Annotated in this window: 59 protein-coding genes and 3 tRNA genes (2 of these 62 running past the window's edge); 23 read left to right on the top strand and 39 right to left on the bottom strand. The window is 71.5% G+C overall.

The window, feature by feature from the left end:
* From ftsY to IEZ27_RS08630, 5 genes are all read right to left on the bottom strand, one after another.
* A protein-coding gene (gene ftsY / locus IEZ27_RS08645; RefSeq protein ID WP_189646724.1) for a signal recognition particle-docking protein FtsY crosses the window boundary here: on the bottom strand, positions 1–814 show its 5' portion. It extends 362 nt beyond the left edge of the window; the window shows 814 of its 1176 coding nt (coding positions 1–814); it begins with the start codon at positions 812–814; the stop codon falls past the left edge of the window.
* 67 nt (positions 815–881) lie between these two features.
* Positions 882–4595 carry an AAA family ATPase gene (locus tag IEZ27_RS08640; RefSeq protein ID WP_189646723.1) on the bottom strand — a complete coding sequence of 1238 codons (3714 nt, stop codon included), beginning with the start codon at positions 4593–4595 and terminating at the stop codon, positions 882–884.
* A 182-nt stretch (positions 4596–4777) separates the two neighbouring features.
* Positions 4778–4972, bottom strand: a complete 195-nt coding sequence (locus IEZ27_RS53725; RefSeq protein ID WP_026214481.1) for a hypothetical protein — start codon at positions 4970–4972, stop codon at positions 4778–4780.
* Between the two features lie 190 nt (positions 4973–5162).
* Positions 5163–5471: an acylphosphatase gene (locus tag IEZ27_RS08635; protein ID WP_189646722.1), complete on the bottom strand. Its 309-nt coding sequence runs from the start codon at positions 5469–5471 to the stop codon at positions 5163–5165.
* Positions 5468–6370, bottom strand: a complete 903-nt coding sequence (locus tag IEZ27_RS08630; protein ID WP_189646721.1) for a LysR family transcriptional regulator — start codon at positions 6368–6370, stop codon at positions 5468–5470. The genes IEZ27_RS08635 and IEZ27_RS08630 overlap by 4 nt, the downstream gene beginning before the upstream one ends.
* 94 nt (positions 6371–6464) lie before the next feature.
* Here IEZ27_RS08630 and IEZ27_RS08625 point away from each other — a divergent pair, with 94 nt between their 5' ends.
* Positions 6465–7619 (top strand): MFS transporter, encoded by a 1155-nt coding sequence (locus IEZ27_RS08625; protein ID WP_229823668.1) that lies wholly within the window; start codon positions 6465–6467, stop codon positions 7617–7619.
* Here IEZ27_RS08625 and mutM read toward each other — a convergent pair.
* From mutM to IEZ27_RS08585, 8 genes are all read right to left on the bottom strand, one after another.
* Positions 7567–8412 (bottom strand): bifunctional DNA-formamidopyrimidine glycosylase/DNA-(apurinic or apyrimidinic site) lyase, encoded by an 846-nt coding sequence (gene mutM / locus IEZ27_RS08620; RefSeq protein ID WP_189646719.1) that lies wholly within the window; start codon positions 8410–8412, stop codon positions 7567–7569. The genes IEZ27_RS08625 and mutM overlap by 53 nt on opposite strands.
* Positions 8413–8535: 123 nt before the next feature.
* A complete protein-coding gene (rnc, locus tag IEZ27_RS08615) occupies positions 8536–9255 on the bottom strand; it encodes a ribonuclease III (RefSeq protein WP_189646955.1) in 720 nt (239 codons plus the stop codon).
* A gap of 254 nt (positions 9256–9509) precedes the next feature.
* Positions 9510–9689 carry a 50S ribosomal protein L32 gene (gene rpmF / locus IEZ27_RS08610; protein ID WP_033409409.1) on the bottom strand — a complete coding sequence of 60 codons (180 nt, stop codon included), beginning with the start codon at positions 9687–9689 and terminating at the stop codon, positions 9510–9512.
* A 1-nt stretch (position 9690) separates the two neighbouring features.
* A complete protein-coding gene (locus IEZ27_RS08605) occupies positions 9691–10260 on the bottom strand; it encodes a YceD family protein (protein ID WP_125637138.1) in 570 nt (189 codons plus the stop codon).
* 53 nt (positions 10261–10313) lie between these two features.
* Entirely contained in the window at positions 10314–10790 is a 477-nt protein-coding gene (coaD, locus tag IEZ27_RS08600) for a pantetheine-phosphate adenylyltransferase (RefSeq protein ID WP_125637139.1), read from the bottom strand.
* Between the two features lie 14 nt (positions 10791–10804).
* The gene (rsmD, locus tag IEZ27_RS08595; RefSeq protein WP_189646718.1) at positions 10805–11371 is read right to left on the bottom strand and encodes a 16S rRNA (guanine(966)-N(2))-methyltransferase RsmD; all 567 of its coding nucleotides are present in this window, start codon (positions 11369–11371) and stop codon (positions 10805–10807) included.
* Between the two features lie 275 nt (positions 11372–11646).
* Positions 11647–13824: an ATP-dependent DNA helicase RecG gene (recG, locus tag IEZ27_RS08590; protein ID WP_189646717.1), complete on the bottom strand. Its 2178-nt coding sequence runs from the start codon at positions 13822–13824 to the stop codon at positions 11647–11649.
* A gap of 80 nt (positions 13825–13904) precedes the next feature.
* Positions 13905–15449: a DAK2 domain-containing protein gene (locus IEZ27_RS08585; RefSeq protein WP_189646716.1), complete on the bottom strand. Its 1545-nt coding sequence runs from the start codon at positions 15447–15449 to the stop codon at positions 13905–13907.
* A 199-nt stretch (positions 15450–15648) separates the two neighbouring features.
* Between IEZ27_RS08585 and rpmB the strand changes: the two genes are divergently transcribed.
* Positions 15649–15834, top strand: coding sequence for a 50S ribosomal protein L28 (gene rpmB, locus IEZ27_RS08580; RefSeq protein ID WP_049556934.1), 186 nt, complete (start codon positions 15649–15651; stop codon positions 15832–15834).
* Positions 15835–15946: 112 nt separating this feature from the next.
* Here the strand turns inward: rpmB and thiD are convergent, their stop codons facing one another.
* The 3 genes from thiD to IEZ27_RS08565 all read right to left on the bottom strand — a co-directional run bounded on the left by thiD (position 15947) and on the right by IEZ27_RS08565 (position 19633).
* Positions 15947–16735, bottom strand: a complete 789-nt coding sequence (gene thiD / locus IEZ27_RS08575; RefSeq protein WP_189646715.1) for a bifunctional hydroxymethylpyrimidine kinase/phosphomethylpyrimidine kinase — start codon at positions 16733–16735, stop codon at positions 15947–15949.
* A 16-nt stretch (positions 16736–16751) separates the two neighbouring features.
* Positions 16752–18560, bottom strand: coding sequence for a chromosomal replication initiator protein DnaA (locus IEZ27_RS08570; protein ID WP_189646714.1), 1809 nt, complete (start codon positions 18558–18560; stop codon positions 16752–16754).
* A gap of 125 nt (positions 18561–18685) precedes the next feature.
* Positions 18686–19633, bottom strand: coding sequence for a thiamine-phosphate kinase (locus IEZ27_RS08565; RefSeq protein ID WP_379478563.1), 948 nt, complete (start codon positions 19631–19633; stop codon positions 18686–18688).
* 68 nt (positions 19634–19701) lie between these two features.
* On the opposite strand from IEZ27_RS08565, the gene IEZ27_RS08560 reads away from it, so the two are divergent.
* Both IEZ27_RS08560 and IEZ27_RS08555 read left to right on the top strand, forming a co-directional pair.
* Complete coding sequence (locus IEZ27_RS08560) at positions 19702–19935, top strand: Lrp/AsnC family transcriptional regulator (RefSeq protein WP_125637145.1); 234 nt, start codon at positions 19702–19704, stop codon at positions 19933–19935.
* 21 nt (positions 19936–19956) lie between these two features.
* Positions 19957–20391: a DUF3515 domain-containing protein gene (locus IEZ27_RS08555; RefSeq protein ID WP_189646712.1), complete on the top strand. Its 435-nt coding sequence runs from the start codon at positions 19957–19959 to the stop codon at positions 20389–20391.
* On the opposite strand, the gene IEZ27_RS08550 is transcribed toward IEZ27_RS08555, so the two are convergent.
* The 3 genes from IEZ27_RS08550 to IEZ27_RS08540 all read right to left on the bottom strand — a co-directional run bounded on the left by IEZ27_RS08550 (position 20374) and on the right by IEZ27_RS08540 (position 23257).
* Positions 20374–21468, bottom strand: coding sequence for a D-alanine--D-alanine ligase family protein (locus IEZ27_RS08550; protein WP_189646711.1), 1095 nt, complete (start codon positions 21466–21468; stop codon positions 20374–20376). The genes IEZ27_RS08555 and IEZ27_RS08550 overlap by 18 nt on opposite strands.
* A gap of 63 nt (positions 21469–21531) precedes the next feature.
* A complete protein-coding gene (locus IEZ27_RS08545) occupies positions 21532–22542 on the bottom strand; it encodes an NAD(P)H-dependent glycerol-3-phosphate dehydrogenase (protein WP_125637148.1) in 1011 nt (336 codons plus the stop codon).
* Between the two features lie 4 nt (positions 22543–22546).
* A complete protein-coding gene (locus IEZ27_RS08540; RefSeq protein WP_189646710.1) occupies positions 22547–23257 on the bottom strand; it encodes a lysophospholipid acyltransferase family protein in 711 nt (236 codons plus the stop codon).
* Positions 23258–23337: 80 nt separating this feature from the next.
* Here IEZ27_RS08540 and cofC point away from each other — a divergent pair, with 80 nt between their 5' ends.
* Entirely contained in the window at positions 23338–23976 is a 639-nt protein-coding gene (gene cofC, locus IEZ27_RS08535; RefSeq protein WP_229823664.1) for a 2-phospho-L-lactate guanylyltransferase, read from the top strand.
* A gap of 45 nt (positions 23977–24021) precedes the next feature.
* Positions 24022–24228: a hypothetical protein gene (locus tag IEZ27_RS08530; RefSeq protein WP_125637151.1), complete on the top strand. Its 207-nt coding sequence runs from the start codon at positions 24022–24024 to the stop codon at positions 24226–24228.
* 74 nt (positions 24229–24302) lie between these two features.
* Here IEZ27_RS08530 and IEZ27_RS08525 read toward each other — a convergent pair whose 3' ends face one another.
* The 4 genes from IEZ27_RS08525 to leuC form a co-directional block, all read right to left on the bottom strand.
* Positions 24303–24602: an HU family DNA-binding protein gene (locus IEZ27_RS08525; protein WP_125637152.1), complete on the bottom strand. Its 300-nt coding sequence runs from the start codon at positions 24600–24602 to the stop codon at positions 24303–24305.
* A 99-nt stretch (positions 24603–24701) separates the two neighbouring features.
* Positions 24702–24929, bottom strand: coding sequence for an SCO5555 family protein (locus tag IEZ27_RS08520; protein WP_125637153.1), 228 nt, complete (start codon positions 24927–24929; stop codon positions 24702–24704).
* Positions 24908–25495 (bottom strand): 3-isopropylmalate dehydratase small subunit, encoded by a 588-nt coding sequence (gene leuD, locus IEZ27_RS08515; protein WP_189646708.1) that lies wholly within the window; start codon positions 25493–25495, stop codon positions 24908–24910. Before leuD ends, IEZ27_RS08520 begins: the two co-directional genes overlap by 22 nt.
* Positions 25496–25504: 9 nt before the next feature.
* Positions 25505–26890, bottom strand: a complete 1386-nt coding sequence (leuC, locus tag IEZ27_RS08510; RefSeq protein ID WP_189646707.1) for a 3-isopropylmalate dehydratase large subunit — start codon at positions 26888–26890, stop codon at positions 25505–25507.
* A 63-nt stretch (positions 26891–26953) separates the two neighbouring features.
* Here leuC and IEZ27_RS08505 point away from each other — a divergent pair, with 63 nt between their 5' ends.
* Positions 26954–27670 carry an IclR family transcriptional regulator gene (locus IEZ27_RS08505; RefSeq protein ID WP_125637156.1) on the top strand — a complete coding sequence of 239 codons (717 nt, stop codon included), beginning with the start codon at positions 26954–26956 and terminating at the stop codon, positions 27668–27670.
* A 58-nt stretch (positions 27671–27728) separates the two neighbouring features.
* Positions 27729–29441: a hypothetical protein gene (locus tag IEZ27_RS08500; RefSeq protein ID WP_189646706.1), complete on the top strand. Its 1713-nt coding sequence runs from the start codon at positions 27729–27731 to the stop codon at positions 29439–29441.
* A gap of 116 nt (positions 29442–29557) precedes the next feature.
* Here IEZ27_RS08500 and IEZ27_RS08495 read toward each other — a convergent pair.
* From IEZ27_RS08495 to IEZ27_RS08475, 5 genes are all read right to left on the bottom strand, one after another.
* A tRNA-Glu gene (locus IEZ27_RS08495) sits at positions 29558–29630 on the bottom strand.
* Positions 29631–29649: 19 nt separating this feature from the next.
* Positions 29650–29725 (bottom strand) — tRNA-Glu (locus IEZ27_RS08490).
* 80 nt (positions 29726–29805) lie between these two features.
* Positions 29806–30384 carry a hypothetical protein gene (locus IEZ27_RS08485; RefSeq protein WP_189646705.1) on the bottom strand — a complete coding sequence of 193 codons (579 nt, stop codon included), beginning with the start codon at positions 30382–30384 and terminating at the stop codon, positions 29806–29808.
* 13 nt (positions 30385–30397) lie between these two features.
* Positions 30398–31006: a response regulator gene (locus tag IEZ27_RS08480; RefSeq protein ID WP_189646704.1), complete on the bottom strand. Its 609-nt coding sequence runs from the start codon at positions 31004–31006 to the stop codon at positions 30398–30400.
* Positions 31003–32214: a sensor histidine kinase gene (locus tag IEZ27_RS08475; RefSeq protein WP_189646703.1), complete on the bottom strand. Its 1212-nt coding sequence runs from the start codon at positions 32212–32214 to the stop codon at positions 31003–31005. Before IEZ27_RS08475 ends, IEZ27_RS08480 begins: the two co-directional genes overlap by 4 nt.
* A gap of 117 nt (positions 32215–32331) precedes the next feature.
* On the opposite strand from IEZ27_RS08475, the gene IEZ27_RS08470 reads away from it, so the two are divergent.
* A complete protein-coding gene (locus IEZ27_RS08470; protein ID WP_229823661.1) occupies positions 32332–33258 on the top strand; it encodes an alpha/beta fold hydrolase in 927 nt (308 codons plus the stop codon).
* 42 nt (positions 33259–33300) lie between these two features.
* On the opposite strand, the gene IEZ27_RS08465 is transcribed toward IEZ27_RS08470, so the two are convergent.
* Positions 33301–33372: transfer RNA gene (locus tag IEZ27_RS08465), tRNA-Gln, on the bottom strand.
* 166 nt (positions 33373–33538) lie between these two features.
* On the opposite strand from IEZ27_RS08465, the gene IEZ27_RS08460 reads away from it, so the two are divergent.
* The gene (locus IEZ27_RS08460) at positions 33539–35509 is read left to right on the top strand and encodes a M3 family metallopeptidase (RefSeq protein ID WP_189646702.1); all 1971 of its coding nucleotides are present in this window, start codon (positions 33539–33541) and stop codon (positions 35507–35509) included.
* Between the two features lie 88 nt (positions 35510–35597).
* Here IEZ27_RS08460 and IEZ27_RS08455 read toward each other — a convergent pair whose 3' ends face one another.
* Positions 35598–36140: a PadR family transcriptional regulator gene (locus IEZ27_RS08455; protein ID WP_189646701.1), complete on the bottom strand. Its 543-nt coding sequence runs from the start codon at positions 36138–36140 to the stop codon at positions 35598–35600.
* Between the two features lie 57 nt (positions 36141–36197).
* On the opposite strand from IEZ27_RS08455, the gene IEZ27_RS08450 reads away from it, so the two are divergent.
* Positions 36198–37448 (top strand): MATE family efflux transporter, encoded by a 1251-nt coding sequence (locus IEZ27_RS08450; RefSeq protein WP_189646700.1) that lies wholly within the window; start codon positions 36198–36200, stop codon positions 37446–37448.
* Here IEZ27_RS08450 and gltX read toward each other — a convergent pair.
* Complete coding sequence (gene gltX / locus IEZ27_RS08445; protein ID WP_268246048.1) at positions 37342–38715, bottom strand: glutamate--tRNA ligase; 1374 nt, start codon at positions 38713–38715, stop codon at positions 37342–37344. The two genes, IEZ27_RS08450 and gltX, sit on opposite strands and share 107 nt — an antisense overlap.
* Entirely contained in the window at positions 38708–39484 is a 777-nt protein-coding gene (locus tag IEZ27_RS08440) for a fumarylacetoacetate hydrolase family protein (protein WP_125637164.1), read from the bottom strand. Before IEZ27_RS08440 ends, gltX begins: the two co-directional genes overlap by 8 nt.
* Positions 39485–39649: 165 nt before the next feature.
* On the opposite strand from IEZ27_RS08440, the gene IEZ27_RS08435 reads away from it, so the two are divergent.
* The 7 genes from IEZ27_RS08435 to IEZ27_RS08405 are packed head-to-tail and all read left to right on the top strand — an operon-like array spanning position 39650 to position 42595.
* Positions 39650–40162 carry an Asp23/Gls24 family envelope stress response protein gene (locus IEZ27_RS08435; RefSeq protein WP_189646952.1) on the top strand — a complete coding sequence of 171 codons (513 nt, stop codon included), beginning with the start codon at positions 39650–39652 and terminating at the stop codon, positions 40160–40162.
* Positions 40159–40479 (top strand): Asp23/Gls24 family envelope stress response protein, encoded by a 321-nt coding sequence (locus IEZ27_RS08430; RefSeq protein ID WP_229823657.1) that lies wholly within the window; start codon positions 40159–40161, stop codon positions 40477–40479. The genes IEZ27_RS08435 and IEZ27_RS08430 overlap by 4 nt, the downstream gene beginning before the upstream one ends.
* 2 nt (positions 40480–40481) lie before the next feature.
* Entirely contained in the window at positions 40482–40670 is a 189-nt protein-coding gene (locus IEZ27_RS08425) for a hypothetical protein (protein ID WP_125637165.1), read from the top strand.
* Positions 40667–41035 carry an Asp23/Gls24 family envelope stress response protein gene (locus IEZ27_RS08420; protein ID WP_189646699.1) on the top strand — a complete coding sequence of 123 codons (369 nt, stop codon included), beginning with the start codon at positions 40667–40669 and terminating at the stop codon, positions 41033–41035. Before IEZ27_RS08425 ends, IEZ27_RS08420 begins: the two co-directional genes overlap by 4 nt.
* On the top strand, positions 41032–41667 hold the full coding sequence (locus tag IEZ27_RS08415) for a DUF6286 domain-containing protein (protein ID WP_189646698.1): 636 nt from the start codon (positions 41032–41034) through the stop codon (positions 41665–41667). The genes IEZ27_RS08420 and IEZ27_RS08415 overlap by 4 nt, the downstream gene beginning before the upstream one ends.
* Complete coding sequence (locus tag IEZ27_RS08410) at positions 41664–42230, top strand: Asp23/Gls24 family envelope stress response protein (protein WP_189646697.1); 567 nt, start codon at positions 41664–41666, stop codon at positions 42228–42230. Before IEZ27_RS08415 ends, IEZ27_RS08410 begins: the two co-directional genes overlap by 4 nt.
* A gap of 23 nt (positions 42231–42253) precedes the next feature.
* Complete coding sequence (locus tag IEZ27_RS08405) at positions 42254–42595, top strand: antibiotic biosynthesis monooxygenase family protein (RefSeq protein ID WP_189646696.1); 342 nt, start codon at positions 42254–42256, stop codon at positions 42593–42595.
* Here IEZ27_RS08405 and IEZ27_RS08400 read toward each other — a convergent pair.
* Complete coding sequence (locus IEZ27_RS08400) at positions 42592–43188, bottom strand: HD domain-containing protein (protein ID WP_189646695.1); 597 nt, start codon at positions 43186–43188, stop codon at positions 42592–42594. The genes IEZ27_RS08405 and IEZ27_RS08400 overlap by 4 nt on opposite strands.
* Positions 43189–43327: 139 nt before the next feature.
* Here IEZ27_RS08400 and IEZ27_RS08395 point away from each other — a divergent pair, with 139 nt between their 5' ends.
* Positions 43328–44959 carry a heparinase II/III family protein gene (locus tag IEZ27_RS08395; RefSeq protein ID WP_229823655.1) on the top strand — a complete coding sequence of 544 codons (1632 nt, stop codon included), beginning with the start codon at positions 43328–43330 and terminating at the stop codon, positions 44957–44959.
* Here IEZ27_RS08395 and IEZ27_RS08390 read toward each other — a convergent pair.
* A complete protein-coding gene (locus IEZ27_RS08390; protein ID WP_125637171.1) occupies positions 44956–45687 on the bottom strand; it encodes a PIG-L family deacetylase in 732 nt (243 codons plus the stop codon). The two genes, IEZ27_RS08395 and IEZ27_RS08390, sit on opposite strands and share 4 nt — an antisense overlap.
* Positions 45688–45772: 85 nt before the next feature.
* Here IEZ27_RS08390 and IEZ27_RS08385 point away from each other — a divergent pair, with 85 nt between their 5' ends.
* The gene (locus IEZ27_RS08385) at positions 45773–46630 is read left to right on the top strand and encodes an aminoglycoside phosphotransferase family protein (RefSeq protein WP_189646694.1); all 858 of its coding nucleotides are present in this window, start codon (positions 45773–45775) and stop codon (positions 46628–46630) included.
* Here IEZ27_RS08385 and IEZ27_RS08380 read toward each other — a convergent pair.
* Positions 46627–47277, bottom strand: coding sequence for a hypothetical protein (locus IEZ27_RS08380; protein ID WP_189646693.1), 651 nt, complete (start codon positions 47275–47277; stop codon positions 46627–46629). The two genes, IEZ27_RS08385 and IEZ27_RS08380, sit on opposite strands and share 4 nt — an antisense overlap.
* A gap of 179 nt (positions 47278–47456) precedes the next feature.
* Here IEZ27_RS08380 and IEZ27_RS08375 point away from each other — a divergent pair, with 179 nt between their 5' ends.
* Both IEZ27_RS08375 and IEZ27_RS08370 read left to right on the top strand, forming a co-directional pair.
* Positions 47457–48587: a sensor histidine kinase gene (locus IEZ27_RS08375; protein ID WP_189646692.1), complete on the top strand. Its 1131-nt coding sequence runs from the start codon at positions 47457–47459 to the stop codon at positions 48585–48587.
* Positions 48584–49252: a response regulator gene (locus tag IEZ27_RS08370; RefSeq protein ID WP_229823653.1), complete on the top strand. Its 669-nt coding sequence runs from the start codon at positions 48584–48586 to the stop codon at positions 49250–49252. The genes IEZ27_RS08375 and IEZ27_RS08370 overlap by 4 nt, the downstream gene beginning before the upstream one ends.
* A gap of 12 nt (positions 49253–49264) precedes the next feature.
* Here the strand turns inward: IEZ27_RS08370 and cimA are convergent, their stop codons facing one another.
* Positions 49265–50842 carry a citramalate synthase gene (gene cimA / locus IEZ27_RS08365; protein ID WP_189646691.1) on the bottom strand — a complete coding sequence of 526 codons (1578 nt, stop codon included), beginning with the start codon at positions 50840–50842 and terminating at the stop codon, positions 49265–49267.
* Between the two features lie 197 nt (positions 50843–51039).
* Complete coding sequence (locus IEZ27_RS08360) at positions 51040–51684, bottom strand: DsbA family protein (RefSeq protein WP_189646690.1); 645 nt, start codon at positions 51682–51684, stop codon at positions 51040–51042.
* A gap of 159 nt (positions 51685–51843) precedes the next feature.
* Between IEZ27_RS08360 and IEZ27_RS08355 the strand changes: the two genes are divergently transcribed.
* Positions 51844–52491, top strand: a complete 648-nt coding sequence (locus tag IEZ27_RS08355) for an O-methyltransferase (protein ID WP_189646689.1) — start codon at positions 51844–51846, stop codon at positions 52489–52491.
* A gap of 62 nt (positions 52492–52553) precedes the next feature.
* Here IEZ27_RS08355 and IEZ27_RS08350 read toward each other — a convergent pair whose 3' ends face one another.
* Together IEZ27_RS08350 and IEZ27_RS08345 are read right to left on the bottom strand one after the other, a co-directional pair.
* Positions 52554–53651 carry a branched-chain amino acid aminotransferase gene (locus IEZ27_RS08350; RefSeq protein WP_189646688.1) on the bottom strand — a complete coding sequence of 366 codons (1098 nt, stop codon included), beginning with the start codon at positions 53649–53651 and terminating at the stop codon, positions 52554–52556.
* Between the two features lie 188 nt (positions 53652–53839).
* Positions 53840–54301: the final stretch of a 3-isopropylmalate dehydrogenase gene (locus tag IEZ27_RS08345; protein ID WP_189646687.1), read on the bottom strand. Its footprint extends 585 nt past the window's final position; the window shows 462 of its 1047 coding nt (coding positions 586–1047); its start codon lies beyond the right edge, outside the window; the stop codon is at positions 53840–53842.

Genomic DNA, 54301 nt, shown 5'->3' with positions numbered 1-54301 from the left:
CCTCGATGCCCTTGGCCGTGGCGTCGAAGGCCACCGAGGCCGGGTCGCCGCCCTCGGGCCCGCGTACGGTCTCGGCGCCGACCCGCTCGCCCCAGGTCTGGAGCTGGTCGGCCGCCGCCGCGCGGAACGTGTCGGCCGCGCCCAGCACGACCTTCTTGCCGTCGCCGATGAGCGAACGGGCGAGCTTGCCCGTGGTGGTGGTCTTGCCCGTGCCGTTGACGCCCACGACGAGCACCACGGCCGGCCGCTCGCCGTGCTTCTGAACGTGGAGGCTGCGGTCGAGGTCGGGGTTGATCTGCGCGAGAAGCTGCTCGCGCAGCAGGCCCCGGACCTCCGCCGGGGTACGGCTGCCCAGCACCTTGACCTTGGTGCGCAGCTCCTCGACCATCGCGCGGGTCGGGGCGACGCCCACGTCGGCGGTGATCAGGCTCTCCTCGATCTCGTCCCAGACGTCGTCGTCGAGCCGGTCGCGGGACAGCAGCTCCAGCAGGCCGCGGCCGAGCGAGCTCTGCGAACGCGCCAGACGCGAACGCAGCCGCACCATCCGGCCCGCGGACGGCGGCGGCACCTCGACCTCGGGCGCGATGACCATCGGCTCGGCCGGCTTGATCGGCGGCGGGACCGTGGTGACCGCCCCGCCGGCCTCCTCGACCGGTCCGGCGGGCCGCTTCTCCTCCTCGGGAAGCGGCGGCGCCTGCGGCGGCGGCACGGGCGGCGCCGCCTTGCGACCCGGCCTGAACAGCAGGAAGAGGCCGCCGACCGCCAGCAGGGCGACGACGACCACGATCACTATGACGCCGAGGTAACCATCCACAAGATGTCAGTTTTCCAGATCGACCGGCATGGTCATGCCCAAGGCACACGGATGATGACAGGCCGGATCAGGCGGATTCGCGCTCCCGCAGCCGCTGGCTGATCACCTGCGTCACGCCGTCACCGCGCATCGACACGCCATAAAGGGCGTCGGCGATCTCCATCGTGCGCTTGTTGTGGGTGATGACGATGAGCTGGGAACTCTGCCGCAACTCCTCGAACAGGGTCAGCAGACGCTGGGTGTTGGTGTCGTCGAGCGCGGCCTCGACCTCGTCCATCACGTAGAACGGCGAGGGCCGCGCCTTGAAGATGGACACCAGGAACGCCACCGCCGTCAGCGAACGCTCGCCGCCCGACAACAGGGACAGCCGCTTGACCTTCTTGCCCGGCGGCCTGGCCTCGACCTCGATGCCCGTCGTCAGCATGTCGGCCGGGTCGGTGAGCACGAGCCGCCCGTCACCGCCGGGGAAGACCCGGCCGAAGATCTGCTCGAACTCGCGCGCGACGTCCTCGTACGCCGAGGCGAACATCTGCTCGACCCGGTCGTCGACCTCCTTGACCACGGTGAGCAGGTCGCGACGGGTCTTCTTGAGGTCTTCGAGCTGCGAGGTCAGGAAGGCGTGGCGCTCCTCCAGCGCGGCGAACTCCTCCAGCGCCAGCGGGTTGACCTTGCCGAGCTGGGTCATCTGCCGCTCGGCGGCCCTGGCCCGCTTCTCCTGCTCCTCGCGGACATAGGGGACGGGCGGGTCGCCGGGGACGGGGGCGTCGGGGCCGTACTCGGAGATCAGCGCCTCGACCTCGACGCCGAACTCCTCCATCGCCCGCTCCTGGAGCTGTTCCAGCCGCAGGCGCTGCTCGGTGCGGGCCACCTCGCTCCCGTGGACACGGTTGACCAGCTTGTCGAGCTCCTGGCCCAGCTCGCGTACGCGCAGGCGGACCTGCTTGAGCTCGGCGTCGACGGCGACGCGGGCGAGGTCGGCGTCGTCGCGCTCGCGGGAGGCGAGCTGGATCGAGGACGCGAGCGCCGTGAGCACCTGCTTGGCGCCCTTGCTGACCGCCTCGGCCACCACGGCCTGCCGCCTGCGCCTGGCCCGCTGAGCGGCGGCCTGGGCGCGTTCCTGGCGTTCGCGCTGGGCGGCGCGCAGCAGGCCGTCGGCGCGGCCCTCGATGCCCCTGACGCGCTCCTCGGCGGTGCGCACCTGCAGCCGGGTGTCCATCTCGCGCTGCCGGGCCGTCTCGCAGGTCGCGGCCAGGTCGTCGCGTACGTCGGTGGTGGGCTCGGTCTCCAGCTCCTGGGCGTATTCGGCCTCGGCCAGCCGGATCTCCAGCTCGGCCAGCTCCTCCAGCCCCTCGGTACGGGCGTCCTGGGCGGCCGTGACGCTGCGGGTTAGGCGTTCGGCCTCGGCGTGCGCGGCGTGCGCGGCGGCCTCCAGCTGGGCCAGCCGCTTGGCCGCCGCCGCGTTACGCTGGTCGGCCTCACGCTGGCGGGCCCTGACCTGGTCGAGGACGCCCTGCGCGGCGCTCACGCCGGCCTGGGCGGCGGTGACCGCGCTCTGGGCCTCGTTGACGTGCGCCTGGGCCGCCTCGACGGCCGTCTGCGCCTCCTGCTCGCCCTCGATCGCCCGGTCGAGCGCCTCGGCCGTGGCCTCGGCCGTGGCCTCCGCCTCCCGCAGGTCGTGCACGGCCTCGTCGAGCGCCGCCCGCACCTGGAGCACCGAGGTGCCGCCGGCCGACCCGCCGCTGGCCAGATGGGCCCCGAGCACGTCGCCCTCCTCCGTCACCACCCGCAGGTCGGGACGCAGAACGGCCAGCTCGCGGGCCGCGTCGAGCTTGCCGACCACGACGACGCCCGCCAGCACGTGGTCGAGCGCCGGCCGCAGATGGTCAGGCACGGTGACCAGGTCGGCGGCCCACCGGCCGCCCTCGGGCGCCTTCGGGCGGGACTGCGCAACCTCGGAGTGGCCCGGCGTGTCCGAAACCCCGCCCTGGCCGCCGGCGCCCGCCACGAGCAGCGTCACCTGGCCCGCGTCGGTGACACGCAGAAGGTCGAGCGCCTCGACGGCGGTGTCGAGGGTCTGGACGGCGACGGCCTCGGCCACCGGACCGAGCACGGCGGCGACCGCCAGCTCCGCACCCGGCGTGACCTGCATCGAGGCGGCCAGCGGGCCCAGCACCCCGGTCAGCCCGGCGTCGAGGAGCGCGGCGCCGCCGTCGCCCTTGGCCAGGCCCAGCTCCAGCGCGTCGCGGCGGGCCTGGAGCGCGGCCACCGACCGCTGGGCCTCCTGGTCGGCGGCGCGGGACGTGGTGACCGCCGTCTTGGACGCCTGGAGGGCGGCCCGCGGCCCGCCGAGCCCCGCCCCGGCCTCGTCGGCGGCCGCGCGGGCCTCGTCGGCGACCGCCTTGGCCTCCTCGACGACGGCCTGCGCGGTGGCCAGCTCCTCGGCGAGCGCCGGATCGGCCGCGGGCTCCTCGGCCCGCTGGGTCTCCAGGTCGGCCAGGGCCTGCCGTTCGCGTTCGGCGGCGTCGGCCACGGCCTTCTCCAGCCGCCCGATCTCCTCCTCGGCCGCGCGCGCCCTGCTGCGTACGGAGTCGACCTGGCCGCGCAGCCTGGCCAGGCCCTCGCGGCGGTCGGCGGCGGCACGGGCGGACATCGCGAGCCGCTGCTCCTCCGCGCTCAGCTCGGCCTCGGCCTCGGCCCGCCGCTGTACGGCCTCCTCCAGCAGCTCCTGGGCGTGTTCGAGCTCGGCCCGCAGGATGTGCTCCTGCTCGCGCACCTCGCCGGCCTCGCGTTCGAGGTCTTCGGGATCGCGGCCGCGGCGTTCGATGGCGGCGGCGTCGAGGGCGTGGCGGTGGCGTTCGGCGGCGAGCTGTCCGAGGCCGGTGATGCGCTCGCGCAGGGAGGAGAGCCTGAAGAAGGTCTCCTGGGCGGCGCTCAGCCGCGGCTGGGTCTCGGCCTCGGCGGTCTCCAGGGCCGCCTCGCGCTGCTGGCCCTCGGCCAGCTCGGTCTCGACCTGGTTGCGCCGGGCCGTGACGGCGGCCTCGTCGGCGGCCTCGCGTTCGAGCGTGGCACGCAGGATGCACAGGTCGTCGGCGAGCAGCCGCAGCCGGGCGTCACGCAGGTCGGCCTGGATGACGGCGGCCTTGCGGGCGATCTCCGCCTGGCGGCCGAGCGGTTTGAGCTGGCGGCGCAGCTCGGTGGCGAGGTCCTGCACCCGGGTGAGGTTGGCCTGCATGGCGTCGAGCTTGCGCAGCGCCTTTTCCTTGCGCTTGCGGTGCTTGAGCACGCCGGCGGCCTCTTCGATGAAGGCGCGGCGGTCTTCCGGGCCCGCGTGCAGCACGGCGTCGAGCTGGCCCTGGCCGACGATGACGTGCATCTCGCGGCCGATGCCCGAGTCGGACAGCAGCTCCTGGATGTCGAGCAGGCGGCAGGTGTCGCCGTTGATGGCGTATTCGCTCTGCCCCGACCGGAACATCAGCCGGCTGATCGTGACCTCGGTGTAGTCGATCGGCAGCGCGCCGTCGGAGTTGTCGATGGTCAGCGTCACCTCGGCGCGGCCGAGGGGCGGCCTGGAGGAGGTGCCGGCGAAGATGACGTCTTCCATCTTGCCGCCGCGCAGCGACTTGGCGCTGTGCTCGCCCATGACCCAGGCGAGGGCGTCGACGACGTTGGACTTGCCCGAGCCGTTGGGGCCGACGACGCAGGTGATGCCCGGCTCGAAACGCAGGGCGGTCGCCGAGGCGAAGGATTTGAAGCCGCGCAGGGTGAGGGTCTTGAGGTACAAGAGCGACCCCCTTCTTCTCCCTGACCGCGGCTGAACGGGCTTCGGAAAAGCCTACTGGTCCCGGCCGCCCCACGTGGGCGTGTCGATGACCAGGGCTTTTCCGACCAGGGCTTTTCAGGGCGGGGAAAATAACAAGGGACGCCTCTCAGAGACGTCCCTAGGGTCTTGCGCTCCGATCACTCTCAGGTGAGTGCCGGCTCGCGCTCCTGCAAGCGACTGAGCGCTTCGTCGCGGGTTTGCGCCGCAAGAGCGTCATTCGTGGCCTGAAGTCGGATGAGTTCTGCCTCCAGATCCCGGATACGCTGCTGCAAGCGACGCATCTCCGAGACCATCCGAGGGTCAGGACCGCCGACGTGGCCGAGTAGAGCCTTCGCCATGGTAAAGGGTCCTCCACGCTGAGTGACCAGACTGGTTCGCGCACTTCAATTCCGCGGGAGGGGTGCGCGTGGTACTTAACAAGAGTCGCACCGGCAGTGTGGGCGGTCAAGTCGAACGAACCGCAACGCCCTACTGATAGGCACTCCCGACATACAACTATACCCTATTTGGGCGGTTTAGCAAAAGCCGCTACCGCTCTACAAAACCACCCAAACTACCTCGGGCTTCGCTCCATCGTTCCACTACTCCATCGACCCTTCCCGGCGTGTCGCAACCTCTGAGCAGTTCCAACAGCTTGACGCACGCCTCCCGTGGGCCCTCGGCGACGACCTCGACCCGGCCGTCGTGGGTGTTCCGTGCCCAGCCGGTCAGGCCGAGCTCCAGCGCCCGGGCCCGCGTCCACCACCGGAAGCCCACCCCCTGGACCCTCCCCCGCACCCAGACGGTTACTCGGACGTTTCCCGAAGCTTTGTCGCCATTACTCTTCGTATCCGTCATGCCGCCACCGTCTCATGCCGTCGTACGAATTCCATGGCCAGATCATTGAACGCCAGGATGGCGGCCGTACGGCCCGACCGCAGCCAGGCCAGGCCCAGTGACGAGGGAGGCAGGCCGTCGACCGGCACGAACGTGATGTCAGGCCGCCGGTGGTGATCGGCGCTCGGCTTGCAGAAAAGCATGCCGCCGCGGTTCAGGGCGACCTGGGTCAGGCCCTCCTGGGCGGTGGCCACCGTGCCGGCTCTGGGGATCGGCCGCCCGGCGGGGGTGAGGGTCGGGGCCACGTGCTCCCGCCAGCGGCGCGGGGCCGGGTCGTCGAGGCCGAGGAGGGCGACCGAGGCCAGTTCCTCGGCGTCGACGCCCGCCCGGCGCGCCAGCGGGTGGCGTACGGACAACCCCAGCTCGACCGGGCAGTGGTTCAGCTCGGCGCCGCCCTCCAGGTCGGGCTCGTCGAGCGGCAGCAGCGTGAACGTGAGATCCACCCGCCCCTCGCGCAGCTTGGTGAAGGGGTCGGACAGCGGCACCTCGATCAGCTCGACCATGCACTCCGGATACCGGCGCTCGAACGCCGCCACACTGCCCGCGATGATCTCCGTGGGCGTGGCCAGGAACCCCACCCGCAGCAGGCCCGTCACCTCACGGGCCGACGCCGTCGCCCGCGACACGGCCGCCGCCATGCCGTCGTAGGCGGGGCGCAGGTCGTCCAGGAAACGCCGGCCGAGCGGCGTCAGGCGCACCCGCCTGCTGGTGCGGTCGAAGAGCCGGCCGCCGATGCGGGTCTCCAGCGCGCCGATGAGCTGGCTCACCCGGCCCGGCGACAGATACAGGCGCTCGGCCGTACGCGCGAAGTGCAGTTCCTCGCTCAGCACGAGAAAGCACTCCAGCTCCCTGAACTCCATGCCACTCCCCTGGACGCGATCGCTTAGCCCGTCTAAACCAAGGCTTCGAGCTTCGTCATTGTTCCTCCACCGCCAGATGACAAGGCTGAACGGCATGACGACTCTTGAGACCCCTGCTGTCGCGCAGGCCCGCTGGCTCGCCGTGCTGGCGGTCGCGGTGGGCACCTTCACCATCGTGACCAGCGAGATGTTGCCCGTCGGCCTGCTGACCTCGATCGCCTCCACCTTGGGGGTGTCCGACGGCATGGCCGGGCTGATGATGTCGCTGCCGGGGCTGGTCGCGGCCGTCTCGGCGCCCGTACTGGCCATCTCCACCCGGCGGCTGGACCGGCGGGTGCCGTTGCTCGGACTGATGGCGCTGCTGGCGGTGGCCAACCTGGCGGCGGCGTCCGCGCCGAACTTCGCCGTCATGCTGGGCGCGCGGGTGCTGACCGGGGTGAGCATCGGCGGGTTCTGGGCCTTCGCCGCCGGGCTCGGCCTGCGGCTGGTGCCCGAGCGCTCGGTGGGCCGCGCCACGTCGGTCATCCTGGGCGGGGTGTCGGTGGCCTCGGTGCTCGGCGTCCCCGCCGGCACGCTGGTCGCCTCGGCGGCGGGGTGGCGCACGTCGTTCGTAGTCATGGGCGTGCTGGCCGTGGTGCTGCTCGGGCTGCTGGCCGTCGTGCTGCCGCCGATGCCGGGCGAGCGGGCCGCCGGCGGCTCGCGTACGCCGCTCGCCGGAGCGCTGCGGGTCGTGCTGGCCGCGACCGTACTGATCATCACCGGGCACTTCGCGGCCTACACCTACGTCCGGCCGTTCCTGGAGCAGGTCGCCGACGCCGGCCCCGCCCTCGTCAGCACCGCCCTCCTCGTGTACGGCGCGGCCGGTGTCGTCGGCAACTTCGTCGCCGGCGCCAGGGCGGCCAGGAACCCCAAGCCGGTGCTGATCGTCCTGGCCCTGCTCATCGCCGTGTCCACGGCGGCGCTCGCGCTGGTCGGGCTGCCCCTGGTCATGCTCGTCGTGTGGGGCCTCGGCTACGGCGGCGTCGGCGTGGCGCTGCAACTCTGGATCATGCGCTCGGGCGGCGGCGAGCTGGGCACCGCGCTGTTCGTGGGCGCGTTCAACGTCTCGATCGCGCTCGGCTCGTTCGTCGGCGGCCGGGTCGTGGACGGCGTGTCGATCTCGTCGGTGATGTGGCTGGGCGCGGCGCTGGCCCTGCTCACCGCGGCTTTCGCTGGCATTTGGGGCAGGAGTACGACGACCGGTTCATGAACGCCTCCCGCCTGATCGGCGTGCCGCAGCGGGAGCACGGCAGGTCGCGGCGGCCGTAGACCTCAAGGGAACGGTCGAAGTAGCCGCTCTCGCCGTTGACGTTGACGTAGAGGGCGTCGAACGAGGTGCCGCCCTGGAGCAGGGCGGCACCCATGACCGTACGCACGCCGGCCAGCAGCTCGACGATCTTCGGCCGGGTGAGCGTCTCGGTGGGACGGGCCCAGTGGAGCCGGGCGATCCACAGCGCCTCGTCGGCGTAGATGTTGCCGACGCCGCTGATCAGCGACTGGTCCAGCAGCGCCCGTTTGATCTCGGTGTGCCTGGCCCTGAGCCGCCGGGTGAACTCCGCCTCGTCGAACGACTCCTCGAACGGGTCGGGCGCGATGTGCGCGATCGGCTCGGGCACGCCGTGGACCAGCGGGGTCAGCATGACGTGGCCGAACGTGCGCTGGTCGACGAAACGCAGATCGGGACCGCCGTCCTCGAAGCGCAGGCGTACGCGCAGATGCCGCTCAGGCGGCGTCTGCGGATCGACGACGAGCAGTTGGCCGCTCATGCCCAGATGGGCCAGCAGGGCCTCCTCGGCGCCCGACAGCGGCAGCCACAGGTATTTGCCGCGCCGCTCGGCCGACAACACCGTACGGCCCTTCAGGCGGGCGGCGAACTCGTCGGCGCCGGGCAGGTGGCGCCGGATCGCGCGGGGGTGCAGCACCTCCGCGTCGGCGATCTCGCGGCCGACGACCCATTGCGCGAGGCCGCGTCTGACGACCTCGACCTCTGGCAGCTCAGGCACAGTGCACCCCGTCCTCTAGACTCCGCGCCCGACGCCCGGATCCGCAGTGACAACACCGGGCACGACCGCCGGCTTCCCGGCGGCCGGTGGTTTCGAGCGGCCGGTGGTTCTGGCGGGCGGGGCTCAGCCCGCGGGCTGGCTCTCGCGCTGCTCCCGGCGGGCCCTGATGCGCGTCCAGGCCGCCTCGGCCGCCTGCTGCTCGGCCTCCTTCTTGCTGCGGCCCGTGCCCGAGCCGTAGGACTCGCCGCCCACGCGCACCATCGCCGTGAACGACTTGGCGTGGTCGGGCCCGCTCTCCTCGACGTGGTACTCGGGCACGCCGAGCGCCTCGGAGGCGGTGAGCTCCTGAAGGGAGGTCTTCCAGTCGAGCCCGGCGCCCAGCGAGGCCGAGCGCACGATCAGCGGGTCGAACAGCAGATGGACGACCCGGAACGCCTCGTCGAGGCCCTTGTCCACGTAGATCGCGCCGATCAGCGCCTCCAGCGTGTCGGCCAGGATCGAGGACTTGTCGCGCCCGCCGGTGCCCTCCTCGCCCCTGCCGAGCCGCAGGAAGCGGCCGAGGCCCAGGTTGCGGGCGACGTCGGCCAGCGCGCGCATGTTGACCACCGCGGCACGCAGCTTGGCGAGCTGCCCCTCGGGCAGGTCGGGGTGGTTGCGGTAGAGGGTGTCGGTGACCACGAGACCCAGCACCGAGTCGCCGAGGAACTCAAGGCGCTCGTTGGTGGGCAGACCACCGTTCTCGTACGCGTACGAGCGGTGCGTGAGGGCCCGCTCGAGAATGTCGGAGTCGAGGCCTACGACCAGGACCCGCTGCAACTCGTCTCTGGCGACCTCCACGGCCACCGGCTTAGGACCTGCGCCCACGTGTTTCCTCCTCGGACATCTTCACAAGACGGCTGCGGAAGATGCCCGAAAACGTGGTGGGCGTCGGGGTAACACGTAGCCCCGGCGTCCACCACGGCCGCGGGCTGACCGCCGCCGCACACATCTACAGACGTTAACGCCGACCGAGGCACAATGGCACCCGGTCGGCATCACGTCAACTGCTGAGAGGAAACCGGCCGCCGGTGTGACGGGCAGGTCTCCGGTCAGTGTGATCAGGCGGACGGCTCGATGACCTGACGACGGTTGTAGGTGCCGCAGGTGGGGCACGCGATGTGCGGCTGCTTGGGCGAACGGCACTGCGGGCAGCTCACCAGGGCGACAGCAGTCGTCTTCCACTGGGAGCGACGGGCGCGGGTGTTGCTCCGCGACATCTTTCGCTTCGGGACGGCCACGTCACTTCTCCTGATCGTTATCGTTCTCGGAAACCAGACCTTGCAACGACGCCCAGCGGGCATCGATCTTCTCGTGCCGGTGATCGGCGCCGGCCTCGGCCAGCTTGATCCCGCACTCCGTGCAGAGCCCCTCGCACTCCTCGCGGCACACGGGGCTCAGCGGCAGTGCGAGCACCGCCGCGTCGCGGAACGTCGGCTCGAGGTCGAGCAGCTCTCCGTCGAGCAGTGAGTCCTCCTCCGAGGCGTCCTCGTCGGAGTAGAAGAACAGCTCCTGCAGATCGACCTCGATGTCCGAGGTGATCGGGTCAAGACACCGCGCGCACTCCCCGGCGAGCGGGGCGTGCGCCGTGCCCGAGACGAGCACGCCTTCCATCACTGCTTCGAGCCGGAGGTCCAGCTCGACTTCGGCGTCTTTGGGGACACCGATCATATCGACGCCGAGGTTAGCCGGTGCCGGAAGGGTCAGGGTCATCTGCCGCATCGTGCCCGGTCGCTTCCCCAGATCATGAGTGGAGAGCACCCAGGGGGAGCGGGGGTCGAGGTGCTGAGTCATCCTGCTCTCGCTAGGCATGGCGAAACGCTCGCCGTCGTACAAGGCCGAAATGAAAGGATACCAGGTCGCGGTCAGCCCCTGAGACGCTCGATGAGCAGCTTGTGCACCAGGTCAGGGACCAGGCCGGACACGTCGCCACCATACCGCGCGATCTCCTTCACCCGGCTGGAGGACAGGAAGGAGTACTCGGGGTTGGTGGGCATGAACAGCGTCTCGACGCCCGAGAGGCGGTAGTTGAGCTGGGCCATCTGGAGCTCGTAGTCGAAGTCACTGACGACTCTGATCCCCTTGACGATGGCCGGGATGTCGTGCTGCTTGCAGAAGTCGACCAGCAGGCCGTGGAACTTCTGCACCTTGACGTTGGGGTACTCCTTCGTCACGGTCTGAAGGATGTCGATCCGTTCGTCGACCGTGAACAGGCTGCTCTTCTCGATGTTGATGAGGACCGCCACGACCACCTCGTCGTACAGGCGGGCGGACCGGCCGATGATGTCGAGATGGCCATTGGTGATGGGGTCGAACGACCCCGGGCAGACAACGCGGCGCAAGACGCCTCCCAGGTCTACGGGTTCCCGGCGGCGCGACCGTACCAAACGGATGCTTCGCCGTATCTACGGACCCTCTCCTCAACATAACCTTCCGGCCACATCAAGGGCTTTCCCCTGGTTTCCCGCTCGAATGCCACCAGGCCCTCCTCGACGAGCCAGCCGTTGTCGCGCAGCAGCTCCAGCACCCGCGTCACCTCGCCGTCACCCAGCGCGTACGGCGGATCGGCGAAGACGATGTCGTACGGCTCCTCCGGCGGCTTGGCCAGCACCCGCTCGACCTTGTCGGCCGCCAGCTCCGCGCCGTCGAGGCCGAGCGACTGGATGTTGGCCCTGATCGTCCGGACGGCCTTGGCGTCGGACTCGACGAGCAGCGCGTGGGCCGCGCCCCTGGACAACGATTCCAGGCCAACGGCGCCCGAACCCGCGTACAGGTCGAGCACGCGGGCCTCACGCAGGCCGTACAGGGAGTCGAGGGTCAAGAAGATGCCTTCCCTGGCCCTGTCGCTGGTCGGCCTCGTGCCCCGCCCCGGCGGCACGGCCAACCGCCGCCCACCCGCGCTCCCCGCGATGATCCGAGTCATAAGGACCATTGTTCCGCATGTTCGCCCAGGTCAAGAGTGGACAAGTGTCTGCCTCGACTGCGCAAGGGTGATTCACATCGGCGGGATCGCCCCGCATGATGAGTCTGCGGCCTTCAAGGTGACCCACATGAAGGCCGACCGGCGTGATCGTGAGCCCTTCCGCACGCCGGTTCCCTCGGCACCTGACCCGAGGGTGGGCCCAGCCGGGGACGGCATTCGGGGGGAGGCCGTCCCCGCGGCTGGGCCTTCAAAATCTTTTTCAGGCCCCCGCTCCCCTACGTCTTCTCCAGGTACTCGGCCTTCTCGTCCGCCAGGAGCCGGGCGATCTCGGCACGCAGGCCCTCGTGGGCCGCCAGGTCGGGGTCCTCGGCCAGCAGGGCGGCCGCCTCGTCCCGGGCCGTGGTGATGACGTCCTCGTCCCGCAGCAGCTGCAGGAGCTTCAGCGACGTGCGCTTGCCCGACTGGGCCGCCCCGAGGACATCACCCTCCCGGCGCTGCTCCAGGTCGACTCGGGACAACTCGAAGCCGTCGAGCGTGGCGGCCACCGCGTCGAGCCGGGCGCGGGCCGGGGTGCCCTCGGCGAAGTCGGAGACCAGCAGGCACAGGCCGGGCAGACCGCCCCGGCCCACCCGCCCGCGCAGCTGGTGGAGCTGGGAGACGCCGAAGCGGTCGGCGTCCATGATGATCATGACCGAGGAGTTGGGCACGTCGACGCCCACCTCGATGACCGTGGTGGCGATCAGCACGTCGAGCTCGCCCTTGGTGAAGGACCGCATGATCGCGTCCTTCTCCTCCGGCGGCAGCTTGCCGTGCAGGGTGCCCACGCGCAGGTCCTGGAAGGGGCCCTGGGTCAGCAGCTCGGCGACCTCCAGCACCGCCAGCGGCGGACGGCGGTCGTCGTCGCCCGCCGCCGTCGCCAGGTCGCCCTCGTCACCCTCCAGGTCGCCGATCCGCGGGCACACGATGTACGCCTGCCTGCCCAGCTCCACCTCCTCGCGCACCCGCTGCCAGGTGCGTTCGAGATAGTGGGGCTTCTCCGCGGCGGGCACCACGTGCGTGGTGATGGGGGCGCGGCCCGACGGGAGCTGCGACAACGTCGAGACCTCCAGATCGCCGAAGACCGTCATCGCGACCGTGCGCGGGATCGGCGTCGCGGTCATGACCAGCACGTGCGGACGGCCGCCCCCCGCCTTCTCGCGCAACGCGTCACGCTGCTCCACGCCGAAGCGGTGTTGCTCGTCGACCACGACCAGGCCCAGGTCGGCGAACTGGACGTGCTCCTGGAGCAGCGCGTGCGTGCCGACCACGATGCCCGCCGTGCCCGAGGCCGCGTCGAGCAGCGCCGAACGCCGGGCCGCCGCGCCCATCGACCCCGTCAGCAGGGTGACCGCCGTGCCGCCGAACATGCCGCCCTGGGCCAGCTCGCCCAGCATGCCGCTGATCGAGCGGTGATGCTGCTGGGCCAGCACCTCCGTGGGGGCCAGCAGCACCGCCTGGCCGCCCGCGTCGACCACCTGGAGCATCGCGCGCAACGCCACGACCGTCTTGCCCGCGCCCACCTCGCCCTGCAGCAGCCGGTGCATCGGGTGCTCCAGCGCCAGGTCGGCCGCGATCTCCTCCCCCACCTGCGCCTGCCCCTCGGTGAGCGCGAACGGCAACCGCCCGTCGAAGTCGGCCAGCATGCCGTCGGCCCGCCTCGGACGCGGCCTGGCCGGCCACGCGGTGGCCGCCTGCCGGCGCTGGAGCAGCACCGCCTGCAACACGAACGCCTCGTCGAACTTCAGCCGCTTGCGCGCCCGCTGCATCTCGGCGAAGTCCTTCGGCCGGTGGATGGCCACCAGCGCCTCGCCGAGCGGCTGGAGGCCGTGCCTGGCCCGCAGCGCGGCGGGCAGCGGGTCGTCGAGCGGGCCCAGCGTGTCGAGCACCACGCCGACCGCCCGCCTGATCGCCCACGGCGTCAGGTCCTTGCCCGCCGGATAGATCGGCACCGGCGCCGACGCGAACTCCTCGGCGCTCGCCTCCCCCTCCTCGAACAGCTCGAACTCCGGGTGCGAGAGCTGCCAGCGCGGTTTGGTACGCGCCCCGAACAGGCCCACCTTGCCGGCGAACATGCCGCGCCGGCCCGGCTTCAGCCGCGACTCGGCCACATGCGAACCCTTGCCGAAGAACGCCAGGTAGATCCGGTTGCCGTTGCCGTCGACGACCTCGGCCTCCAGCCACGTGCCGCCGCGGTTGCGCATGGGCTTGCGCATCAGCCTGGTCACCTCGCCGACCACGGTGACGTGCTCGTCGACCTCCAGCGCGTCGAGCGAGGTCAGCTCGCCGCGCTCGGCGTAACGGCGCGGGTAGTGGCGCAGCAGGTCGCCGACCGTCTCCAGGCCGAGCACGCTGTGCAGCAGCTTGGCGGTCTTCGGGTCGAGCGCTTTGGTCAGGGGCTCGTCGAAACGGCTCACGGCATCCAGTTCTACCGCCTGCGGGCGACAGGAATCCCGCACCGGGGGCCGGAGTCGCCCGCGGAAGGGGAACGATCCCGCTACTCGACGCCGATCAGCAGCGGGTAACCGCCCTGCTCGCCGTCGTAGACGACCAGGTCGACGTCCGGCCGCGTACGCCGCAGGTGCTCCTCCAGGCGGGCGGCGAGCCGTCCGGGCAGACCGGCGCCCGTGACCAGGGTCACCAGCTCGCCGCCGCCCGCCACCATCCGGTCGACGATCAGCGTCGCCACCCGCTCCAGCTCGCCGCCGATCACCGCCACGTCGCCGTCGATCAGGCCCAGCACGTCACCGGGACGGCACACGCCCGCGCTCGTGAACGCCTCCCTGTCGGCCACCACCAGATGCCCGTACCTGGTGTGGCCGGCCGCGTCCGTCATGGCCACCACGTCGTCGTCGAAGCGCCGCAACGGGTCGTGCACGGCCAGCGCCGACAACCCCTGCACGGTCGCCCTGGTCGGCAGCACGCTGACGGCCACGCCGTCCTCACGGGCGATCTCGGCCGCCGCGGCGGCGACCGCGTGGACACCCTCGTCGTTCGGCAGCACCGCGACCTCGGCGCCCGCCTGCCTGATCGCGGCCAGCAGCTCGGGCAGCGCCGGCCGGGTGCCGGGCGCGCGCCGCACCACGACCGCACCGCTCTCCTCGAACAGCGCCGCGATCCCGTCGCCCGCCGCCACCGCCACGACGCCCCTGCCCGCCCCGCCCCGGTGCGTACGCTCGGCCAGGTACGTGATCCTGATCCGGTGGGGACGCCCCGCCCGCAACCCCGCCTCCACGGCCGGCCCCGCCTCGGCCACGTGGACGTGCACGTTCCACAGGCCCTCGCCGCCCACCACGACCAGCGACTCGCCCATGGCGTCGAGCTCCGCGCGCAGCCCGGCCACCGCGGCCTCGTCGGCGTCCAGCAGGTACATCACCTCGTAGCCGGCGCCCACCTCGGCCATCGGCGTCACCCTGGCGGTCGGCGCGGGCACGTCGTAGTGGTCGCTGTAGGAGTCGGTGAGCACGGCGGCCAGGGTCTCCAGCACGATCGCCGCCCCCGCGCCGCCCGCGTCCACGACCCCGCTGCGGGCCAGCACCTCAAGCTGCCCCGGCGTACGGCGCACCGCGGCCCGCGCCTCCCGCGCCGCCAGCCGCGCCACCTCGCACGGGTCGCCGCCCGCGTCCTGGGCGGCCCGCGCGGCCGACTCCAGTACGGTCAGCACCGTGCCCTCGACCGGCCTGGCCACGGCCTCCCTGGCGAGCGTGGCCGCCCTGAGCAGCCCGGCACGCAGGTCCGAACCGTCCTTGAGCACCTCGGCCAGCCCGCGCAGCGCCTGGCTGACGATGACCCCCGAGTTGCCGTGCGCCCCGACCAGCGCGCCGTACGCGAGCGTCTGCCAGACCACGGCCGCGTCCACGTCGTCGGGCAGCGACTCGACGGCCTCGGCCGCGGACAACATGGTGAGGTGCAGGTTGGTGCCGGTGTCGCCGTCGGCCACGGGGAACACGTTGAGCGCGTCGATCTCCGTCCTCGCCCTGCCGAGGGCGTCGGCGGCCAGGCGGGCCCAGCGGCGCACCGCGGGCGGGTCGAGGACCTTCATCTGCGCTCCTCCGACCTCCCCGCATGCGCTACCTTGTTGGAGGAGAATATCCCCGCACCGGCCACCGTCCAGTGCTCTGGTTCGCGCCCAATGGTGTGGATCAGATATTCTCGTCTGGCTAGCCGGTTGTCCCGGCATGCCCTCCGCCCGGAAAGCATCAGCGGACAGGGCTACATCGACTGTTTTAAGGAGCGATACCGTGGCTTCCGTCTGCGATGTCTGCCGCAAGGGGCCGACCTTCGGCAACAACGTGTCCCACTCCCACCGCCGTACCCGTCGTCGTTGGAACCCCAACATCCAGACGGTCCGCGCGGTCATCGGCGGCACGCCGAAGAAGCTGAACGTGTGCACCTCGTGCATCAAGGCGGGCAAGGTCACCCGCTAGTTTCTCGTCTTCGCGAAAGCCCGCCGCCCCTGTTCGAGGGGGCGGCGGGCTTTCGTCGTGCGTCACCCCGCGCGGGCGGGGAACCGGGCGGGGAACCGGGCGGGGAACGCGGTCAGCGCCACCGCCAGGCGTGGTCGACCGGGCCGATGCCGTCGCCCAAGGGGAAACCCCGCGCGATCGCGCCCGTCACGTACTCCTTGGCCCTGGCCACCGCCGCCGGGACGTCGTCACCGAACGCGAGCCGGGAGGCGACGGCGGAGGCGAGCGTGCAGCCGGTGCCGTGGGTGTGGCGGTTGTCGAGACGTTCGGCGGCGAAGCGGTGCTCGGTCGTGCCGTCGGTCAGCAGGTCGACGGGGGCGCCCGGCAGATGGCCGCCCTTGATCAGCGCCCAGGTCGGGCCGAGCGCGAGCACGGCGTCGGCGGCCCGGCGCAGGTCGCGTTCGTCCTCGACCTTGACCGAGGTGAGCTGCTCCACCTCCCACAGGTTGGGCGTCACGACGGTGGCTACGGGCAGCAGGCGCGTCCTGAGGACGTCTACGGCCTCAGGCGCGAGCAGGGAGTCACCGTGCTTGGACACCCCGACGGGATCGACCACCAGCGGCGCGGGATAGGCCCTCAGCACCTCGGCCACCGTCTCCACCAGCACCGGCGAGGCCAGCATGCCGGTCTTGACGGCCTGCGCCCCGATGTCGCCCAGCACGGAGTCGAGCTGCGCGCGCACGGCCTCCGGCGGCAGCTCCCAGTAGCCCTGGACGCCCAGCGAGTTCTGGGCCGTGACGGCGGCGATCACGCTCATGCCGTGGACGCCCATCGCCATCATGGTCTTCAGGTCGGCCTGGATGCCCGCGCCGCCTCCCGAGTCGGAGCCCGCGACGGTCAGCACACGTGGAGGGGTCGTCATGCCCCCATCCAACCACTCAGCCGATGGAGCACTCCCCACCGACCAGCCCACACGCCCCGGGCTCCTGCGCCTTCCCCGTCGCCGAGTACGTGACGTCCACGGAGTCCCCGGCGGCCAGCGAGCCCGACAGGTCGATGATCAGCAGGTCGCCGTCCTGGGTCCAGGATCCGCCGTTCACGTTCATGACACGGCCCTCGACCGGCACGGAGAAGGTGGCGTCCGCCAGCGGGACCTGCGCCTGGTTCGTCACGCGCAGCGTGGCCGAGTACGCGGTGAGCCGCTGCCTGACCGTCTGCCGCACGTTGACCGACCCGCCGCTCCCACCGGACCCGACCGTGGAGGAGGTGGTGGGCGCGGGGCTGCTGCCGACGGTCGGCACCACGCCGGTGTCGGAGTTGCCCATGGTCGTGGGGTCGTCCGTGGGCGCCTCGGAGATCGTCTCCTCGGCGGGCGGCTCGACGTCCTTCGTCGGCTTGGCCGAAGGCTTCGTCCGCGTCCTGGTGGGCGTGGGGGTGGGGGGCGAGCTGCGGCGCGGGGCGCGGTTGCCGTACGTGGGGGCGGTCGTCGTCGGGGCGTCGGAGGGCGTGCCCGACTCCTCTTCCTCAGTCGGCTCCTCCGAAGGCTCGTCCTCCTCCTCGGTGGCGGGGTCGGAGGTCACCGGCTCCGAGGGACTGGTGCTGGTCTGCACGGCGGCGCAGCTCGCGTCCGCGCACCCGGCGGGATCGCCGGAGGAGCTCATGAGCTTCACGCCGGCGACCGTGCCGCCGAGCACGACGGCCACGGCGGCGACCGACAGCAGCGCCATGCGGCCCTTGCCCCTGCCGCCGCCGGTGGGGACGTTCAGCACGTCGTCGCCGCCACCGCCGCCGCCTCTGGATCCCCTGCGCCGGCGGCCGCCACGGGACTCGCCGGGCTCGTCGAGGTCCTCCAGCCCTTCGTCGGAGGACCAGCCCGAACGCAGGAAGCCGGTCTCGGCCTCCGCCCACGCCGGCGTGTGCACGGCGGTGGGCTCCCCGGCGACCTTCACGTCGCCGGGCTCGGGCGGACCACCCGGGAAACCGTTCTCAGGACCGGCGCCGGGCGGCGCGTCGAACCTGGCGGTGGCGTTGCCGAACCCGCCGTTGTCGAACCCGGTGTTGTCGAACCCGGTGTTGTCGAAGCGGGCGTTGTCGAACCGGGCGGTGGCGTCGGGGCCGGGCGCGTCGAACGGGCCGGTGGTACGGCCGGAGGCGTCGAAGCTCGGCGGCACGCCGAAGGCGGCCGTGGGGCCGGACCGGGCATCAGGCTGTGCGTCGGACGGGGCGGGGCCTCTGGAGGGGGCGACGGCGTCCCAGTCGGCCGGACGGGCGAAGGCGCCCGTCACCTCGAACGGGCCCGCCCCGGCCGGCTCAGGATAGGGCGAACCCGGGAACGCGCCCCCGGGCGGCTCAGAAGAAGGCGAACCAGGGAACGCACCGCCGTGCGGCTCAGAAGAGGGCGAACCGGGGAACGCTCCCCCGGACGGCTCGAAGAACGGCGAACCGGAGAACGCGGGCCCGGACGGCGGCGGGAAGGCTCCGGACGGGTCGTCGGACGGCGTGAACCCGGGGGCGGCGTCGGTGGGCACCGCGAAGGCCCCCGTCGTCTCGAACGGCTCGGGCTGCGGAGCGCGCGGCGGACGGCCGTCCTCGCGGCGCGGCATCGGGGCCCACTGCCCCGTCACCTCGACCTGGTCCGGCAACGCCGGCCATCCCGGCGCCTCGGCCGGGTCGTCGGGACCCCAGAAAGCGCTGCCGTTCCCCCGTTCATCCCCGTCGTCGGATCCACCGGTGCCGTGGCGGCCCATGGCTGCCCTTTCTCGCGGTTACAGTGGCCGCCAATCTTCATAACACCTTTACTACGTCCTTGTCACAACAATCCCGCTAGTGCCACCCCAAACCAGGAAAATTTCACGTAAACCGGGACAAGTCATCACCGAAAGTGATCCCAGCCGCCTCGGCCCATCTCGCGCCCGTACACCAGGACGCCCTCCCCCTCGACCACCCGTCCCACGACCTGCCAGGACGGCGGCAGGCGTACGTCAGGGGGGAAGACGGCGGCGAGCGCGTGGTCCTCGCCGCCCGTGAGCACCCATTCGAGCGGGTCGCTCCCCAGTTCCTTGGCCGCCGCCACCACCGGCTCCCCCACGGTGAACGCCTCGGGGTCGAGCTCTACACGTACGCCACTGGCCGCGGCCACGTGCCCGAGGTCCTGCACCAGGCCGTCGCTGACGTCGAGCATCGCGCTCGCGCCCAGCCCGGCCGCGCGCGGCCCCTCCTGGTACGGCGGGGACGGCCGCCGATGGGCGGTCACCGCCTCCTCCAGCGCGGCGGACCCGATCACGGCCCCGGCCTCCAGCAACGCCCATCCGGCGGCGGCGTGGCCCAGCCGCCCCGCCACGGCCACCACCTGTCCCGGCCGCGCCCCGGACCGCTTGACCGGCGCCCGCCCGCCCAGGTCGCCCAGCGCGGTCACCCCGATGACCACCAGGTCGGACCGGGTGATGTCGCCGCCGACCACGCTCGCGCCGACCTCGGCGCACTCCTCGCGGAACCCGTCGGTCAGCGCGTCGAGCCAGGCCACGGGCAGCTCGGCCGGGATGCCGAGCCCGACCACGATGGACGTGGGCACGGCTCCCATGGCGGCGACGTCGGCGAGGTTCTGGGCGGCGGCCTTGCGGCCCACGTCGTAGCCGCTGGACCAGTCGAGCCGGAAGTGGCGGCGTTCGACCAGCAGATCCGTGGACACGACCACCCGTGCGTCGGGCGCGGCCACCACGGCGGCGTCGTCACCCGGGCCTAGCATGACCCCCTCTCCCTGGGGCAGGCGTCCGGCAATACGATTCACGACACCGAATTCGCCGAGATCTCCGACTGTGATGACGCACCTCCTGACGCACACAGGGTACGGTGGCCCTTCGGCGTGATCCAATCGCCCGGGAGGACGTAATGGTGCAGGCCTACATCCTTATTCAGACCGAGGTCGGCAAGGCCGCCGCCGTTGCCGAGGAGATCTCCGGAATTCCGGGGGTCACCCAGGCGGAAGACGTGACGGGACCTTACGACGTGATCGTCCGCGCGGAGGCGCGCAACGTCGACGAGCTCGGCAAGCTGGTCGTGGCGCAGATTCAGGCGGTGGAGGGGATCACGCGTACTCTTACGTGTCCGATCGTTCATATCTGACACATCCGAGGTCTTGGTTCCATGCGCGCCGCCGCCGTCCTGCTCCTTCTTCTGGCTCTCGCCGGCTGCGGCGGCGCCGTACGGGTCGATCCGCCCGCGCCTTCGGGGGAGGCGGCGGCGTCCTGTGACAGGCTGGCGTCCCTGCTGCCCAAGACGCTGGACGGTGCCGAGCGTGGCACGTCCGAGCCGGCCTCGCCGTACGTGGCGGTCTGGGGTGAGGCGTCCATCGCGCTGCGTTGCGGTGTGCCGCGCCCGGCGCGGATGGCGCCGACCGACCAGCTCCAGGAGATCGACGGGGTGGGCTGGTTCGCCGATCCGGAGAGGCCGATCCTGTTCACCGCCGTAGCCGCGCCCACGTACGTGGAGGTCACGGTCGGCGGCGAGCACGCGGCGACCGACGTGCTCGCGCAGTTGTCGCGGCCGATCGGGCAGGCCGTCTCAACGCAGTCCGGCTGAGCGCGACAGCGCGAGCTGGATCAGCCGGTCGACCAGCGCGGCGTAGGGCAGCCCCGAGGCGGCCCAGAGTTGCGGCGCGACCGACAGCGAGGTGAACCCGGGCATCGTGTTGATCTCGTTGAAGATCAGCCGGCCGTCGGGCGTGTAGAAGAAGTCGACCCTGGACAGTCCCTCGCAGTCGAGCGCCTCGAACGCCCGTACGGCCATCGCGCGCAGTTCCTCGGCGGTCTCGGCCGGGATGTCGGCGGGCACGGTCAGCGACATCTGGTCGGGGTAGTACTTGGCCTCGAAGTCGAAGAACTCCTGGCCGCCCTCGACCTTGACCTCGCCCGGGATCGACGCGGCGGCGGGCTCGTCGCCGAGCGACTCCAGCACCGCGCACTCGATCTCGCGGCCCTCGATCGCGGCCTCGATGAGCACCTTGGGGTCGTGCTGCCTTGCGGAGTCCACGGCCGCCTCCAGCTCGGCGCGGTCGTGGGCCTTGGTGATGCCCTGCGAGGAGCCGGCCCTGGCGGGCTTGACGAACACCGGGAAGCCGAGCTCCTCGGCCTCCTTGAGCACGCACTCGCGGTTGAGCCGCCAGTCGCGGTCGCGGACCACGACGTAGCGGCCGATCGGCAGCCCGGCGGCGGCCATCACGGTCTTCATGTGAGCTTTGTCCATGCCGACGGCGCTGGCCAGCACGCCGGAGCCGACGTAGCGGACGCCGGCCATCTCCAGCAGGCCCTGGATCGTGCCGTCCTCGGCGAACGGGCCGTGCATGACCGGGAAGACCACGTCGACCGAGCCGAGCTCTACCGGGATGCTGCCGGGGTCGTAGGCCACGAGCCCGGTGCCGCCGCTGGGCAGCGCGAGCGCGGCGCCGGAGGTGTCGACCGCGGGCAGTTCTCCGGCCTCGATGGCGAACCGCTGGTCGGACGCGGCGAGCACCCACCTGCCGTCCTGGGCGATCCCGACGGGGATCACCTCGTACTTACTCCTGTCGATCACATCGAGCACGCTGCCCGCGCCCATGAGGGACACGGCATGCTCGGAATTGCGACCTCCGAAAACGACGGCGACGCGTGGCTTGCTCATGACGTCCGAATCTACCGGGGTGTCCCCCTGAACAGCGAGTCGAGCACGCGGTGATGTCCGTATTCACACTCCGTAGCGTTCCGGTTTGGGGGTGCGGGACATGAGCAGCATGCCCGCCTCGGACGGCGACATGCCGTCGTGCACGACCCCCACGACCACTTCGGTGATCGGCATCTCGACGTCGTGCTTCCTGGCCAGCTCGAGGACGGACTCGCAGGACTTCACGCCCTCGGCGGTCTGCTTGGTGGCGGCGACGACCTCGGCGAGGGTCATGCCGCGGCCCAGGTTCTCGCCGAACGTGCGGTTGCGCGACAGCGGTGAGGTGCAGGTGGCCACGAGGTCGCCCATGCCGGCCAGCCCGGCGAAGGTGTGGGGGTCGGCGCCCAGCGCGGCGCCCAGGCGGGAGATCTCGGCCAGGCCCCTGGTGATGAGCATGGCGCTGACGTTGTCGCCCATGCCCATGCCCGCCGAGACGCCCACGGCCAGCGCGATCACGTTCTTCACCGCGCCGCCCAGCTCGACCCCGACCACGTCGGTGTTCGTGTACGGCCGGAACCACGGCGGCCGGTGGCAGGCGGCCTGGAGGCGTTCGGCGACGGACTCGTCGGTGCAGGCCACGACGGTGGCGGCGGGCTGGCGGTGGGCGATCTCCTTGGCCAGGTTGGGCCCGGACACCACCGCGACCCGTTCCTCGGGCACCTCGGCGACCTCGCGGATCACCTCGCTCATGCGCTTGGTCGTGCCGAGCTCGATGCCCTTCATGAGGCTGACCAGGACCGCGCCGGACGGGATGTGCTCGCGCCAGGCCGTCAGGTTGGGCCGCAACATCTGCGAGGGCACGGCGAGGACGACGAAGTCGGCGCCGTCGAGCGCGTGTACGGGGTCGGTGGTGGCGCGCAGCGTCTCGGGCAGCCGTACGCCGGGCAGGTAGTCGGGGTTGGCGTGGTCGGCGTCGATCGCCTCGACGAGCTCCGGCCTGCGTCCCCAGAGGGTGACCTGGTTGCCTGCCTCGGCGAGCACCATGGCGAACGTGGTGCCCCACGAACCCGTGCCGAAAACGGCCACTTTTGTCATGCCATCACCGCCTGGCGGGGTCGTAGGGAGTTTCGGGGGCCTTCTCGCCGCGCAGCTCGGCCAGTTGCTCGGTGACGGCCGCCATGATGTCGGCGGTCGCGTCCCGCAGCACGCCGGCGCGCATGGGCAGGCCCTCGTACTTGGACAGGTCTACCGGGGGGCCCACGGTCACGTGGAAGGTCTTGCGGGGGAACAGGCTGGGCTTCTTGGCGCCGTACGGGAGCAGCTCGTGGGCGCCCCAGTGGGCGACGGGGATGACCTTCGCGCCGCTCTCCAGCGCCAGGCGGGCCGCGCCGGTCTTGCCCACCATGGGCCACAGTTCGGGATCGCGGGTGCAGGTGCCCTCGGGGTAGAACAGGATCGCCGCGCCGTCGCGCAGCCGCTGGGCCGAGGAGCTGAGCGACCTGGCCGCCTCGCTGCTGCCCCGCTCGACGGGGATGGCCAGCAGGCCGGTCAGGGCGCGGCCGAGGAGGGGCACCTTGAACAGGGCGGCCTTGGCCAGGATGACCGGCCAGCGGCCGTTGTTGAACAGGAAGTGCGACAGCAGCACCGGATCGGTCCAGGACAGATGGTTGGCCGCGATGATGATGCCGCCGGTGCGCGGGAGGCGCTCGCCGTTGCGCCAGTCCCGCTTGACCAGGAGCCGCGACAGCGGTTTCACCACGACTACTGCCAAGGTCTCCCAGAAACGCGAAGGTCGCGTGGGGCGGCTCATGGTCTCCTCCAACCCGTACGAAGTGCGCCCCAAGTCTCCCGGTTGGCCGCGTGGGATGTCGAGGCGAGATGCTTAAGCCTATGAGCATCCGCTGGTCTCTGGTCATTCCGGTGAAGACGCTGGTCGCGGCGAAGACCCGGCTGGCGGCCGCGACGGGGCCGCATCGTACTCGGCTGGCCGTGGCGGTGGCCTGCGACACGGTGGCCGCGGCGCTGGCGTGCCCGCCGGTGGCGCGGGTGATCGTGGTGACCGCCGATCCGGCCGCGGCGGGCCCGCTGGGGGCGCTGGGGGCCGAGGTGGTGCACGACCCCGACCGCGGGCTGAACACCGCGCTGCGTACGGGGGCGGCCCATGCCGTACGGGTCGCGCCCGGTGACGGGGTGGGCGCGCTCCAGGCCGACCTGCCCGCCCTGCGACCGGCCGAGCTGGCCGTGGTGCTGGGCGCTGCGGCCGAGTTCGACCAGTCGTTCGTGCCCGACGCGCAGGAGGTCGGCACGACGTTCTACGGCGTCCTGCCGGGGCGGGCGTTCGCGCCGAGGTTCGGCGGCGAGTCGCGGGCCAAGCATCTGGGCGGGGGCGCGAAGGAGCTGTGCGTGCCGGGCATCGACTCGGTCCGCCGGGACGTGGACACCCCCGACGACCTGCGCGCGGCGCTCGTCCTGGGGCTGGGCAGGCACACGGCGGCGGTGGTCGCCGACCTGTGGCCGGACGCCGGGTAGGCGGCCTCTCGCCCGTCCGGCGGCGGACGGCTTAGGCTGGTCGGCGTGCAGGCGACGGTACGCAGCTTCGACGAGGTCACCCGTTCCGGCTCGGTCTTCCTCGACGACGGGACGGTGCTGGAGTTCGGCGCGCGCGCCTTCGACGCGGGGCCGCTGCGGCTGCTGCGTACGGGGCAGCGCGTGAATCTCGTCACGGACGGTCCGGAGATCACCTTCATCACGCTGTCGACGTTCCCGGTTCCCGGCGCCTGAATGGGCGCCCGGACCTGAATGCCGGAAAAAGCGAACGCCCGGGCCGACCGGCCCGGGCGTGATGTCCGCTGAGACTACTTCTTCTTGCCGACCTGCTTGCCGCCCTCGTTCACCAGGTCCTTGAATTCAGAGCCGGGACGGAACTTAGGCGCCCAGCTCTCGGCGACCTTGATCTCGGCGCCGGTCGACGGGTTCCTGGCTGTGCGGGCGGGCTTGTTCACCATCTCGAACGCGCCGAAGCCCGTGATCGAGACCTTGTCCCCGCTCGCCACGGCCTTCTGGATGGCCTCGATTACCGCGTTGACGGCCTCGGTGGCCGTCCTTTTGTCGCCCACTCGATCGGTGATGGCGTCGACGAGCTCTCGCTTGTTCATGAAAGTCCTGCTCCCCCAGTGACGGCTCGGGGTTCCAGCTCACGAGTTCGACGTAGAAACCCCTTACGCGCTCGAAAGTAGGCGGGATCGCGGGGGAACTCAATCACCGTGCGTGTTTTCCCCCTCGCGTGGCGTGTCGAGGGCGGTCAGAAATGCGTCGAGCCGGGCCGCCGCCCTTTCCGGATCGCGCTTGGCGAGATCGCAGATGGACAGGTAGCGGCGGGCCGCCCGTTCCTTGTCGGCGGCGGGAAGCAGGCGGACGCGGCGGTGCGCCTCGCGCAACCGCCGCGCCAGTTGGTCGTCCTCTAGACGGTCGTCGGCAGCCATGGCTGCCGACCATTCTCGTACGCCGCCACGTCGTCGGCGTGCCGCAGGGTCAGCCCGATGTCGTCCAGGCCTTCCATCAGCCGCCAGCGGGTGTAGTCGTCGATCTCGAACGACACGACCTCGTCGGCCCATCGGACCTGGCGTTCGTCCAGGTCGACGGTCACCTGGAGGTTCGGGTCGGCCTCGACGGCCGCCTGGAGGGCCTCGACCTTCTCGCCGGGCAGGACGACCGGCAGCAGGCCCATCTTGGTGGAGTTGTTGCGGAAGATGTCGCCGAACCTGGCGGCGATCACGACGCGGAAGCCGTACTGCTGCAGGGCCCACACGGCGTGCTCGCGGGAGGAGCCGGTGCCGAAGTCGGGGCCGGAGACCAGGATCGAGCCGCCCTCGTAGGAGGGGTCGTTCAGCACGAACGTCGGGTCCTCACGCCAGGCGGCGAACAGGCCCCTCTCGAAGCCGGTGCGGCTGACCTGCTTGAGCCAGACGGCCGGGATGATCTGGTCGGTGTCGACGTTGCTGCGGCGCAGCGGCACCGCCGTACCGGTGTGGGTGGTGAAGGCGTCCATCGGTTCTCCTTACAGGTCGGCGGGGGCGGTCAGGCGGCCGGTGACGGCGGTCGCGGCGGCGACCTGCGGCGAGACCAGGTGGGTGCGGCCACCCTTGCCCTGGCGGCCCTCGAAGTTGCGGTTGGAGGTGGAGGCGCTGCGCTCGCCGGGCGCGAGGGTGTCGGGGTTCATGCCGAGGCACATCGAGCAGCCGGCCTCGCGCCACTCGGCGCCGGCGGCCTTGAAGACCTCGTGCAGGCCCTCCTGCTCGGCCTGGAGCTTGACCAGCATCGAGCCGGGCACGATCAGCGTGCGGGTGGTGACCTGGCGGCCGCGCAGGATCTCGGCGGCCGAGCGCAGGTCCTCGATGCGGCCGTTGGTGCACGAGCCGACGAAGACGGTGTCGACCTCGATCTCGCGCAGCGGCGTTCCGGCGGTCAGGCCCATGTACTCCAGCGCGCGTTCGGCGGCCGAGCGCTCGACCGGGTCGGCGAAGCTGTCGGGGTTCGGCACGGACTCGCCCAGCGGCAGGCCCTGGCCGGGGTTGGTGCCCCACGTGACGTACGGGGTCAGGGTCGTGGCGTCGATCTCCACGATTTTGTCGAACACGGCGTCGTCGTCGGTGCGCAGCGACTTCCAGTACTCGACGGCCTGGTCCCACGCCGCGCCCTTGGGGGCGTGGGGGCGGTCCTTGAGGTAGGCGAACGTGGTCTCGTCCGGCGCGATCATGCCGGCGCGGGCGCCCGCCTCGATGGACATGTTGCACACGGTCATGCGGCCCTCCATGGAGAGCTTGCGCACGGCCTCGCCGCGGTACTCGACGATGTAGCCCTGGCCGCCGCCGGTGCCGATCTTGGCGATGATCGCCAGGATCAGGTCCTTGGCGGTGACGCCGGCGGGCAGCTCGCCCGAGACCTCGATGGCCATGGTCTTCGGCCGGTAGGCGGGCAGCGTCTGGGTGGCCAGGACGTGCTCGACCTCGGAGGTGCCGATGCCGAACGCGATGCCGCCGAAGGCGCCGTGGGTGGAGGTGTGGGAGTCGCCGCACACGATCGTCATGCCCGGCTGGGTCAGGCCGAACTGCGGGCCGATGATGTGCACCACACCCTGGCCGGCGTCGCCCATCGGGTGCAGCCGGACGCCGAACTCGGCGGCGTTCTTGCGCAGCGTCTCGACCTGGGTCTTGGACACCGGGTCGGAGATCGGGCCGAGCACGGTCGGGACGTTGTGGTCCTCGGTGGCGATGGTGAGATCGGGGCGTCGCACCTTCCGGCCGGCGAGACGGAGTCCGTCGAACGCCTGCGGGCTGGTCACCTCGTGAATGAGGTGCAGGTCGATGTAGAGCAGGTCGGGTTCGCCCTCCGCACGGCGGACGACGTGCTGCTCCCAGACCTTCTCGGCCAGTGTGCGGCCCATGATCTCCTCCTTGAGATTGCCCCCGACTTGCCTTCTCATATGTCGAGACGGCAGTATCGGTGTATGGACAACTCTAGCGGAGTCGGAGTACTCGACAAGGCCGTTCTTGTACTCAATGCCCTCGAAGCGGGTCCCGCTTCCCTGGCTCAGCTCGTCCAGGCCACCGGCCTGGCCCGCCCCACGGCCCACCGGCTGGCCGTCGCCCTTGAGCACCACCGGATCGTGAGTCGCGACACACAGGGAAGATTCGTGCTCGGGCCGCGGCTGTCGGAGTTGTCCACGGCGGCCGGCGAGGATCGGCTGCTCGCGGTGGCCTCGCCCGTTCTGATCCAGCTGCGCGACCTGACCGGCGAGAGCGCGCAACTCTACCGCCGCCAGGGTGACGAGCGGGTCTGCGTGGCGGCTGCCGAGCGGGCCAGCGGCCTGCGCGACACCGTCCCGGTGGGGTCGGCGCTGCCCATGACGGCGGGCTCGGCGGCCCAGATCCTGCTGGCCTGGGAGGAGCCCGACCGGCTGCACAGGGGCCTGCGCGGCGCCAAGTTCACCGCCGCCACCCTGGCCTCCGTACGGCGGCGCGGGTGGGCCCACAGCGTCGGCGAGCGCGAGCAGGGGGTGGCCAGCGTGTCGGCCCCCATAAGGGGCAGCGGGGGCAAGGTGATCGCCGCCGTCTCGGTCTCCGGACCCATCGAACGGCTCACCCGGGCGCCCGGCCGGTTGCACGCCGTTCCCGTCATGGCGGCCGCCGAACGCATCACCGAGGCCATGCGCCGCACGTCATGATCGGCGAAAGCTCGTATTTCGGGGGCCGACTGCCTCGTGGGCGCACTAGCCTGAGTGCGTGACAGATCGCATCGAGGTAGCCGCCACTGAGCTGCGACCCCTGCTCGAAGAGTTCATCATGTGGGCGCACTCCAACGCGCCCGACAGCGACCCCGAGCTCGTGGGGCCCGCCGCTCTGTGGCACCGTCTCGCCTTCTCGCAGGACCTCGGCACGTGGAAGCGTGCCGACCTGCGCAACCTGCTGCTCGACCGCATGCCGAAGGTCGTGGAGGATCCCGACGCCGCCGCCGACGGCATGCTTCCCGCCGTCGACGCGTACCTGACGTTCCTCTCCCAGACCGGCAGGCTCGCCAAGGGCTCCGACTCGCTCGCCGAGTTGCAGGCCGAGCTCGACGACGTCGAGGACGAGTTCGTCGAGCTCATGGAAGACCTGCTCGACGAGGACGGCGCGGGTGACGACGAGGAGGAGACAGGCGACCTGGGCGACTTCGAGGCGTTCGCCGACGAGCTGGCCGAGCTCGACACGATCAGGCTGCGGCCCGACTCCGAGCTGGCCGCGGCCGCCCGCCAGTCGCCGCTGGTCGCCAAGGCCCGCGACCTGGCGCTGTGGGTGGGCTCCGGCCGCCGCGTCGGTGAGGACACCCTGCTCACCGACACCGAGGTGGAGGAGGCCCTGACCACCATCGGCCTGCCCAGGCCCGAGACCGACGGTCCGGTCGCCGAGGCCGTCCCCTACCTGTGGAACATCTGGAACCTGGCCGTCGACCTGGAGTTCCTCGAACCGGGCGAGGGCAACACGGTGGCCGTCCAGGACGACACCGCCGAGTGGCCGTTCGACGACGACGAGGACGTCCTCGACGCCTGGATGCTCGGCCTGCACTCGGTCGACTACGGCGACCCCGAGCTCGACGACGACGACCTCACCATGGCGCTGGCCGGCCTGACCCGGGGCCTGCTGGTCAGGCTGCTGCTGGCCGGCGGCTCGCGCGAGCGCGACGAGCTGGCCCGCGAGCTGGCCGAGGCCGCCGCCGACCTCGACGAGCTGGGCGGCGACGCCTGGGAGGCGGCCGGCGACCCGCTGGCCCCCGCCATCGACTGGCTGGTCGGCTACGGCATGATCGCGGTCGAGGGCACCACGGTGAGCCTCACCCCGCTCGGCACCGAAGGCGTCGTCCACCTGGTTGACGACGCCGACATCGAGGTCGACGCGCGGCCCGCGATCGAGTCGATGAGCGCCCACGAGCTGCTCGCGCTCAGCGCCGAGCTGCCCGAGGACGAGGCCGACGCCGAGTTCGCGGCCTGGATGCGGCTCAGGGAGCCGGAGAAGGCCGCCGAGGAGCTGCTCGACGCGGCGGCCGAGGACGAGAGTGACGCGCTGATCCGCGTACAGGCGGCCAGCGTGGTGGGCACCCTCGGCGAGGCCGCCGTACCGGCCTGGCAGGCGGCGCTCAAGCAGCCGTCCCTGCGGCCCTACGCGGCCACGCACCTGAGCCAGCTCGGCGTCGAGGGCGCGCCCGAGCCCACCCAGGACGACACCCACTGGCTCATCCTCGACATGTGGACGATCTCGGCCGGGCTGGGGCGTTCGGAGTTCGTCAGCAGCCTGCAGGACATCGGCTCCGACATGGTCAACGGCCTGCTCGAGGTGATCTGGAAGATCCCGCACGCGCACGTGGAGGAGCTGCTGGATCTGATCTCGCAGGTCCACCCCGACAAGCAGATCGCCAAGGCGGCCCGCCGCGCCCTGTTCAAGGCGCGTTCCTCGGCGTGATCCGATCGGCCGGGGCCCCCGCGTGACATCGCGTGGGGGCCCCGGCCGGCGTTGACGGGCCCGTACAACGCGAAAACGCCCCGGATGCTTGACGCATCGGAGCGTTGGGTAAGACGTAGTCCCGACCGGATTCGAACCGGCGCTACCGCCTTGAGAGGGCGGCGTCCTGGGCCACTAGACGACGGGACCTTCGCGCAGCTTGAGACAGTGGTAGTCCCGACCGGATTCGAACCGGCGCTACCGCCTTGAGAGGGCGGCGTCCTGGGCCACTAGACGACGGGACCCTGTTTACAAGCTGGTGCCGGGTCTCCCCGGCGACGCAGGTAACTCTACCGCACCCCGCAGACCACAACCAAACCGCTTATCAGCGCATCAGATCGGGCCTGTGGCGGCGCACCCGGTCGCCCATCGGGCCGCGTTCCCACAGCGGGTCGATCTCGCCCAGCGGGATCGCGACCTCGGGGCGTCCGGTGGCGGGGTCGGCGGGCACGCGGGCCAGGCGCTCGCGCATCCAGCCGGGTACGCGCGGCGGGAGCGTACGTTCGCCCCAGCCGACCAGCCCGACCGAGCGCAGGGCCTGGACCCGTACGCGGGCGCCGCCGGGGCGGCCCATGCTCCTGGGGTCGGCCAACTGCGTGTCCACCACGTCGATCCTGGTGAGGTCGGGCCAGCGCAGGCGTACCCGGAAGCCGCGGGAGTCGGCCAGCTCGACGCCCTCGTCCGAGAAGCGCACCACGGTGCCCGCGACCAGGCGGCGGTGTTTGACGGCGAGCACCCCGAACAGGGCCGCCGTGGCGAGCGCGCCGATCACCACGCCCAGCGCGGAGCTGCCGGTGAGGACGGCCCCGAGCAGCAGGCAGACGGCGAAGAAGAGCACGAGGGGCGCGGCGAACGGGGCGGCGAAGCGGGCCAGGCCGCCCCCGCGCATACGGAATTCGTCCATGGGCCCGCAGACGCTACCCGCCGAGCAGCCCGCGGCGGAAGGCCTCGGCCACGGCGGCGGCGCGGTCGCGGACGTCGAGCTTGGCGTAGGCGTGCAGCAGGTGGGTCTTGACGCTGGCCTCGCTGATGAACAGCTCGGCCGCCGCCTCCCTGTTGGTCGCGCCCCGGGCCACCAGCCGCAACACCTCCAGCTCGCGCCCGCTGAGCGCCGCCCTCGGCGGCCTGCGTACGTGGTCGGCCAGCCGCCCGGCCACGGCGGGGGCGAGCACGGTCTCCCCCTCGTACGTGGCCCGCACGGCGCGTACCAGCTCCTCCGGGCGGGCGTCCTTCAGCAGGTAGCCACTGGCCCCGGCCTCCAGCGCGGGCAGGATGTCGGTGTCGAACGTGGTGAGCACCAGCACGCGCGGCCCGCTCCCGCTCAGCTCCCTGATCGCGGCCAGGCCGTCCATGCCGGGCATGCGCAGGTCCATGAGGACGACGTCGGGCCGCAGCTCGGCGGACAGCCGGACGGCCTCGGCGCCGTCGCCCGCCTCGCCCACGATCTCCAGCCCGGGTTCGGCGCCCAGGGCGGCGCGCAGCCCGTCGCGCACGATCGGGTGGTCGTCCACGATGAGCACTCTCACGGTCGTCCGCCTTCCGCGGGTATGACGGGGACGGCCGCGGCCACGGCGGTCCCCCGGCCCGGCCCGGTCTCGATCTCCAGGGTGCCACCCACGGCGCGGGCGCGGCGTCGCATGCCTTCCAGTCCGAAGCCGTCAGCGGCCGCCTGCGGGACGAATCCGCGCCCGTCGTCACGGATGTCGAGCATGACGACTTCGTCCGTGTACGACAGAGTCAGGGCCGTCCTGGTGGCATCGGCGTGCTTGGCGACGTTGGCCAGCGCTTCCTGGGCGATGCGGAACAGCGTGGCCTCGACGTCGGCGGCCAGGGCCACCGGGGTGCCGGTCACCTCGACGTCGAGGCGTACGCCCGCGGTCTGGGCCCACGACCCGGCCATACGGCCGAGAGCGTCGGGGAGCCTCGCGTCCTCCAGGGGCCCGGGGCTCAGGGCGCGTACGGATCTGCGGGTCTCGGCCAGGCTCTGGCGGGCCAGCCGGGCCGCCTGGTCGAGGTGGCGGCGGCGTTCGGGGTCGGCGGTGGCGCGGTCGGCCGCGCCGAGCTGGCCGATCAGGGCCGCGAGGTCCTGGGCGACGGTGTCGTGGATCTCGCCGGCCACGCGGTGGCGCTCGTCGAGCACGCCCGCCCGCCTGGCCTGGTCGAGGAGCCTGGCGTGCAGGTCCGCGTTCTCGGCCATGGCGGTACGCAGCTCGCCGATCAGCCGGCGGCGTTTGTCGGACTCGGCGGAGACGTACCAGCCGGCCAGGACCAGCGGGACGGCGATGCCGCCGGCCACGGCGAACAGCCCGGCGGGCGCCCCGGGACCGGCCTGGGCCGCGACGACGACCACGGCGGTGAGTGTGACGCCCGCCATCACCAGGCGGGTGGGGAGCAGGGCGACGGCCAGAGGGTGGCCGAGCGAGGCGAACACGACGAAGGCCGGGTTCCCAGCCGCCAGCGCGGCGGCAAGGGCCACGAGCAGCACGTAGTACGGGACGACGAGGGCGGCCAGCCGGTGGCGCCGGGGATGCAGCCACGGGACGGCGGCCAGCCAGAGCGCGGCGGCGACGGCCAGGACGGGCCAGGGGGCGACGAGCCAGGGCGCGGCGGCGGCCAGGGCGTTGGAGCCGGCCGGCGGGTCGCCCATGACGGCGGCGGCGACGGCGGAGACCGCCAGCAGCCCGTAGGCGAGCGCGGCGTGGAGCAGGCGCTCGCGTCCCCGTGTCCGGCTCACGGCTCCAGCCTGGCACGCCGTCCCCGGGATCGGCCGATCGGTGGATGGGCGGGCTCCACCGTACGGATGGCCGCGCGGTCGATGCGCACGGGCGCCGACCTCGGCGAACATCGGCACATGAACAATCCGACACGGAGAAGTGTGTTCCAGGCCGCCGCCGTCGCCGGGGCGGGGGCAGGCGTGGACGCGATCGCCCGGCCACGCGGGCGGGTGACCACGTTCGTGTTCGTGACCGGGGCCAACGGCGTGGCCATGGGGGATCCGGAGCTGACGCTGCGCGGGCACCGCACCGTGGGCGTCGAGCTGCCCGGGCACGGGCCCGCCGAGCAGTTCGGCCTCGCCTACCAGGCGCCCCAGGACCTGGGGACGCTGGCCGCGGCGCCCTCACCGGTGTCCGGCGTCACCCTGGACGACTACGTCGAGGCCACCGTGAACGTCGTCCGCAGGGTGGCCGCCCATGGCCCGGTCGTGCTGGTGGGCGGGAGCCTCGGCGGGGCGGCGGTCACGAAGGCGGCCGACGAGGTGCCCCACCTGATCGACCGGCTGGTCTACGACACGGCGTTCTGCTGCACCGGGCTGCGTTCGCCTGCGGCGTACCTGGACACCCCCGAGGCCGCCACGAGCCTGGCGAAGGGGCTGGCCGCCGGGCTGATCGGCGACCCGGTCGCGCTCGGGGCGGTGCGGATCAACTGGCGGACGGCCGACCGGGCGTTCCTGGCGGCGGCCAAGGAGGCGCTGATGGCCGGGGCGAGCGAGGGCGAGTTCCTGGCGATGCTCAACACGCTGCTGCCGGACGAGAGCCTGCTGGTCTCCGCCGCGGACGCGCGCGGCAGGAAGAACGCCTGGGGACGGGTGCCCCGGACGTACATCAGGCACACGCGGGACCGGATGATCCCGCTCGCGCTGCAGGACCGCATGATCAGGGAGGCGGACGCGGCGACCCCGGACAACCCGTTCGAGGTGCGCACGGTCGAGGCCGGGCACGCGGCGACGGCGGCGGAGTACAGGAGGATCAGCGAGATCCTCGACGGGCTCGCGAAATGAAAAAACGGACATCTCCGTGGAGACATCCGTTTCAGGAACTTGCTGGGGTACCAGGACTCGAACCTAGACTAACTGAACCAGAATCAGTCGTGCTGCCAATTACACCATACCCCACCGCTGCGAACTCCTTCTCGGAGCGCGCTTGGCGACGTCCGAAAGAATAGCCCAGCTCGGGGGGTAAGACCAAAACGATTGCCGAAGCGGTGTCCGGCGGCCTGCAGCACGGGCTCCGACGTGCCAAGCTGAAGGGGACAAAACACCACGTGGAGGAGCCCCAGCGTTGGCTGAGAACCCGTTCTTCGCCCTGAGCAGCCTGCCCTACCAGTTGCCTCCGTTCGCCGACGTCCGCGAGGAGCACTACCTGCCCGCGTTCGAGCGCGGCATGGCCGACCAGCTGGCCGAGGTCGACGCGATCGCGAACAGCACCGAGCCGCCCGCCTTCGGCAACACGATCGCGGCCCTGGAGCGTTCGGGGCGGATCCTCGGCCGCACGGCCACGGTCTTCTTCAGCATGGCCGCGTCCAACTCCAGCGACGGGATCATGGAGGTCGAGCAGGAGATCTCCCCGAAGCTGACCGCGCACAGCGACGCGATCCGCCTCAACCGGGCGCTGTGGGCCCGGATCAAGCAGGTCAGCACGTCCGACGCCGAGGAGGCGTGGCTGCTGGAGAAGTACCGGGAGGACTTCGTCCGGGCCGGGGCCGATCTGTCGGAGTCCGAGCAGGACCGGCTGCGCGAGCTCAACGCCGAGTTGTCGAAGCTGTCGACCGAGTTCGCGCAGACCCTGCTCAAGGCGTCCACGGAGGCGGCGCTGGTCGTCACCGACGCCAAGGAGCTCGACGGCTTCGACGAGGCCAGGATCGAGTCGCTGCGCCAGGACGACGGCACGTACGCGCTGCCGCTGCTGAACTTCACCAACCAGCCCGGCCTGGCCCAGCTCACCGACCGTGACGTGCGCCGCCGCCTGTACGAGCTGAGCGCCGGCCGCGCCCCGGCCAACTTCGAGCGGGCCGCCCGGATGGCCACGCTGCGGGCCGAACGGGCCGCGCTGCTCGGTTTCCCCAACCACGGCGCCTACTCGGTGGCTGACCAGACGGCCAAGACCGTCGAGGCGGTCGAGGCGATGCTCGGCCAGGTCGTCGGCCCGGCCGTGCGCAACGCCGCCAAGGAGGCCGAGGCGCTGACCGAGCAGGCCGGGTTCGAGATCGAGCCGTGGGACTGGTCGTACTACTCGGAGAAGGTGCGGCTGGCCCGCTACGACTTCGACGCCGACGCCATGCGGCCCTACTTCGAGCTCGACCGGGTCTTCAGGGACGGTGTGTTCTTCGCCGCCACCCGGCTCTACGGCATCACCTTCACCGAACGGCCCGACCTGCGCGGCTACCACCCCGACGTGGCCGTCTTCGAGGTGTTCAACGAGGACGGCGGCCCGCTCGGGCTGTTCCTGCTCGACCCGTACGCCAGGGCGAACAAGCGCGGCGGGGCGTGGATGAACAACCTCGTCGACCAGTCGTACCTGTTCGGCGAGCTGCCGGTGGTCATGAACAACCTCAACCTCACCAAGCCGGCCTCGGGGCCGACGCTGCTGACGTACGACGAGGTGAACACCGCCTTCCACGAGTTCGGCCACGCGCTGCACGGGTTGTTCTCCGAGGTGCGCTACCCGCGGGTGTCGGGCACCAGCGTGCCGCGCGACTTCGTCGAGTACCCCTCGCAGGTCAACGAGATGTGGGGAACCTGGCCGGAGATCCTGGCCAACTACGCCAAGCACCACGAGACGGGCGAGCCGATGCCCGCCGAGCTGGTGGAGAAGCTGAACGCGGCCGACAAGTTCAACCAGGGCTTCAAGACGGTCGAGTACCTGGCGGCCACGCTGCTCGACTGGGCCTGGCACAAGCTGGCGGCCGGCGAGCAGGTGGCCGACGCGCAGGCGTTCGAGCAGGCGGCCCTGGAGGCGGCCGGGATCGACGTGGCGCTGGTGCGGCCGCGGTACCGGACCAACTACTTCGCGCACATCTTCGCCGGCGGCTACAGCGCCGGCTACTACTCCTACATCTGGAGCGAGGTGCTCGACGCCGAGAGCGTGGAGTGGTTCAAGGAGAACGGCGGCCTGACCAGGGCGAACGGCGACCACTTCCGCCGCGAGCTGCTCTCCAGGGGCGGCAGCATCGACCCGCTGACCGCCTTCCGCAACTTCCGCGGGCGCGAGCCGGGCATCCAGCCGCTGCTGGCCCGCCGCGGCCTCGACTGACCGCCTCTCCCTACGGATTCCCGCCGCGACCTCGACCGATCGCCACCCCCTACGGATTCCCGCCGCGACCTCGACCGATCGCCACCCCCTACGGCTCCGGCAGCTCCTCGACGCGCTGCCGGAGCCATTCCTTCTCCGCCCGGCTCGACGCGCGGGCGATCTCCAGCATGCCCCGCCGGTACGGGTCGGGCTCGTCCTTGATCCGGACCGGCCGGCCGCCCTCGTAGAAGAAGCTCGCGGGGGCCTCCAGGAAGGCCAGCCTGCGACGCAGCACCCTGGCCTGGTCGGCGCGGTCGGGCAGCGCCGACAGGAACGTCAGCAGGGCGAAGAAGCGCGTCTGGTCGCTGATGTCCAGGTCGCCCGGCTCGCGCAACCGCCGCAGCAGTTCCTCGCGGCCCTCCGAGGTGAGGGTCAGCACCTGCCTGCGTGCCGCCGCCGCGCCCGCCTCCTCGTGCCGCTCCACCAGGCCCTTGGCCTCCAGCCGTGAGATGGCGGGGTAGAGGGCGCCGTCGCTGACCGGGCGCAGGTGGCCCGTGAGCGCCGTCAGGCGCGCCTTGAGCTCGTAGCCGTGCATGGGCCGCTCGTTCAGGAATCCCAGGATGGTGAGGGACAGATCCCCGCCGCTTGCCATGCCGTGCATCGTAACGCTATACCTCTAAAAGAGGTACAACGAAACGAGGTACGAGACATGTTCAGGCTGGCCCTCCCCATCTACGTGGAACTGCTCACGGCCGTGGTCGCGGTGGGGGTGATCGACCTGCTGTGGGTCTCCGGGCTCGGGGAGGCCGCCATCGCCGCCGTCACCGTGGGCACCACGGCCGAATACCTGGCCTACGGCCTGTTCCTGGCGGTCCCGACGGGGGTGACCGTGCTCATCGGGCGGCGTGACGGGCACGCGCCGATCGGGCCGGTGATCAGGACGGGCTGGGTGTTGTGGGCGGCGTTCTCGGTCGCCGTCGCCGTCCCGGGCGTGCTGCTGCGCGAGCCGCTGGCGGCCCTGTTCACCGACGATCCCGGGCTGACGGCCGGGTTCTTCCTGATCTCGCTGGGCGGGCTGCCGGTCTTCTTCGCCCAGACGGTCGTGGACGGGATCATGAAAGGGCTGGGCAACACGAAGATCCCCATGCGGAACGCGCTGATCTGCAACGTTCTGGTGGTCGCCCTGGACCCGCTGTTCATCTACGGCCTGGACCTGGGCGTCCAGGGGGCCGCGCTGGCCACCGTGGCGGCGCGGCTGGTCACGCTCGGGGTGGCGGCCACCTCCCTCGTACGCCTGCGCGCCGCCCGCGGCGACGGCCTGCCGGCGGGTGAGGTGTTGCGGACCGGCCTGCCCATGTCCGGCGACTTCCTGGCGCGTTCCCTGGTCGGCATGGCGCTGGTGGAGATCGTGGCCGGGTTCGGCACGGCCGAGGTCGCCGGGTACGGCATCGGCCAGAAGATCATGCTCGCGGGGGTCATGGTCTTCTACGCGCTGCGCCAGGCGGCGATGATCCGTACCGCGCGGTCGGAGCCGGCCGGGTCACCGCTGAAGCTCGGGCTGGTGACGGGGGCGGTGGTCGCGGTCGTGCTCAACGTGGTGGCGGTGCCCGCGGCCGGGTTGTTCACCGGTGATCCGGCGGTGGCCGTGGGGTTCCTGCGGTGGATGACGCTCTATCTGGTGCCGTTCGGCGGGCTGATCGCCGTGGGCGGGGTGCTCCAGGCGAGCGGAAGGGGCAGCCGCCTGCTCGCCGCCACGCTGGCGGGCTTCGTGGTGCAGCTGCCCCTCGCCTTTCTGCTGAGCTCGTGGCTCGGCGTCACAGGCGTGTGGTTGTCGATGGCCGTCGGGTCGTCGCTCAGCCTCGCAGGCGCGCTAGCGCCGCCCAGAGGCGTTCCATGGAGCGCTCGCGCCCGAGCACCTCGATCGACTCGAACAGCGGCAGGCCCACCGTCCGGCCGGTGATCGCCACGCGCACCGGGGCCTGGGTCTTGCCCAGCTTCAGCCCGAGCGGCACGCCGACCTCCTCCAGAGCCTCCTTGAGCGACTCCGGGTCCCAGTTGACGACCTCCAGGCGGTCGAGGTAGGCGGTGAGGATCTCCACCGGGGAGTTCTTCATCGCCTTGTCCCAGGAGGGCTGGTCGAAGACGGGCTCGTCGAGGAAGAGGAAGTCGACGTTCTGCCTGATCTCCGCCAGCACGCCGATGCGGGTCTGGGCCAGGGCCGCGACCTTGCTGAACAGCTCGCGGTCCCAGGCGGGGTCGAGGTAGGGCGCGCAGCGCTCCTCGAAGGTCTCAAGCGGCAGCGCCCGGATGTACTCGCCGTTGAAGGCCCGCAACTTCTTCTCGTCGAAGAAGGCGCTGGCGGAGTTGACGTCCTCAAGCTTGAACAGCGGGACCATCTCCGCCCACGGCATGATCTCGCGGTCCTCGCCGGGGCCCCAGCCGAGCAGCATGAGGTAGTTGACCATGGCCTCGGCGAGGTAGCCCTCGTCGCGGTAGTCCTCCAGGGCCACCTTGTCGCGGCGCTTGGACAACTTCTTGCGCTGCTCGTTGACGATCACCGGCAGGTGGGCCCAGACCGGCGGGGTCGAGCCGAGCGCCGGCCACAGCAGCACCTGCTTGGCGGCGTTGCCGAGGTGCTCCTCGCCGCGTACGACGTGGGTGATGCCCTGGGTGATGTCGTCGACCGCGTTGGCCAGCACGTAGAGCGGCGAGCCGTCGGTGCGGGCGATCACGAAGTCTTCCTGGGCCTCGTTGGGGAACTCGACGTTGCCCCTGATCAGGTCTTCGACGACGGTGACGCCCTCGTCGGGGGTGCGGAAGCGCACCGCGCCCTCGGTCAGCCCGCGCCCGCGACAGAAGCCGTCGTAGCCCTTGTGCTCGGAGCCGGTGCGGGCCACCAGCGCCTCGCGGGTGCAGTCGCAGTGGTACGCCTTGCCGTCGGCCAGCAGCTTGGCCACGGCCTCGCGGTGCTGCGGCTCGTAGGCCGACTGGAAGTAGGGGCCCTCGAACACCGGGTTGGTGCCGTTGATGCCGATCCAGTCGAGCGCGGAGATGATGCCCTCGGTCCACTCCGGACGGTTGCGCGTGGCGTCGGTGTCCTCGATGCGCAGGACGAAGCGGCCGCCGGACTGTTCGGCGAGTGCCCAGTTGAACAGCGCCGTACGGGCGCCGCCGACGTGGAACATGCCGGTCGGGGACGGGGCGAAACGCACCCGTAGATCAGTCACGGGAGACCACCTTGTTCGTGAGTGTGCCGATGCCTTCGATGCCGACGCTGACCTCGTCACCGATGTCGAGGGGGCCGACGCCTGCCGGGGTGCCGGTCAGGATGACGTCGCCGGGGATCAGCGTCATGACCGCGCTGACGTAGGCGACCAGCGCGGGGATGTCGTTGATGAGCTGGCTCGTGCGGCCGCTCTGCCGGATCTCGCCGTTGACCGTGGTGGTCAGCGCGAGGTCGCTCGCGTCGAGATCGGTCTGGATCCACGGCCCGAGCGGGCAGAACGTGTCGAAGCTCTTGGCCCGGGTGAACTGCACGTCCTTCTTCTGCAGGTCGCGGGCGGTGACGTCGTTGGCGCAGGTGTAGCCGAAGATGACGTCCTTGACGCGGTCGACGGGCACGTCGCGGCAGAGCCTGCCGATCACGACGGCCAGCTCGCCCTCGTAGTCGACCCGGTCGGACAGCGAGGTCGGGTAGGCGATGGCCTCGCCGTGACCGATCACCGACGTGGACGGCTTCATGAAGATGAGCGGCTCGTCGGGCACCTCGTTGCCCATCTCGCGGGCGTGCTCGGCGTAGTTCCTGCCGATGGCGACGACCTTGCTCGGCAACATCGGGGCCAGCAGCTTCACCTGGGACAGCGGGAAGCGCTCGCCGGTGAACTGCACCTGGCCGAACGGATGGCCGGAGACCGTGGAGACGAACTCCTCTCCAGGACCGCCTTCGACCACGCCGAACGACACGCCTTCGCCTGTGGAGAACCTCGCTATACGCACCTGACAAGGCTATCGCCGCCGCCGCAAGGCTCCGCCCACCGCCAAAAAGTCAGGAACCTTCCACTAATGCCCCCAGAGTCCGTTTTGTAAGGCATTGGTGGTGGTTAAGGGGATATCTCTGCTTACTAGAGACTTCTTGGGGGGTGACGGAACGTGCCGGACACGATGGTCAACCAGACTTCTGCCGTACCGCGGGCCAGAACGCAGGACGGCGGCCCGGCGACCTCGCTGGTCACCGACAAGGGCACGACCAGCATCGACGACGTCGTCGTCGCCAAGATCGCCGGCCTGGCCGCACGCGAGGTCTCCGGCGTGCACGCCATGGGCGGCGGCGCCGCCAGGGCGTTCGGCAACATGCGCGGCATGGTCGGCGGGGAGCGCAACGTCGCCCAGGGCGTGTCCGTCGAGGTCGGCGAGCGGCAGGCCGCCGTGGACATGGACCTGGTCGCCGAGTACGGCACCGCCATCCCCGACCTGGCCGCCGCCGTGCGCAGGAACGTCATCGCGGCGGTCGAGCGCATGTGCGGCCTGGAGGTGACCGAGGTCAACATCAGGGTGGACGACGTGCACCTGCCCGGCCAGGACCGCGAAAGAGACCACGACAGGGACCGCGACCGCGACCGGGGCGACGGGCCGCTCCTCGACGACGCGGGACAGCCGGAGCCCCGGGTCCGATGAGCCGGCCGGGCCCCACGGCCCACGCCGAAGGTGATACCGAGGCCGGGGCCAAGGCGGAGGCCGAGGTCCTGGCCGAACGGGTACGGGCCTGTCCCGGCGTGGCGGGGCTCTCCGGCGGCCCGTTCGGGACGGTGGCGACGTACCTGCCCGGGGAGCGGGTCATGGGCGTCTCGGCCGACGGGGACGCGGTGACGATCGCCGTCGTCGCGACCCTCGACCGGCCGCTGCCCGAGACCGCCGAGGACATCCGCCGGGCCGTGTCGGACCTGGCCGGCGGCCGTCCTGTCAACGTACGCATCGACGACGTGGTGGAGTGATCATGAGCAACGTCCCATGGCTGGCGGTCATCGGCATGGCCACCGGCATCATCCTCGGACTCGCGGGGGCCTTCGGCGGCCTCGGCGCGTTCCTGCTCGTCCTCGTGCTCGGCGCGGTCGGCTTCCTGGTCGGCAAGGTCGCCGAGACCGGCGAGGTGAACCTGTCGGGCCTGACCGCGAGGCGCAGATGACCACCGCCACCCGGGTGACGGTGCCCCGGCAGCGGGCGGCGCCGGCGGGCGACCCCGGGCGGCGCGGGCGTACCGAGATCGGCGAGCGGGCGGTCGCCAAGATCGCGTGCTGCGCGGCGCGGGAGGTCCCCGAGGTGCGCGACGCGCGGCTGGGCGGGGTGCCGTGGACGCGCTCGTCCAGCGCGGAGGTGCGCGGGAACCGGGCCACGGTGCGGCTGAACGTGACCGTCGCCTACCCGGCCCCGCTGCACGCGGTCGCCGCGCGGCTGCGCGAGCACGTGCGCAACCGGGTGGCCATGCAGACCGGCCTCGACGTCACCCGCCTCGACGTGATCATGACCGACCTGTCCGGAGAGCCGGAATGACGTGCGACGTCCCGCCCGGGGAGCCCGGCGGCGGCGCGGGGGCCGCCTCGCCGGTGGGCGGGGCGCCGCCGCGGGACAAGGTCGCCGACCGGGCCGCCGTTCGGGCCTTCCGCCCGCAACGGCGGGTGCCCGCGATCGTCGTCGCCGTCCTGCTCGCGCTGCTGGGCCTGCTGGTCGCCGCGGAGGCGGTGTCCGCGCTGGTCGGCAGCCCGTTGCGGTGGCTCCCGTACGACCGGATGCTGGCGTGGGCGGCGGCGACGCCGTGGTCGCACCCGCTGTTCCTGGCCGGGGCCGCGATCGTCGTGCTCGCCGGCCTGGCGCTGGTGGCCATCGCCCTGGTGCCGGGACGGCCAAGGCTGGTCCCCGTACGGACCGGCGACCGCGACCTGATCATCGGCCTGCGTCCCAAGAGCTTCACCAGGGCCCTGGAGCACGCCGCCGAGGAGGTGCCCGGGGTGCGCTCGGCACACGCGACCGTCCGCGGCCGTACGGTCGCCGTCACCCCCGCCACCTCGGGCTGGAACGGGGAGGGCTTCGGCCGGGCCGTACGCGAGGCCGTGCTGACCAGGCTCGCCGGGCTGGACCCGGTGGAGCCGTACCGGGTGGCGGTGAACGTCAAGGAGCGCCGATGAACAGGAAGACCGGACGCGGCAACCGCTGGGGGCTGGCCCTGGTCGGCCTCGCGCTGGCCGTCCTCGGCGGCCTCACGCTGGCCCGGGGGCTGCTGGGGCCGTCCACGCCGATCGTGGACGGGGACACGCGCGCGTTCTTCGCCGTCCACAGCCCGCTCGTGTGGTGGGCCGTGGCCGCGCTGTCGATCCTGGTCGCGCTGCTCGCCCTGCGCTGGCTGATCGCGCAGGGCCGCAGGGACGCCCGTACCCGGCTGCGCCTGGAGAACGGCCCGGACGGGGTCACCGAGATCGCGGCGGGCGGGATGGCGCACGCGGTCGCCGCCGACGTCGAGGCCAGTCCCGCCGTGCTGAACGCCGACGCCGACCTGGTCGGCCCGCGCGGCCGGCCGGAGGTGCGGCTGCGCGTGGCCGCCGACGAGGCCGCCCCGATGAGCGAGCTGAGCGGGCACCTGTCCCGGGTCACGCTGCCGAACCTGCGGGACGCGCTGGACAGGGATCACGTACCGGCGGTGGCCCGCGTTAGCCTGGAGCCCTCACCTGCGACGCAGCGGGTCGTGCGCTAAGGCTTCATCGAGAGGGGTCCTCGTTGTCCATCGTGAAGATCAACGTCCTGACCGTGCCCGCCGAGATGCGCGAGGAGCTGGAGAAGCGCTTCTCGGGCCGGGCCGGGATGGTGGAGTCGGCCGACGGGTTCGAGTGGTTCGAGCTGCTGCGGCCGGTCGAGGGCACCGACCAGTACCTCGTCTACACGCGCTGGCGCAGCGAGGAGGACTTCCAGACCTGGCAGCAGGGGCAGGCGTTCCAGCGCGGCCACGCCCAGGCCGCTGCCGCCGGTGGGCAGGGCCACGGCCACGGCCAGGGCCCGGCGGCGACGGGCTCCCAGGTGTGGAGCTTCGACGTCGTGCAGAGCGCCGGGCCCAAGGGTTAGGCGTCGAGCGGGTTGCTCGCGATGCGGTCGGCGACGCCCCCGCGGACGAACCGGCCGGCGTAGCTAGACGGCTTGCGCGCGCCCTGGTCGGCGATGCAGGCGGTGAACTCCTTGGCGATCTCCAGGCGCGGGTGACGGTCCAGCACCTCGTGCCGCACGCCGTCGGGGATGTCCTCGGTACGCCGTCCGGAGATGTCCATGCCGGTGGACAGCTCCAGCAGGTGACCCTCGGGATCCTCCTCCACCGGCACCTCCTCCCACATGTGCCGGACGATCACCTCGGAGGCGCGCAGCCGGCGCTCGGGCGACCAGCCGGCCCCCGCGCAGAAGGCCCAGGCCACATGGCCGCCCGCCTCCTCGAACGGCACCGTATGGCTGTCGAACTCGGCGACCAGGCCGAGGTCGTGCAGCATCGACGACACGTAGAGCAGCTCGGCGTCGAAGTCGATCATCCTGGTCTGCGCGTACGCCGCCGCCCACAGATAGGCACGCACGGAGTGGTTGAGCAGCGAGGGCGTCTGGTAGCGCGTGGCCACCTCAAGCGCACCCCGGCAGGCGGGCGTGTCAGGGATCACGATGTCGTCGTATCTCACGGATCCAGCATGACATCCGCGCCGCCGGAGGCACCGGCGGGCATCGGCCCGTTAACGATCCGGTACGCGACTTGACCGCTTGATCGTGATTCCGAAAGCATGTCCCGCCCTCACTTTTTTGTCCGGAAGGAACCCTGGCGTGCGCCGGCTCGCGATACCTCTTGCCCTCACGCTCGCGACCAGCACGCTGGTGAGCCCGGCCCAGGCCGCCGACAAGGTGACCCGTACCGCGCAGTGCCAGGGTGACTGGCTGCCCGGCACGCCGACGGCCGAGGACGTCATGAAGGGCGAGATCTCCCTGGTGGGGCTGCCGGCGTACAAGCTGGGCAAGGACATCAACTGGGGGGCGAGCCCGTACCGGAACCGGTCGTGGGAGTTCGTGTTCCAGTCGCTGCGCTGGATGGGCACCCTCGTCGTGGCCTACGAGAACACCGGCGAGCGGCGTTATCTGGATCGTGCCACCGACATCGCCAAGGACTGGGTGGCGAGCAACAGGCGCGGCGCCGCCTCGACCAAGTCGTACGTGTGGAAGGACCACCCGGTCTCGCTGCGCACGCAGCCGCTGCTGTGCCTGAGCATGCACGTCAAGGAGAGCTGGCTGAAGGACAGCCTGGCCGAGCACGCCAAGCTGCTGTCGGACGCCCGGCTCTACAAGAAGGGCCACAACCACGGCATCGACCAGGACATCGCGCTCATGGGCATCGGCTGCAGGTACGGCCGCTCCGACTGGTCGAACCTGGCCTCCAGGCGGCTCACCGGCACGGTCAAGCTCGATGTCGACTCCCAGGGCGCGCTCATGGAGCAGGCCCCCCGCTACGCCGTCTACGTGTACGGCCGCCTCCAGGTCGCCATGACCAACATGAAGGCGTGCGACCGCAAGGTGCCCGCCGAGATCGGCCGGCGGGCCGAGGCGCTGAAGGACTTCATCGCCCACTCCACGATGCCCAACGGCTACATGGCCCCGCTCGGCGACGGCAGCGCCGAGACCGAGCCCAAGATGGAGACCGGCACCCCGAAGGAGAAGGTCAAGGTCTACAAGGCCGGTTACGTCTACGGCCGTACGGCCTGGGGCAAGCCGGACTCGGCGTACTACTCGATCAGGTTCGGCCCCGGCATGAAGTTCCACGGGCACGAGGACCATCTGGGCGTCACGTACTACGCGCAGGGCCGCGACATCCTCATGGACGGCGGTTTCCACTCCTACGAGAAGAGCGCCTACCGCTACTGGACGCTCTCCCCCGAGGCGCACAACGTGCCGACGGTCGTGGGCGCCCGGTTCCGGCCGCGTACCGCGTCCAAGCTGACCAAGACCTCCTACGGCAAGGACCGGCAGGCCTTCCGGCTCACGGACACCGCCTACGGCGTGAGCCGGACGCGCTCGGTGCTGGTGAACCACGGCGAGGACCTGATGGCGGTGCTCGACACGGCCTCCGGGGGCAAGAAGATCCGCAACCTGTGGCGGTTCGCCCCTTCGTTCAAGGTCGTCTCGTCCGGCGGCGGCAAGGTGGTGCTGGCCGACGGCGCCTTCAAGGTGACGCTGCTGCAGTTCTCCTCGTGCGAGCGGATCGGCGGGCAGAAGGTGGAGCGCGGCGGCAAGCTGGGCTGGGTGTCGCCCACGTACCTGGCCAAGCAGCCGACCAACGTGGTGGTCTCGCCGGCGGCGAAGTCGCTGCTGACGGTGATCGTGCCGGGGACGGACTCGCCGAAGGTGTCCTGCTCGGGCGGCAAGCTCAAGGTCGACGGCCGCACGTTCTCCGCCGGGCTGCTCTAGAACGCGATCCTGCGGTACCACTCGTTGGAGAGCATCTGGGTCCTGGCCGGCTCCGGCAGCGAGGTCAGCATGGTCATCGACGCGCCGCGCCCGACCTCCGACTCGTGGGCGTGCATCGCCGCCCACTTGCGCTCCGACCAGCGCGAGACGTCGAGCGCGGCCGAGACCTGGTCGTCGGGGACCCCGGGCAGGGCCTGGCCGGGCTCCGGGTCGGCGCCGAAGACCGCCCGCCAGTGCGAGGTCACGACCGAGCGCGGGATGGTCGCCAGGTAGAGCGCGTGCGGCCGCCAGGGGTCGCCGGCGTCGAGGTAGAGCTGGTCGTAGCCGGCCGCCTCGACCGCGGCCAGGGCGGCCCGGTGCACGTGGACGTGGTCGGGGTGGCCGTAGCCGCCGAAGCCGTCGTAGGTGAGCACGACGTCGGGCCGGACGTCCCTGATGTGCCCGACCAGCAGGCCCACCGTCTCGTCGAACGGCACGTCCAGGAAACGCGGGCGGCCGGGGGCGGAGTCGGGGTTGCGCGCGTCGGCGAAGCCCAGCAGCCGGGGCTCGCCCGCGCCGAGGATGTCGAGGGCTCGTTCCAGCTCCCGCGCCCGGAGGGTGCCTTCGGCCCCGGTGCAGGTGACCACGGCCGTTCTGGCGCCCTCGTCGGCGTATTTGGCGAGGGTGCCGCCCGTCCAGATCGCCTCGTCGTCGGGATGGGCATGTACGGCGAGCACACTGAAAGTCATGGGCCACCATGCTAGAGAGTTCGGACGCCGGTCCGGCTCCCCTAGGCTCTACGCGAACCCTCAGCCCCGGGAAGAGACGATCACGATGAGCGAGCCCGTACCCGCCGACCTGCTGGAGATCGCCGACGCGCTCGTGCCGCACGCGCCCCTCGACACGGCGCGCCTGGGCGACGGCGGCATGCATGACGTGGTGCTGATCCCGGGGGTGGCGGCCGTACGGGTCAGCCGGCGGGCCGCCGCGGCCGAGGCGCTGCCGCGCAGGACCGAGGTGCTGCGTGCCATCGGGGCCGCCGGACCGCCGTTCGCGGTGCCCACGCCGCTGACGCCGGTGACGACGTTCGGGGAGCGGGCGGCGGTGGCGGTGTCCTGGATCGAAGGGGCCGGGCTCGGCGCCGGCCAGGGCGACCCGGCCCTGATCGGCGAGCTGCTGAGGTCCGTACGCGAGTTGCCCCTCACGCCGGAGCTGCGGGCCCTGCTGCCCGCGCCCCGCGCGTGCGCGGGCCGCGAGAGCTGGAGCACGATCGTCGCCGAGGAGGTCATCCCCCGCCTCCCGGACAGGTGGCGTGACAGGGGACGGCGACGCCTCGCCGACGCCCTGGCCCTGGAACCGGTCCCCGACACGCTCGTCCACGGCGACCTCGTCGGCGGGAACGTCCACTGGGACGAGAACGGCAAGCTGGTCGGCGTCCTCGACTGGGACCGGGCCCACCTGTTCGACCCGGCGATCGACGCGGCCTTCATGGGCTGGCACGGCTGGGACAACCTGCGCCCGGCCGTCGACGCCGGCACCTACCGGCGGGCCGTCACGTGGGAGCGCGCGTTCGGGGTCGACCACCTTGTCGCGCTGTTCCTGCTCGACGGCGCTCCCCTGGTCCTCGTGGACAGCTTCGTGACGCACGTCGTCGCCTGGCTGGACGAGGACGGCGGCCCCGACCGGCCCTAGGCCACCGGCTCCCGCCGGACCGGCGTGCGGATGATCGACACCCCGACCGCCCCGAACACCGCCAGCAGGACGACCGGCCCGCCGATGCCCAGGACGAGGTTCCACGAGCTCGCCCCGAACAGCCAGACGACGATGCCCACGAGCACCCCCGCCGGGAACCACCAGCCGGCCAGTCCGTCGCGCGCGTACGCGACCGCGACGAGCACCAAGCCCAGGAAGGACCCGATCATCCCGGGGAGCTGCCAGGCGACGACCATCGCGGGCTGGGCAGCGTCCTGCATGAGCTTCTCGGCCTGAGCCGCCGGCAGGGTGTCGAAGAGCACGATGTCGAAGAAGTCGGAGATCATGAGCGAGGAGAAGTTCGTCAGCCCGAGAACCGCCAGCACGCCCGCGACTGTGGCCAGCGCCGAGCCCTTGGCGCGGACGAGGTGGACCATGCCGAGCACGCCCGGTACGAACAACACCCAGGCGTAGTGCAGGAGCGTCGCGCTGACGCCCACGGCGCCGGGGTTGTCCGCGTAGACCAGGGGGTCCTCGACGCCGGGCTCGGACGGGTCGGTGATCATGCCGAGGATGAGGCAGAGGGGGGCGAGGATCAGGCTCGCGCCGGCCGCGAACCGGCGGACGGAGAGGGCGTTGGGGAACATGCCGGGCACGGTAGGCGCCGTTCCCGGGGGCCGTCGTCAAAGCACACTTGCACCCGCCGTCCCCCTGCGGACGGATTTCACGATGGACCACCGTTCCCCCGCCGAGCCCGGGTCCGCCCTCTCCTCGTGGACGGAATTCGCGACACATGGCGACATTCCGGGCAGGCTACTCTCGCCTCATGCTCCACCGCCGTTCCCCCGCTCCCGTCGACTGGCTCGTGGCGGGGGTCGTGGCCCTGTTCGCGGTCGCGGAGGAGGTCAGCGCCCGTTCGATGGCCTCCCCGCGCGCCTACCTGCCCCTCTGGCTGGCCGCCGGGCTCGTCACGGCCGCCGGGGTGCTCTTCCGGGCCCGCGCGCCCTTCGCCGTCCTGGCCGTGTACTCGGCGGCCAACGTCGGCTCGTTCGCCTTGGTGTCCGGGCCGCCCGCGGCCTGGCAGTTCTACACCCAGCTCGTGCTGCTGTGCACGCTGCTGTCGGAGGTGCGTCCGGACAGCGTGAAGGCGGTGGCGGGGCTGGCGGCGACGGGCGTGTTCGTGGCGGCCATGCTGGGCACGTCCTCGCCCGCGTCCGGGCCGGGTGACGTCGCCGTGGCCCTGGTCATGTGCGCCATCGCCGCCGGGACCGGCCTGGCCGTACGCCGCCACCGCGTGCTGGCGGTGCAGGCCGCCGAGCGCGGCGAGCTGCTGGCCCGCGAGTCGGTGCAGGAGGAACGTGCCCGCATCGCCCGCGAGCTGCACGACATCGTCGCCCACAGCGTCAGCGTGATGACCATGCACACCGGCACCGTACGGCTGCTGCTGCGCGCGGACCAGGAGCCCGAACGGCAGGCGTTGTCCACCGTGGAGGCCGCGGGCCGGGAGGCCATGGACGAGCTGCGCCGCATGCTCGGCCTGCTGCGCGGCACGAACGCCGGCGATCCGCCACACCAGGCCGGCCTCGACCGGCTGGACGACCTCCTCGACCAGTTCCGTTCGGCGGGGCTCGACGTGCGGCTCGACGTCGCGGGCGAGCGTGTGCCGCTGCCTGCGGGGCTGGACCTGTCGGCGTACCGGATCGTCCAGGAGGCGTTGACCAACACGCTCAAGCACGCCGGGTCGGCGCGGGTGGCGGTGACCGTCTCGTACCTGCCCGGCGAGCTGCGGCTGGAGATCGTGGACGAGGGCCCGCGCGGGCCCCGGCCGCCGTCCGGCGCGGGGAGCGGGCACGGGCTGATCGGCATGCGCGAGCGAGCCGCCCTGTTCGAGGGCACGCTGACGGCGGGCCCGCTACCGTCGGGCGGCTTCGGCGTACGGGCGGTGCTCCCCCTGTGACGCACCCGGACGGGATCGGCGTGGTGGTCGCCGACGACCAGGCGATGATCAGGGCCGGGCTGCGGCTGATGATCGGCACCCAGCCGGACCTGTCCGTGCTCGGCGAGGCGTCCGACGGCGAACGGGCGGTCGAGCTGGCCCGGAGCCTGCGCCCGGACGTCGTCCTGCTCGACATCGCGATGCCCCGCCTGAACGGCCTGGAGGCCGCCCGCCGCATCCTCGCCGCCCCCGCCCCGCCGAGGGTGATCATGCTCACCACGTACGACACCGACGAGAACCTCGACCTCGCCCTGCACGCCGGTGTCAGCGGGTTCCTGCTCAAGGTGTCGCCGCCGGAGCACCTGTTCGCCGCCATCCGCAGCGCCGCGCGCGGCGACGTCCTGCTCGACCCGGCCGTGACCGGCCGCGTCGTCGAGACCTACCGCCGTACGACGGCCGCCTCCCCCCGGAGCCCCTCCGGGGTCACCGCCCGGGAGGAGGAGGTGTTGCGGCTGGTGGCGCGGGGCCTGTCGAACACGGAGATCGCCGGCTCACTGTCGATCACGGAGGCGACGGTGAGCACCCACATCAACCGCCTGCTCGCCAAGCTCGCCCTCCGCGACCGCGCCCAGATCGTCCGGTACGCCTACGAGTCGGGCCTCGTACGCCCGGGAGACCCGCCGTGAGTCCGTACGGAGTCAGCCGCAGTCGCGGCCGGCGCGCAGCAGCCCGTACGTGACCGCCTGCTCCAGCGCCTGCCAGGAGGCGTCGATGATGTTCTCGGCCACCCCGACCGTCGCCCATTCGGCCGTGTCGTCGCTGGAGGTGATCAGGACGCGGGTGACGGCGCCCGTGCCGTGGGTGCCTTCGAGGATGCGGACCTTGTAGTCCACCAGCTCCAGCCTCGCCAGCTCCGGGTAGAGCTGCTCCAGCCCCTGCCGTACGGCGTTGTCCAGGGCGTTGACAGGGCCGTTGCCCTCGCCGGTGGCGACGATGCGCTCGCCCTTGGTGTGCAGCTTCACGGTGGCCTCGCTGACCAGCTCGCCGCCCTTCGTCCGCTCGACGATCACGCGCCAGGACTCCACCTCGAAGTGGCGCCTGCGCGCCCCCTGGACGGTGTCACGCAGCAGCAGCTCGAACGACGCGTCCGCGGCCTCGAACGTGAAGCCCTGCGCCTCCAGATCCTTGACGCGCTCGACGAGGGTCTTGGTGTGCTCCGGGGTGAGCTCGTAGCCCAGCTCGCGGCCCTTGAGCTCGACGGAGGCGCGGCCGGCCATGTCGGAGACGAGCATGCGCATGTCGTTGCCCACGGCGGCCGGGTCGATGTGCTGGTAGAGGTTGGGATCGACCTTGATGGCGCTGGCGTGCAGGCCGGCCTTGTGGGCGAAGGCGGACATGCCGACGTAGGGGGCGTGGGAGTTGGGGGTGACGTTGGTGACCTCGGTGATCGCGTGCGCGATGCGGGTCATGTCCGCCAGCGACTCCTGCGGCACGAGGTCGAAGCCGCGCTTGAGCTGGAGGTTGGCGACGACGGTGAACAGGTTGGCGTTGCCCGAGCGCTCGCCGTAGCCGTTGGCGCAGCCCTGTACGTGCGTGGCGCCCGCCTTGACGGCGGCGAGGGTGTTGGCGACGGCGCAGCCGGTGTCGTCGTGGCAGTGGATGCCGACCCGGGCGCCGGTCTGGACGGCCGCGTGGACGGTCTCGGCCAGCTCGTCGGGCAGCATGCCGCCGTTCGTGTCGCACAGGGCGATGACGTCGGCCCCGGCCTCGGCGGCGGTCCTGAGCACCTCCAGCGCGTAGGCTGGGTTGGACTTGTAGCCGTCGAAGAAGTGTTCGGCGTCGAGGAAGACTCGCTGTCCCCCCGCACGAAGGTGAGAGACCGTGTCGCGGATCATCGCGAGGTTCTCCTGGAGAGTCGTGCGGAGGGCCAGCTCCACGTGCCGGTCGTGGCTCTTGGCGACAAGGGTCACGACCGGCGCGCCGGATTCGCGCAAAGCGGCTACCAAGGGGTCGTCGGCGGCCTTCACACCGGCCCGGCGGGTCGCACCGAACGCGGCGAGCTGCGCGTGCTTCAGGTCGAGCTCTGTTCGAGCGCGCCTGAAGAACTCTGTGTCCTTGGGGTTGGCGCCCGGCCAGCCCCCCTCGATGAAGCCGACGCCCAGGCTGTCCAGCTGCCGTGCGATGGCGAGCTTGTCAACGACAGTGAGGTTGAGTCCTTCCTGCTGCGCGCCGTCGCGCAGCGTGGTGTCGTAGACGTGGAAGCGGTCGTCGGCCATGAGTCTCTCTTCTTTCGGATCCGTGTCCTGGAAAACAAAAAGACCCCTCACGGACGTGAGAGGTCTGCGCGCCGGCGGTGTCCCTGTGTCAGCCGGCGCGCCTGCCGATAATGAGCAGACCGTAGAGCATGGTGCTTGTCAGTCTGCCACAGGGATTCACCATTCGGCACATTGATCTCACCTTGTGGACATGACCTTTACACTTGCACGCCGGCGCCGCCGGTGATGGCGCGTTCGAGCGCCGCCGGGTCGAACACCTCGTTGCCGAGCTGCTGCCCGTCGAGCAACACCGTCGGGGTGCCCTGGATGCGGACCTTCGCGGTCTCCGCCAGGTGTGTCTTCGCGTACGACTGGGAGGTCACGCACTCGTCCACCGAGGCGCCCACCTTCCTGGCCGCCGTGACCAGCTCCGGCAGGGTGAAGCCCGAGGCCGAGCCGTGCGGGGCGGGCTGCATCGCGTACAGCTCGTCCCTGAAGGCCAGCCAGTTCGCCTCCGGGATGCACCGGGCGGCGGCCGCGGCGCGGATGGAGTTGGAGCGCATGGGCTCGTCCTGGAAGATCGTCACCGGGTGGTAGACGACCTTGACCCTGCCCTCCCTGGCCAGTTTCTGGATCGTACGGTCGACCTTGGAGTGCATCTCCTTGCAGATCGGGCAGTCGAAGTCCTCGTACACATCGAGCACGGGCGCGTCGCCGGACTTGTCCGCAAGGACCATCGAACCGTCGATCTGCCTGGTCAGGCGTACGGACCCGGCTGTCTCACCCGGCTCCGAGAAGGCCAGCACACCCAGCACCACCAGCGCCGCACACGCGATCGCGACCGCAACCAACCGCTTCATCATCCGCCCACTTCCAGCTCACCGAACGCGCAGACCCTACCAACGACAGGCCCGCTCTCCGGACAGCCGGTCGGGTCGGGCCCCGGCGCGGCGATCCGTCAGCGGATCCCTCATTGGTACCTGATGACGCTGAGAGATCTCTGTACGGGAAGAATGACGTACATGAAGGCGAATCTCCTTGACCCCGCGGTGGGCCGGTACATCCTCGACCACTCCACCCCGCCCGACCTGCTGCTGGAGGAGCTGGCGCGGGAGACCGCCGAGGCGACGGGCGACGCCGCGAGGATGCAGATCTCCGCCGACCAGGGCCGGTTCCTGACCATGCTCACCCAGCTCGTGGCCCCGGCGGTGGCGGTCGAGGTGGGCACGTTCACCGGTTACTCGTCGGTCTGCATCGCGCGGGGACTGACGGGCGGGCGGCTGCACTGCTTCGACGTGAGCGAGGAGTGGACCTCGATCGCCCGGCGCTACTGGGAGCGGGCGGGCGTGGCCGACCGCGTCTCGCTCACGCTCGGCCCGGCCATGGAGACGCTGGCCGCCTTCGACGAGCCCGTCGACCTGGCCTTCCTCGACGCCGACAAGGGCAACTACCCCGGCTACTACGAGCTGCTGGTCGAACGGCTGCGGCCGGGTGGCCTGCTGCTGGCCGACAACACGCTGCGCAGCGGGCACGTGGCCGACCCGGCGCGCACGGAGACCACGACGGTGCAGATCAGGGAGTTCAACGACCTGGTGATCGAGGACCCCCGGGTCAGCGTCGTCATGCTGCCGGTCGCCGACGGCATCACGATGATCAGGAAGCACCACTAGATCACCGGGACACCGCGGCCCTGACGGAGGCCGGCGCCTGAACGCCGGCCCCGGGCGAGGCGTCAGGCGATCTTGTGGATCCAGCCGCGGGTGTCGGGGCGGGCGCCGTACTGGATGCCGACGAGCTCCTCGCGGACCCGCATCGTCACCGGGCCCGGGGTGCCGTCGGCGATGGTCCAGGAGCGGTCGGCGCCCCTGACCGAGCCGACCGGGGTCACCACGGCGGCCGTGCCGCACGCGAACACCTCGGTCAGCTCGCCCGCGGCGCAGGCGGACTCCCACTCGTCCACCGAGATCAGCCGCTCCTCGGCCTCCAGGCCCAGGTCGTCGGCCAGTTCGAGGATCGAGTCCCGGGTGATGCCGGGCAGCAGGGTGCCGGTGAGCGCCGGGGTGACGAGCTTGTTACCGAAGACGAAGAACAGGTTCATCCCGCCCATCTCCTCGACGTACTCGTGCTTGTGGGCGTCGAGCCAGACGACCTGGTCGCAGCCGTTCTCGACGGCCTCGCGCTGGGCGACGAAGGCGGCGGCGTAGTTGCCGCCGCACTTGGCGAAGCCGGTGCCGCCGGGCGCGGCGCGGGTGTAGTCCGTCGACAACCAGACCGAGACGGGCTTGATGCCGCCGCTGAAGTACGAGGCCGCCGGCGAGGCGATGACCATGTACTTGTACGTCTTCGACGGGTAGTTGACGCCGAGCCCGGCCTGCGTGGCGATCATGAACGGGCGCAGGTAGAGGCTGTGGCCCTCGGTGGTGGGCACCCACTCCTTGTCGGCCCCGACGAGCAGCTCCAGCGACTCGACGAACGCCTCCTCGGGCAGCTCCGGCATGGCCATGCGCTCGGCCGAGCGGTTGAAGCGGGCGGCGTTCGCGAACGGGCGGAAGGTCACGATCGAACCGGAGATCTGCCGGTACGCCTTCAGCCCCTCGAACAACTCCTGCGCGTAGTGGAACACCGAGGTGGCGGGGTCGAGCGAGAGCGGCCCGTACGGCAGGAGCCTGGCGTCGTGCCATCCCTCGCCGTCGGTGTAGTCGATCGAGATCATGTGGTCGGTGAAGGCCTGCCCGAATCCGGGGTTCGCCAGTACCTGCTCCCGCTCGGCCGCGGTGCGAGCGTGGGCGGAATGCTGCACGTCGAAGCTGAGCTTCTGAGCGATGGTCATGACGGCGGTCCTTCTCTCTACGAATCTACGATTCTGAAAGCTACTGCCCGCGAGCAGTATTCGTACTTCCTATTGTCTCGTCATTTGGGATGGCAAGAGGTAGTTGGGACGATTCGACCTCGCGGACACAAAAAGCGCCTGGCAGTCCTCGTTCGGACCGCCAGGCGCGTACGGGGGCTAGGCGGGTCCTAGCCGGATACTCGCGCGGTGATGTCGTCGCCGATCTCGCCGGTCGAACGGCCGGCGCCGCCGCTCACGCGCTCGGCGATGTCGGCGGCCACGGCCTGCTCGACCTTGGCGGCCTCGGCGTGGAGGCCGAGGTGGTCGAGGAGCATGCCGACGGACAGGATCGTCGCGGTCGGGTCGGCCTTGCCCTGACCGGCGATGTCGGGCGCGCTGCCGTGGACCGGCTCGAACATGCTCGGCGTGGTGCGCTCGGGGTTGATGTTGCCGCTGGCCGCAAGGCCGATGCCGCCGGCGATCGCGGCGCCGAGGTCGGTGATGATGTCGCCGAACAGGTTGTCGGTGACGATCACGTCGAAGCGCTCGGGCTGGGTGACGAAGAACATCGAGGCCGCGTCGATGTGGCTGTAGTCGGTGGTGACGTCGGGGAACTCCGCGGCCACCCGGTCGACCGTGCGCTGCCAGAG

Source organism: Nonomuraea spiralis (genome assembly GCF_014648435.1).
GTDB lineage: Bacteria > Actinomycetota > Actinomycetes > Streptosporangiales > Streptosporangiaceae > Nonomuraea > Nonomuraea spiralis.
The sequence above is the reverse complement of the archived record's forward strand: the minus strand, read 5'-3'. Positions and strand labels throughout refer to the sequence as shown.

Bases quoted from the DNA above. Each gene is read 5' to 3' on its own strand.
- IEZ27_RS53725 (WP_026214481.1), bottom strand. From the start codon at position 4,972: ATGGCGAAGGCTCTACTCGGCCACGTCGGCGGTCCTGACCCTCGGATG.
- IEZ27_RS08635 (WP_189646722.1), bottom strand. From the start codon at position 5,471: ATGACGGATACGAAGAGTAATGGCGACAAAGCTTCGGGAAACGTCCGA.
- IEZ27_RS08630 (WP_189646721.1), bottom strand. From the start codon at position 6,370: ATGGAGTTCAGGGAGCTGGAGTGCTTTCTCGTGCTGAGCGAGGAACTG.
- IEZ27_RS08625 (WP_229823668.1), top strand. From the start codon at position 6,465: ATGACGACTCTTGAGACCCCTGCTGTCGCGCAGGCCCGCTGGCTCGCC.
- IEZ27_RS08605 (WP_125637138.1), bottom strand. From the start codon at position 10,260: ATGCCTAGCGAGAGCAGGATGACTCAGCACCTCGACCCCCGCTCCCCC.
- rsmD (WP_189646718.1), bottom strand. From the start codon at position 11,371: ATGACTCGGATCATCGCGGGGAGCGCGGGTGGGCGGCGGTTGGCCGTG.
- IEZ27_RS08585 (WP_189646716.1), bottom strand. From the start codon at position 15,449: ATGAAGGTCCTCGACCCGCCCGCGGTGCGCCGCTGGGCCCGCCTGGCC.
- thiD (WP_189646715.1), bottom strand. From the start codon at position 16,735: ATGACGACCCCTCCACGTGTGCTGACCGTCGCGGGCTCCGACTCGGGA.
- IEZ27_RS08570 (WP_189646714.1), bottom strand. From the start codon at position 18,560: ATGGGCCGCCACGGCACCGGTGGATCCGACGACGGGGATGAACGGGGG.
- IEZ27_RS08560 (WP_125637145.1), top strand. From the start codon at position 19,702: ATGGTGCAGGCCTACATCCTTATTCAGACCGAGGTCGGCAAGGCCGCC.
- IEZ27_RS08555 (WP_189646712.1), top strand. From the start codon at position 19,957: ATGCGCGCCGCCGCCGTCCTGCTCCTTCTTCTGGCTCTCGCCGGCTGC.
- IEZ27_RS08550 (WP_189646711.1), bottom strand. From the start codon at position 21,468: ATGAGCAAGCCACGCGTCGCCGTCGTTTTCGGAGGTCGCAATTCCGAG.
- IEZ27_RS08545 (WP_125637148.1), bottom strand. From the start codon at position 22,542: ATGACAAAAGTGGCCGTTTTCGGCACGGGTTCGTGGGGCACCACGTTC.
- IEZ27_RS08540 (WP_189646710.1), bottom strand. From the start codon at position 23,257: ATGAGCCGCCCCACGCGACCTTCGCGTTTCTGGGAGACCTTGGCAGTA.
- cofC (WP_229823664.1), top strand. From the start codon at position 23,338: ATGAGCATCCGCTGGTCTCTGGTCATTCCGGTGAAGACGCTGGTCGCG.
- IEZ27_RS08525 (WP_125637152.1), bottom strand. From the start codon at position 24,602: ATGAACAAGCGAGAGCTCGTCGACGCCATCACCGATCGAGTGGGCGAC.
- IEZ27_RS08520 (WP_125637153.1), bottom strand. From the start codon at position 24,929: ATGGCTGCCGACGACCGTCTAGAGGACGACCAACTGGCGCGGCGGTTG.
- leuD (WP_189646708.1), bottom strand. From the start codon at position 25,495: ATGGACGCCTTCACCACCCACACCGGTACGGCGGTGCCGCTGCGCCGC.
- leuC (WP_189646707.1), bottom strand. From the start codon at position 26,890: ATGGGCCGCACACTGGCCGAGAAGGTCTGGGAGCAGCACGTCGTCCGC.
- IEZ27_RS08505 (WP_125637156.1), top strand. From the start codon at position 26,954: ATGGACAACTCTAGCGGAGTCGGAGTACTCGACAAGGCCGTTCTTGTA.
- IEZ27_RS08485 (WP_189646705.1), bottom strand. From the start codon at position 30,384: ATGGACGAATTCCGTATGCGCGGGGGCGGCCTGGCCCGCTTCGCCGCC.
- IEZ27_RS08470 (WP_229823661.1), top strand. From the start codon at position 32,332: ATGAACAATCCGACACGGAGAAGTGTGTTCCAGGCCGCCGCCGTCGCC.
- IEZ27_RS08455 (WP_189646701.1), bottom strand. From the start codon at position 36,140: ATGGCAAGCGGCGGGGATCTGTCCCTCACCATCCTGGGATTCCTGAAC.
- IEZ27_RS08450 (WP_189646700.1), top strand. From the start codon at position 36,198: ATGTTCAGGCTGGCCCTCCCCATCTACGTGGAACTGCTCACGGCCGTG.
- IEZ27_RS08435 (WP_189646952.1), top strand. From the start codon at position 39,650: ATGGTCAACCAGACTTCTGCCGTACCGCGGGCCAGAACGCAGGACGGC.
- IEZ27_RS08430 (WP_229823657.1), top strand. From the start codon at position 40,159: ATGAGCCGGCCGGGCCCCACGGCCCACGCCGAAGGTGATACCGAGGCC.
- IEZ27_RS08425 (WP_125637165.1), top strand. From the start codon at position 40,482: ATGAGCAACGTCCCATGGCTGGCGGTCATCGGCATGGCCACCGGCATC.
- IEZ27_RS08420 (WP_189646699.1), top strand. From the start codon at position 40,667: ATGACCACCGCCACCCGGGTGACGGTGCCCCGGCAGCGGGCGGCGCCG.
- IEZ27_RS08415 (WP_189646698.1), top strand. From the start codon at position 41,032: ATGACGTGCGACGTCCCGCCCGGGGAGCCCGGCGGCGGCGCGGGGGCC.
- IEZ27_RS08410 (WP_189646697.1), top strand. From the start codon at position 41,664: ATGAACAGGAAGACCGGACGCGGCAACCGCTGGGGGCTGGCCCTGGTC.
- IEZ27_RS08390 (WP_125637171.1), bottom strand. From the start codon at position 45,687: ATGACTTTCAGTGTGCTCGCCGTACATGCCCATCCCGACGACGAGGCG.
- IEZ27_RS08385 (WP_189646694.1), top strand. From the start codon at position 45,773: ATGAGCGAGCCCGTACCCGCCGACCTGCTGGAGATCGCCGACGCGCTC.
- IEZ27_RS08380 (WP_189646693.1), bottom strand. From the start codon at position 47,277: ATGTTCCCCAACGCCCTCTCCGTCCGCCGGTTCGCGGCCGGCGCGAGC.
- IEZ27_RS08375 (WP_189646692.1), top strand. From the start codon at position 47,457: ATGCTCCACCGCCGTTCCCCCGCTCCCGTCGACTGGCTCGTGGCGGGG.
- cimA (WP_189646691.1), bottom strand. From the start codon at position 50,842: ATGGCCGACGACCGCTTCCACGTCTACGACACCACGCTGCGCGACGGC.
- IEZ27_RS08360 (WP_189646690.1), bottom strand. From the start codon at position 51,684: ATGATGAAGCGGTTGGTTGCGGTCGCGATCGCGTGTGCGGCGCTGGTG.
- IEZ27_RS08355 (WP_189646689.1), top strand. From the start codon at position 51,844: ATGAAGGCGAATCTCCTTGACCCCGCGGTGGGCCGGTACATCCTCGAC.
- IEZ27_RS08350 (WP_189646688.1), bottom strand. From the start codon at position 53,651: ATGACCATCGCTCAGAAGCTCAGCTTCGACGTGCAGCATTCCGCCCAC.